Genomic DNA, 57,671 nt, shown 5'->3' with positions numbered 1-57,671 from the left:
ATGAAGATAAAACACCCGTTATCCTAGAAGTTTCCGGTGTTGGTCGATATACACTTTCTATTGCAGGTGAGCGTCAAGAAGGTTTAACGGAAGAAATGGTGACGCAATTATCAAAGCAGGAATTTGATAAAGACAATAATACGATGTTCCTCGTTGGGGGAGCAAAAGAAGTGCCTTATGAAGAAGTCATTAAAGCGTTGAATTTACTTCATTTGGCCGGTATTAAATCAGTTGGTTTAATGACAAACCCAATTTAGTAAGTAGGTAAAACGTGCAGAATAATCGACAGAAAAAGGGAACAAATGCATTTGTTATTTCGATCCTCATGCACCTTGCCTTGTTCGGATTGTTGATTTGGAGTTCTTTCTATCAAACCGTTGAGATTATGGGCGGCGGTGAAGGTGACGGTGATGCGTTAGGTGCTGTCATGGTTGACACTGGCAGTGCTGCGCAGGAATGGGGGCGTATCCAACAACAAAAAAAAGGTCAAACCGATAAGCAGAAGAAGCCTGAACCTGTTGTTGAGGAGAAACCGACCGTGGAACAAGAAGACGTTCGTCAACAAGAAATTGCTAAACAGGAAGAACTAAAACGCCAGCAGGAAATTCAGCGCCAAAGGGAAATTGAACGTCAGAAACAAGAAGTGGCGGAAAAACAAAAACAGCTAGAAATAGCCCGTCAGGAAGCTTTAAAAAAGCAGGCAGAAGAGGCTAAGGCAAAACAGGTGGCTGCGGCTGCTAAGTTAAAAGCAGAAGCAGAGGCAAAACGTTTAGCTGCAGCGGCAAAACAGGCGGAAGAAGAAACGAAAGCTAAAGCCGAACAGGCTGCTATCGAAAGAGCAAAAAAACAGGCTGAAGAAAAAGCTAAAAAACAAGTAGAAGAAAAACAAAAAGCTGAATTGGAAGCTAAATCTAAGGCGGCGGAGGCAAAAGCTAAAGCAGATGCGGAAGCCAAAGCGAAGGTTGCAGCAGATGCTAAGGCGAAGGCAGCTGCTGAAGCTGCTGCAAGACGTAAGGTAGAGCAGGCTGCTTTAGATGATTTTATGAATGGCGGTAATATTGGTGGCGGTAGTGCTTCTAAAGGCGCTAGTGCCAATAAAGGAGGCACGCAAGGCAGTGGAGCTGGATTAGGGGCTGGTGATGGTGGTAAAGTGGGCGATCAGTATGCCGGTGTCATTAAGAGAGAAATTCAGCGTCGTTTCTTAAAAGATCCTAGTTTTGCTGGCAAAGTTTGCCGTATCAAAATTCAGTTAGGTAGAGATGGTACGATTTTGGGGTATCAAAAAGTATCAGGTCCGGAAGATATTTGTACAGCTGCGTTAAGTGCTGTTGCAAGAACAAAAAAAGTTCCTGCTGCTCCGTCTGATGCAGTGTACAATAAATATAAAGCACCAATTATTGATTTTGATATTAAATAATTAATTTTTGGAAGGTATTAATCAGTTTACTCAAGGGTAACAAAATGAAATTAATTAAAAAGCTTGTAGGTGTGTTTGCAATCGTTCTTGCTTTAGTGGGGAGTGCTGTCGCAGAAGATGAAGTTCGTATTGTGATTGATGAAGGTGTTGATGGTGCTCGTCCAATCGCCGTCGTACCATTTGCAGGATCCGCACCGGAAGATATTGGTAAAATTGTTGCGGACGATTTACGTAATAGTGGTAAATTTAATCCGATTCCTGTGACTCAAATGCCACAAAAACCGACTTCAGCGTCTGAAGTCAATCCAGAAGCTTGGAGTGCTTTAGGTATTGATGCGGTTGTTGTAGGACAAGTAACGGCAACAGGTAGTGGTTACAATATTTCTTATCAGCTTGTTGATACGGTTGGTGCATCCGGTAATGCTGGTTCAGTGCTTGCACAAAACAGCTATACTGTAACAAACAAATGGTTACGTTATGGTGCACATACTGTTAGTGATGAAGTATTTGAAAAATTGACGGCTATTCGTGGTGCTTTCAGAACGCGTATTGCTTATGTGGTACAAAAAAATGGTGGTTCACAACCTTATGAGGTCCGTGTTGCCGATTATGATGGTTATAATCAGTTTGTAGTCAATCGTAGTTCTCAACCAATTATGTCTCCTGCATGGTCACCGGATGGTAAACGTTTGGCATATGTTTCATTTGAAAACAGAAAATCACAGCTAGTGGTTCAGGATTTAGGCTCTGGCGCACGTAAAGTTGTTGCTTCATTTTCAGGTCATAATGGTGCTCCGGCATTTTCACCTGACGGTTCTCGTTTAGCTTTTGCTTCGTCACAGGATGGGACTCTAAATATTTATGTGATGAGTTCAAACGGTGGAACGCCAACACAATTAACACGTGGGGTAGGTAATAATACTGAGCCATCATGGTCACCGGATGGCAGCTCGATTTTATTTACTTCGGATAGAGGTGGTTCACCTCAAGTTTATCGTATGAGTGCAAGTGGTGGTGGCGCAACTTTAGTAGGTGGTCGTGGTAGTGCTCAAATTAGTGCTGATGGTAAAACACTTGTTATGATCAATGGTAACAACAATGTGGTCAAGCAAGATCTTACAACCGGTGCTTCTGAAGTTTTAAGTACATCTTTCCTAGGTGAAAGCCCGAGTATTTCTCCTAATGGTATTATGATTATCTATAGTTCTACCCAAGGATTGGGAAAGGTGCTACAATTAGTTTCTGCAGATGGTCGTTTTAAAGCGAGTCTTCCAGGAAGTAACGGCCAAGTAAAATTTCCAGCTTGGTCTCCATATTTAACTAAATAAAAAATGTGATTAGGAGAATTTAATGAACAAATTTGTTAAATCCTTATTGGTTGCAGGTTCTGTAGCTGCATTAGCAGCGTGTAGTTCCTCTAGCAATGATGCGGCTGGCAACGGTGCTGCGACAAACGGTCAAACTTTCGGTGGTTATTCTGTTGAAGATCTTCAACAACGTTACAACACCGTATATTTCGGTTTTGACAAATATAATATCGAAGGTGAGTATGTTCAAATCTTAGATGCACACGCTGCATACTTAAATGCAACTCCTGCATCAAAAGTAATTGTTGAAGGTAACACCGATGAGCGTGGTACGCCAGAGTACAATATCGCTTTAGGTCAACGTCGTGCGGATGCAGTTAAATCTTTCTTAGCTGGTAAAGGCGTAGAAGGTAGCAAAGTTTCAACTGTTTCTTATGGCGAAGAAAAACCTGCAGTATTAGGTCACGACGAAGCAGCATATTCTAAAAATCGTCGCGCTGTATTATCATACTAGTTTTAGATCAGTTTGATTTTCTAAAGGTAGAGATTTAATCTCTACCTTTTGTGTTTTTATCCCTTATATTTATAAAAATTGGTGAGTATTCCATCAATTAACACAAAATAGAAAAAATTTTCTTGCACAGAAAAATAAAATCAGTAATATACGCCCCTGTTACAGCGATGTGGGTCGTTAGCTCAGTCGGTAGAGCAGCGGACTTTTAATCCGTTGGTCGAAGGTTCGAATCCTTCACGACCCACCACTTCATATAGATTTCATTATGGGTCGTTAGCTCAGTCGGTAGAGCAGCGGACTTTTAATCCGTTGGTCGAAGGTTCGAATCCTTCACGACCCACCATCTAATTCTATAATTCATCTACTTAATTCTATATTGTAGTTAGAATTCGAATTCTTTCAAACTAACTCCTGCTTTTGTTATTTATTGATAAGTAATCTTTATTTTTAAAATAAGGAAATTCTTGACTTAAATTAAAGGTTATTATGATAAAATGAACCAATACTTAATCAGGTAATAAAGCATAATGTTTGACCGTATCCGAATTGTTCTCATTGAAACCTCGCATAGCGGGAATATTGGCTCTTCAGCAAGGGCAATGAAAACAATGGGGCTTTCTCAGTTATGTCTTGTTTCTCCTAAAGTCGTTGATGAGCAATCTATAGCACTTGCCGCAGGAGCAGCTGATATTGTCAAGAATGCAAAAATAGTATCGAGTTTTGATGAAGCAGTGGCTGATTGCTCTTTAGTTATTGGAACGAGTGCACGTTTGCGTCACTTACAGAGCACATTAATTGAACCGAGAGAATGTGCAGAAAAAGTGGCAAAGCACCACGGTAAAGTGGCTATTGTTTTTGGCAGAGAACGTGTCGGTTTGCATAATGATGAATTAATTAAATGCCATTATCACTTAACGATTCCTGCTAATCCTGATTATTCTTCATTAAATTTGGCAATGGCTGTCCAGCTTGTTAGTTATGAATTGTATATGGCGAACTCGATTAAAAACTGTAATGCTGCTCAGACTTTTTCAGAAAAAGCGATAGCAAGGCAATCAGTGACAGTACAAGAAATGGAATATTTTTTTAATCATACCGATCGGCTGTATCAATCTCTCGGATTTATTCACAATCAAGGTGTAATGCAGAAACTGAGACGTTTATACAATCGTGCAAATATAGAAAAAAATGAACTAAATATCCTGCGTGGCATGCTAAGTGCAGTTGAAAAACGGTTGGATTTGCCCAAGATAGATAGTTGATTATTTTGGTCGGATATGTAAACATTAGTGCAATTTTAAGGAAACTTTATGAAACTTACCTCAAAGGGACGTTATGCGGTGACCGCGGTGCTAGATATCGCATTAAATGCAGAATCTGGCCCGGTGAGTCTTGCTGATATTTCTGAACGTCAAAATATTTCATTATCTTATCTAGAACAACTTTTTGCTAAGTTGCGTCGTGACGGATTAGTGAAAAGTGTCCGTGGGCCCGGTGGGGGGTATAGGCTTGGATTATCAAGTGATCAAATTTCTGTGGGAATGATTATTTCTGCAGTAAACGAGAATATCCATGTGACTAAATGTTTAGGTCGAGGAAACTGTCAAAATGGCAAAGAATGCTTAACTCATACTCTTTGGGAGGATCTAAGTAATCGTATTGAAAGTTTCTTGAATGAAATTACGTTAGCGGAACTTGTCAGTAAGCGTAGCCAAAAGCATTCATCGCATCATGATTTTGAAAATTTAGTATTAATGAATCCATAAAGGAAAGTAGTCGCACATTTAAATGTGCGGTCAAATTTGGAATGATTTTTAGGAGTGAAAATGAAATTACCTATTTATTTGGATTATGCAGCAACCTGTCCAGTAGATGAACGAGTCGCTAAAAAAATGATGGAGTTTTTAACCATCGATGGCACGTTCGGAAATCCGGCTTCACGCTCACATAAATTTGGTTGGCAAGCAGAAGAGGCTGTGGATGTTGCACGTAATCAAATTGCCGATTTAATTGGTGCTGATTCCCGAGAGATTGTATTCACTTCCGGTGCAACGGAGTCTGATAATCTGGCAATCAAAGGAGCAGCCCATTTCTATCAAACTAAAGGTAAACACATTATTACTTGCAAAACGGAACACAAGGCAGTATTAGATACCTGTCGTCAATTGGAGCGAGAGGGGTTTGAAGTCACTTATTTGTCACCGGAATCTGATGGCTTAATTGATTTAGAAAAATTCAAAGCGGCACTTCGTCCGGATACGATTTTGGTTTCCATTATGCACGCAAATAATGAAATTGGTGTATTGCAAGATATTAAGGCGATAGGTGAGCTTTGCCGTGCAAATAAAATCCTTTTTCATGTTGATGCAACCCAAAGTGTGGGGAAAGTAGCAATTAATCTTGCCGAATTACCGGTGGATTTAATGTCAATGTCCAGTCATAAACTTTATGGACCAAAAGGCATTGGTGCATTATATGTTCGTCGTAAACCTCGTGTACGTTTAGAAGCGATTATTCACGGTGGTGGTCACGAACGTGGGATGCGTTCCGGTACCTTGCCGGTTCATCAAATTGTGGGTATGGGTGAAGCTTATCGTATTGCGAAAGAAGAAATGGCAACAGAAATGCCTCGTCTGAGAGCGCTTCGTGACCGTTTGTATAACGGCTTGAAAGATATTGAGGAAACCTATGTCAATGGTTCTATGAAACATCGCCTCGATAATAATTTAAACATCAGTTTTAACTATGTAGAAGGTGAATCATTAATGATGTCATTACGTGATATTGCGGTCTCATCCGGTTCTGCTTGTACTTCTGCGAGTCTTGAGCCGTCTTATGTATTGAGAGCATTAGGTTTGAATGATGAATTGGCACATAGTTCGATTCGTTTTACCCTAGGGCGTTACACTACCGAGGAAGAAATTGATTACACCGTTAATTTAGTAAAAAATGCGGTTGAAAAATTGCGTGAGCTATCCCCATTATGGGATATGTTTAAAGAAGGTATTGATCTTAATACGATTGAGTGGTCTGCCCACTAATATCTCATTACCGTCTGAAATAGATGAAGGGCGGTTTTTTATCAGAATTTAGAAAAGGAAAGTTAAAATGGCTTATAGCGAAAAAGTAATCGACCATTATGAAAATCCACGTAATGTGGGATCAATGGATAAAAAAGACAGTTCTGTTGGTACTGGAATGGTGGGGGCACCGGCTTGTGGTGACGTGATGCAGTTACAAATTAAAGTCAATGATAACGGCATTATCGAAGATGCAAAATTTAAAACCTACGGTTGTGGTTCTGCCATTGCATCAAGCTCATTGATTACCGAGTGGGTTAAAGGTAAATCTTTAGAGGAAGCAGGGGCAATTAAAAACAGCCAAATTGCGGAAGAATTAGAATTGCCACCAGTAAAGGTTCACTGTTCGATTTTAGCTGAAGATGCGATAAAAGCGGCAATTGCCGATTATAAATCAAAGCAAGGTGAATAAATAAAAAAGTGCGGTTGTTTTTGACCGCACTTTTACTGATCTCTTGGGGGAAGAATGAGTATTACATTAACAGAAAAAGCCGCTCAACGCGTAAAAGCTTTTTTGGATAATCGCGGAAAAGGTATCGGTTTGCGTCTGGGTGTGAAGACATCAGGATGTTCAGGTTTAGCGTACGTATTGGAATTTGTCGATGTATTAAATGAGGAAGATCTCGTTTTTGAACAACATGGGGTGAACGTGATTGTGGATCCGAAAAGTTTGCTTTATCTCAACGGCATTGAATTGGATTATGTCAAAGAAGGTTTGAACGAAGGCTTTAAATATAACAACCCGAATGTGAAAGAATCCTGTGGTTGTGGTGAAAGTTTCCATGTTTAATGTTGAGTTGAAAGATAATGTTAAATCCCTTTGAAATTTTTGATTTACCCGTTGATTTCCAACTCGATACGAAAGCGTTAAATGCACGTTATTTGGAATTACAAAAAGCCTTGCATCCTGATAATTTCGTTGCCGCAAGTGCCACAGAGCAGAGAATAGCGATGCAAAAATCAACGGAAGTGAATGATGCCTTAAAAACGTTAAAAGATCCGATTCTTCGTGCGGAAGCGATTGTTGCACTTCACCTGTGTGAACAGCAAGATATTGAACAAAAAAGCACGCAAGATGTGGCGTTTTTAATGCAGCAGTTACAATGGCGTGAGCAATTGGAAAATGTAGAAAGCCAAAAAGATGAACAAGCATTAGATGCACTGGCAGCCGAAATCCGTCAAGAAACACAGCAATTATTGACCGCACTTTCTCATAGTATCCAAGCCCAACAATGGGATCAAACTACACAACTTTGTGATAAATTACGCTTTACACGCAAACTCACAGAAGAAATTGAGCGTGTGGAAGAACGCTTTTTTGAATGATAAAGCGCGCTGAGAATTGAACGCACTTTTAATGATGTAACTCTATGATGCAAACTCTCGAACAATTGATTTCCCCAGAAGCTTCTGCTTGGCCTACACTTTTAAAATGGATTGAACAGGCTCGCAATCATTGTCTAGTGATTAAGAAAGATCAACCCAGTGCCGAACGTGAATTGTTTACTATGCAAATGCCCACTTCATCCCCTATGGGGGCGGTGATTTATGAAACCGGTGGTATTCTCATTCATTATGGTTGGTTACGTATTTTAGGCTCAGGTAGTTTTCAATTACCACGAGGACTGATGGATTGGAATTTTAGTAAATCTTTCAAGGAATCAGGGGAAAAACCTCAATATTTATTGGTGGCGGATGATGTGATTGGAGGCTATTTTGCGTTAAATGGCGGTTCTTTAGGGGAAAATCTCGGTAAAATCTACTATTTTTCACCAAAGGATTTAGTTTGGCATAATTTGAATTTTACTTATACCGAATTTTTAGCTTGGGCGTTAAATGGCGATCTGGAAGCCTTCTATCAAGGCTTATTTTGGCAAAATTGGCAAGAAGAAGTGAAACAACTTGATGGTAACCAAGTGATTGTATTCACCCCGGATTTAAATGAAGATAAAGCCATGGCAATAGATCAACGCCAAAAACGTGAAGTGAATATTGAAACCCATTATAATGCCTGTTTCGTTGAAAAAGATAAATTTGAAATGGCTTATTCTGTGGTGTAACTTATTGAAATAGAAAAAGAAATATTATGGCATTATTACAGATTTCAGAACCCGGACAGACCGCAGCGCCTCATCAGCATCGTTTAGCGGTAGGGATTGATTTAGGGACAACCAATTCCTTGATTGCTTCGGTTAGAAGCGGTCAAGCCGTGATTTTAAATGATGAGCAGGAGCGTAGCCTCGTTCCTTCCGTGGTGCATTATGGAAAAAACGAAAAAAAAGTGGGGGTAGAAGCCTTTGCTCAAGCGGCAAGTGATCCTAAAAATACGGTAATTTCTGCCAAACGCTTAATCGGTCGGAGTTTGGCCGATGTACAATCTCGTTATCCAACGATGCCCTATGATTTTGTGGCGAGTGAAAATGGCTTGCCGTTGATCCTCACAAACCAAGGGAAAAAAAGCCCTGTGGAAGTGTCCGCCGATATTTTGGCACATTTGAATCATATCGCGGAACAACGTCTTGGGGCAGATCTGTCAGGCGTTGTGATTACTGTCCCTGCCTATTTTGATGATGCCCAACGTCAAAGCACGAAAGATGCGGCACGTTTGGCGGGTTTGAACGTATTACGCTTATTGAATGAACCCACAGCTGCCGCGGTGGCGTACGGTTTGGATAGTGGTCAAGAAGGGATTATTGCTGTTTATGATTTAGGTGGGGGAACCTTTGATATTTCCATCCTGCGTTTGTCTAAAGGCGTGTTTGAGGTATTGGCAACCGGTGGAGATACGGCATTGGGGGGCGATGACTTTGACCATTGCATCGCTGATTGGGTCATAACACAAACGCAGTTCCAACCACAAAATGTCAATCAACAACGAGAGCTGTTAACCCTTGCCGGTCAAGCGAAAATTGCCTTGAGTCAGGCGGAAAGTGCGGTCATTTCTTGGCAAGATTTTTCCATTACAATGACACGTGATCAATTTAATGAATTAATTCATCCACTTGTAAAACGCTCTTTACTCGCTTGTCGCCGAGCATTAAAAGATGCCAATGTCGATGCGGATGAAGTCCAAGAAGTGGTGATGGTGGGTGGTTCAACACGTGTGCCTTATGTTCGTGAGCAAGTCGGAGAGTTTTTTGGTAAAACACCATTAACCTCAATTGATCCAGATAAAGTGGTTGCACTCGGCGCGGCGGTTCAAGCGGATATTTTAGTCGGTAATAAAACCGATGCGAATATGTTGCTACTTGATGTAGTGCCACTTTCACTTGGTATTGAAACCATGGGGGGATTGGTAGAAAAAATTATTCCACGCAATACCACCATTCCTGTTGCCCGAGCACAAGAATTTACCACCTTTAAAGACGGTCAAACGGCAATGACGGTACATGTTGTGCAAGGTGAACGTGAATTGGTGGAGGATTGCCGTTCACTTGGACGCTTCACCTTGCGTGGCATTCCGCCAATGGCTGCCGGTGCAGCGCATATTCGTGTGACTTATCAAGTGGACGCAGACGGTTTATTAAGTGTCACCGCGATGGAAAAGTCCACTAAAGTACAAGCATCTATTCAAATTAAACCTTCTTATGGTTTAACGGATGAAGAGGTGACAGCCATGATCAAATCCTCCTTTGACCATGCTCAAGAAGATTTGCAGGCCCGTGAGCTGGCAGAGCAGCGTGTAGAAGCAGATCGTGTAATTGAAAGTGTGATTGTAGCGTTACAGGCAGATGGCTCAGAATTGCTCAGTATTGAAGAATTTCATCATATTGAAGAAGTATTGAAACAATTGATGTCGCTGAAGCAAGGAACCGATCGTCATGCCATCACACAAGGCATTAAAGCCTTAGATGCCGCAACGCAAGAATTTGCCTCAAGGCGAATGAATGCCAGTATTAATCGTGCCTTAACCGGTAAGAATGTATCGGATATGGAAAAACTGTAAATAAAAGTGCGGTTAAATTGAGGTGAGTTTTAACCTATTATTTAACATAAGCTGTTTTTTAATCATTGTGATTTGAGGAAAGTATTATGCCGAAAGTAATTTTTTTACCAAATGAAGAATTTTGTCCGGAAGGTATGGTCGTGGATACGGCTGCCGGTGATAACTTATTAGAAGTGGCTCACAATGCCGGGGTAGAGATTCATCATGCTTGTGACGGTTCTTGCGCTTGCACGACCTGTCATGTGATTGTTCGTGAAGGATTTGATTCTTTAAATGAAACCAGCGATCAAGAAGAAGATATGCTGGATAAAGCCTGGGGATTGGAAATGGATAGCCGTCTTTCTTGCCAGTGTGTGGTGGGGAATGATGATTTAGTAGTGGAAATCCCAAAATATAATCTTAATCATGCAAATGAGGCGGCGCACTAATGAAATGGACGGATTCACAACTTATTGCGGAAGAATTGTATGATCGCAACCCTGAGCTTGATCCCAAAACTGTACGTTTTACGGATTTACATCAGTGGATTTGTGAATTAGAAGGTTTTGATGATGATCCACAAAAATCTAACGAGGCGATTCTTGAAGCTATTTTATTGAAGTGGCTGGATGAGTTTGAGTAAAAAAATGCCCGCATTTGCGGGCTATTTTTTTAAGTTAAATTCTTTCATTTTTACTTAACTTTTGGGGGGATGAGTGATTTCATTATTAATTTTTAGGTATTCCTAGATTACCAATTAATTTGTTTTTCAAGTGGCGAAATAGCACCATTTTCTACTTCAAATAATCTTCCTGTTTCAGCTTTCATTTCTTTTAGCTGTTTCTGTGTAATTGCCGTCACAAATACTTGTGATCCGCTTTGTTGTAAACGTTCGGCGAGTAATTCACGTTTAAATGGATCTAATTCCGAAGCGAAATCATCAACTAGGAAAATACAATGACGTTGTTTTTCTTTCATTAAATGTTCCCCTTGGGCGAGGCGTAAGGCACACATCAGTAATTTTAATTGTCCGCGAGAAAGCACATCTTCGACGGGCAATCCATACGCTTTGAAACGAAAATCTGCTTTTTGCGGACCGGAAAAAGTATAACCAAGGGCTTTATCACGATCAAAATTTTGTTCCAGTAAATCGCTATATTCAGTATCTTTATCCCAACCTTGATGGAAACTGACGCTAATGTCTAATTCCGGTAAAAAAAGTTGGCAGGTTTTTTCAATATCTGTGCGTAAAGCTGCCGCATATTCTGCGCGCCAGTCACTAACATTGTGAGCAAGCTTTGATAACTCAATATCCCAAATTTTTATTGCGGAGTAAGGTTGATGCTGACCGAGTGCAGCATTGCGTTGTTTTAATAGGCGATTTAGGTTGCGCCAAGCAGAATGAAAATGAGTGTGATGATGGAATAAGCCCCAATCTAAAAATGCTCGTCGATAGCTTGGTCCGCCATTGAGTAAAGTTAAGCCTTCCGGGGTGATAAGTTGCATGGGGAGGAGGTGGGCGAGGTCGGAAATTTTGTTTCCGTCTTCACCGTTGATTTTAACAAGGGTGTTGCCTTGGCGAAGTTTTTGCAATCCTATTGACCAATGATGTTGCTTTTCTTGAATATTCCCAAATAAAGTAAAATGTGGTTCGTCATAAGAAATGATGCGATTTGTGACCGCGCTTTTAAAGGAGCGCCCGTGCCCCAAATAGAAAATTGCCTCTAACAGGCTGGTTTTCCCACTCCCGTTATTGCCGATCAAAAAGTTAAAGCCGCGATCTAATTCAAGATCTACGGCATTTAAATTTCTAAATTTTTCAATCAATAAACGGGAAATTGCCATCTTATAGACGCATTGGCATAATCACATATTCGCTGCTGTTATCTTCACAGTTTTCAATTAAGCAGCTAGAGGACGCATCGGTTAATCGAATACGAACTTGTTGGCATTTGAGGGCGTTAAGTACGTCTAAAATGTAAGTAACATTGAAACCGACTTCCAATTCTTCGCCGGAATACATTACATCAACAATTTCTTCCGCCACTTCGTGTTCAGGGTTGGATGCGGTGATTTTAAGTTGGTTTTCACTTAAATTTAAACGTACGCTACGTACACGTTCATTGGAAAGAATAGAGGCACGAACAAAAGCTTGTTTTAAGGCTTCCCAGTTACCTTCTACAATTTTATCGGCATTGCGTGGTAATACACGACGGTAGTCGGGGAAACGCCCATCAATCAATTTCGATGTAAAGGTAATATGATTGAGATGAATGCGAAGATTATTTGTGCCAATTTGTAAACGGGCAGGTTCTTCACTGCTTTCCAATAGACGATTTAATTCCAGCACCCCTTTGCGTGGCAAAATGACCGCATGATTTTGTAATTCCTGCTCAAGAGCAATTGTGCAAACTGCCAGCCGGTGTCCGTCCGTTGCAACGGTACGGAGTAAGTTACCTTCCGTTTCAAATTTCATACCATTTAAAAAATAGCGTGCATCTTGGTTCGCCATAGAAAATTGAGTGGCTTCAATTAAGCGACGTAAGGTATTTTGCGGTAAGGCAAAATCTACTTCGGACTGCCAATCCGTTAGATTTGGATATTCTTCCGCCGGTAGGGTAGCAAGGTTAAATTTACTTCTTCCCGATTGTACTATGGCCCGTTCTTCTTCAAAGGTGACGGTAATTTCAAATTCATCCGATAAAGTGCGGCAAATATCTAAGAATTTTTTTGCCGGAATGGTAAAGTTGCCATTTGTTGTGGAAGAAGAAAGCTGAGTTTGAGTTGAAAGCTCTACTTCTAAATCAGTTCCGGTAATGGTTAAACGGTTATTTTCAATTTGTAGTAATACATTATTCAATACAGGAATATTTGGACGACTGCTTAATACACCACAAACTTGTTGTAACGGTTTTAAGAGATTTTCTCTAGAAATACTAAATTGCATGGTTGCTCCTTATGCAGATAAGGTACGAATTAAATTCGCCCAATCTTCTTGAATACTGTTATCTTTTTCACGAAATTTCGGCACTTCACGGCAAGCGTTCAGTACGGTGGTATGATCCCGTTCAAAGGCCCGACCGATTTCCGGCAAACTACGGTTGGTTAATTCTTTTGCCAATGCCATGGCGATTTGGCGGGGACGTGTTACCGAGCGCTGACGGCTTTTGGATTTTAAATCCGATACTTTAATTCGATAGTATTCAGCCACTGTTTTCTGAATGTTATCAATGGTTACCAAACGCTCTTGTAAAGCAAGGATATCTTTTAGGGTGTCACGGACAAAATCAATATTAATCTCACCGCCTTTAAAATCTTGCATTGCTTTCACTCGATTGAGAGCGCCTTCCAGTTCGCGTACATTCGTGCGTAAACGTTGAGCGATAAAAAACGCCACTTCTTCCGGTAGATGCATTTGATGCTCTTCCGCTTTTTTCAATAATATCGCCACACGGGTTTCTAAGTCAGGTGGCTCAATGGCGGTGGTTAATCCCCAACCAAAACGGGATTTTAAGCGCTCTTCAATTCTTTCAATTTCTTTAGGATAGCGGTCAGAGGTTAAAATGATTTGGCGACCGGTTTCAAATAAGTTATTGAAAATATGGAAAAATTCCTCTTGAGTTTTTTCTTTCTCTGCAAAGAATTGAATATCATCCACTAACAGCGCATCTAAGGAACGATAGAATTTTTTGAATTGATCCATATTATTATCTCGCATGGCTTTTACCATATGCTGCATGAAATTATTGGCGTGAATATAAAGTACACGTGCATTGGGTTTATTTGCCAAGATACCGTTACCAATAGCGTGTAATAAATGGGTTTTTCCTAGCCCAGTTCCTCCATACAAAAAAAACGGATTTGCGGTAGCTTCGCCAGGGGCTTGTGCCAATTTTTGTCCGACTGCGCGGGCTAATTGGTTTGATTTACCTTCGACAAAGTTTTCAAATACATGCTTGGTATTTAGATGTGAGTCGAATTTCAGAGCTTTTTCCGTTTCAGATTTATCATCGGAATTGCCCACACTTTCTGCCGATTGCAACGTAGGTTTAACAATAGCTTTGGGCGTAGGTTTTACCCCTTCCTTAAGGATAATTTGTAAATTTGGATTTTGTGAAAGTGCTTGGCAAATTTGATGAATTTGTTTGAGGTAATGGGTTTCAACCCAACCTTTTACAAACATATTTGAAGCATAAAGTACGATTTTATCTTGAGAGACCGTATCAGCTTGCAATGGGCGAAGCCAAGTGCTTAAATCAGTAGCGGAAACTTGATCTTGTAATTGAGAAAGGCAATCTTGCCAAAGATTAGAGAGACTCACGATAAACTATCCTTAATGCTGCTTTCCACTTATTTAATAAAATTGGAGATATGATATAAGTACAATCAAAAATTTTAGAGATTCTACAATAATCCTGGCAAAAAATCTTCTCAAGAAACGGGAAAAAACTAAAAAGGTGGCTTTATATTTTATTTGAATTATGTGTGATTGCGATGATTTTAAAAAGATGTAAGATTGTTTTTTAAAAATTCCCTTTCTTAGTTTGACGAACACCTGATTTATGATTAGAATTACATCCTATTTTTTATAACCCTTATTTGTTTTGGATTCAAAACAGTAAACATTTTAAATTTAGGTAAATTAAAATGAAACGTACATTTCAACCTTCTGTATTAAAACGCAGCCGTACTCACGGTTTTCGTGCTCGTATGGCAACTAAAAACGGCCGTCAAGTTTTAGCCCGTCGTCGTGCTAAAGGTCGTAAAAGTTTATCTGCATAATCGCTATTCTTAGTGGTTAAACTAAACTTTTCTAGGGAGTTACGTTTGTTGACTCCCATTCAATTCAAAAATGTCTTTGAACAACCGTTTCGAGCTAGCACGCCTGAACTGAGTATTCTCGCCCGAGAAAATAATCTTGAACATCCCCGCTTAGGTTTAACTGTCGCGAAGAAACATTTGAAGCGCGCACATGATCGCAATCGAATTAAGCGCTTAGTGCGTGAAAGTTTTCGCTTATATCAACATCAGCTACCTGCTTGTGATTTTGTTTTTGTAGCAAAAGCTGGAATTGCTAAGCTTGATAATGTTACATTTCGTCAAACGCTGGAAAAATTATGGCAGCGACACATTCGTTTGGCTCAAAAATCTTAATTGGTTTAATCCGAATTTATCAAATGACGATCAGTCCTTTGATCGGGTCGCGTTGTCGATTTATTCCTACTTGTTCGTGTTATGGCATTGAAGCGTTAAAAAGACACGGATTGTTAAAAGGTGGTTGGCTTACACTAAAACGTGTATTAAAATGTCACCCCTTGAACGAAGGTGGATTCGATCCGGTTCCGCCGAAACCCAATAATAACGATGAGAAAAAATAATGGACTCAAGACGTAGCCTGTTAGTGTTAGCACTAATGTTTATTTCTTTCCTTGTTTATCAGCAGTGGCAAATGGATAAAAATCCACCTCCAGTAGCTGAACAAACAACCTCAATTACTTCAGATGTACCTGCAAGTTCCTCTTCATCAACACAAATTGCCTCTGATTCAGCGGTTAAAGGTCGTATTATCACCCTTGAAAATGATGTTTTACGTCTAAAAGTAGATACCCTAGGCGGTGATGTAGTGAGTTCCGAACTCTTAAAATATGATGCGGAGTTAGATTCTAAAACACCATTTGTGCTGCTAAAAGATTCTCCGGAACATATTTATATCGCACAAAGTGGCTTGATTGGTAAAAATGGGATTGATACCAAATCCGGTCGTGCACAATATCAAATTGAAGGTGATCATTTCAAATTAGCTGAAGGACAAGATTTCCTTTCTGTTCCATTAATTTTTGAAAAAGATGGGGTAACCTATCAAAAAGTTTTTGTTTTAAAACGCGGTAGTTATGATCTTGGCGTAGATTATAAAATCAATAATCAAAGCGGTGAAACTATTGAAGTAGAGCCTTATGGTCAATTAAAACATACATTAGTGGAAAGTAGTGGCAATGTAGCAATGCCAACTTATACCGGTGGTGCTTATTCTTCATCAGAAACCAATTATAAAAAATACAGTTTCTCTGATATGAAAGATGCGAATCTTTCTATCAATACCAAAGCAGGTTGGGTTGCTGTATTACAACATTACTTTGTTTCTGCATGGATTCCGAATCAAGATGTGGATAATCAACTTTATACTCTCACTGATACAAAAAATAATGTGGCTTCAATTGGTTATCGCGGGCCAATCGTGACAATTCCGGCGGGAGCGCAAGGAACGATTTCCAGCTCACTGTGGACTGGGCCTAAACTTCAAAATGATATGGCAAAAGTGGCAAATAACTTAGACTTAACCGTTGATTATGGTTGGGCATGGTTTATTGCGAAACCGTTGTTTTGGTTACTCACTTTCATCCAAGGAATTGTTTCTAACTGGGGTCTGGCGATTATTTGTGTAACTATTGTTGTTAAAGCGATTCTATATCCACTCACAAAAGCACAATATACCTCAATGGCAAAAATGCGTATGTTACAACCAAAAATGCAAGAAATGCGTGAGCGTTTTGGTGATGATCGTCAGCGTATGAGCCAAGAAATGATGAAACTCTATAAAGAGGAAAAAGTCAATCCGTTGGGCGGTTGTTTACCGATTCTTCTGCAAATGCCGATTTTCATTGCACTATATTGGACATTTATGGAAGCTGTTGAACTTCGTCACGCACCATTCTTCGGCTGGATTCAAGATTTATCCGCGCAAGATCCATATTACATTTTGCCGATTTTGATGGGGATTTCTATGTATTTGCTGCAAAAAATGTCTCCGACACCGGTGGCTGATCCAATGCAGCAAAAAGTGATGAATTTTATGCCGCTAATCTTTATGTTTTTTTTCCTCTGGTTCCCGTCAGGCTTGGTATTATATTGGTTAGTGTCTAACCTAATCACTATTGTACAGCAGCAACTGATTTACCGTGGATTAGAGAAAAAAGGGTTACATTCCCGTAAAAAATAATCCCTAATTATATGAAAAAGGCATCGAAAGGTGCCTTTTTCCATCATTGGGTGTTGATGATGTCTCTAAGGCTGTATAGCATACGCCCTATCGTATTTTAAGCCGCATAAAAGTGCGGTCATTTTTTAGAGAGTTTTTTTATGAAAGAAACAATCGTTGCACAAGCCACCGCACCGGGACGGGGTGGCATTGGTATTTTAAGGATTTCCGGACCTTTAGCGGGCGAAGTTGCGAACAACGTCTTGGGGAAATGTCCCAAACCTCGTATGGCGGACTATTTACCTTTTAAAGATGTTGATGGAACAGTATTGGATCAAGGTATTGCCCTTTATTTTAAAGCACCGAATTCTTTTACGGGTGAAGATGTATTGGAATTGCAAGGGCATGGCGGACAAGTTGTCCTTGATTTATTGCTGAAACGTATTTTGCAAATTGAGGGTGTTCGTTTAGCACGACCGGGCGAGTTTTCTGAACAAGCTTTTTTAAATGATAAATTGGATTTAGCTCAAGCAGAGGCTATCGCAGATTTAATTGACGCGACCTCCGAACAGGCTGCCCGCTCAGCGTTAAAATCATTGCAAGGTGAATTTTCACATAAAGTCAATGTATTAGTCGAGGCGGTTATTTATTTACGAACTTATGTAGAAGCCTCCATTGATTTTCCCGATGAGGAAATTGATTTCTTGGCGGATGGCAAAATTGAAGCGAATTTACGGGGTATTATCACTCAGCTGGACGATGTACGCCGTGAAGCAAAACAAGGTGCGATTTTACGTGAAGGAATGAAGGTCGTGATTGCCGGTCGCCCGAATGCAGGGAAATCCAGCCTATTGAATGTCCTTGCCGGACGTGACGCGGCGATTGTGACCGATATTGCAGGAACGACACGTGATGTTTTGCGTGAACATATTCACATTGATGGTATGCCACTCCATATTATTGATACGGCGGGATTGCGTGAAGCCACCGATGAAGTGGAACGAATTGGAATTTCCCGAGCTTGGACTGAAATAGAACAATCGGATCGTATCATTTTAATGCTCGACAGTAGCGATACAGATAGCCAAAATCTTGAAAAAGTGCGGTTAGAATTTTTAGCGAAATTACCGACAAATATTCCAGTGACGATTGTGCGTAATAAAATTGATTTAACTGATGAAGAAGAAGGATTGAGTGAAGAAAAAGGCTATCAAATCATTAGCTTGTCAGCTCAAACACACAAAGGAGTACAGTTATTGCGTGAGCATTTAAAACAAACCATGGGGTTCCAAACCGGTATTGAAGGCGGATTCTTAGCCCGTCGTCGCCATTTAGAAGCATTAGAAAAAGCGGCGGAGCATTTGCAGATTGGTTTGGTTCAATTAACGGAATTTCATGCAGGAGAATTATTGGCGGAAGAATTACGCCTGGTACAGGCACAATTAAGTGAAATTACCGGTCAATTTACCTCGGATGATTTACTCAGTAATATTTTCAGCTCATTTTGTATTGGTAAATAAAGACAGAAATAATGGCATTTTATATATTGTGGATTATTGCACTGGGATTGTCGATGGATGCCTTTGCCGTTTCGATTTCGAAAGGACTCGCTATGCGATCTTTTCGATGGAAACAGGCAGTGATAATAGCCCTTTGCTTTGGTTGTTTCCAAGCAATCATGCCGCTTATAGGTTATGTATTGGGTTCGCAATTTAGCAAAATTATTCAAGAATGGGATCACTGGTTTGCCTTTATCCTTTTATTATTGATCGGTGCAAATATGATTCGTGAAGGTTTCACCGAGGAGGAAAGGGAGCCGGTTTCAGAGATAATCAATGTTAAACGACTACTTAGTTTAGGCTTGGCGACCAGTGTTGATGCACTGGCTGTCGGTATTTCATTTGCTTTTTTGCATGTGAATATTATTCAGGCAGTATGGATTATTGGTATTACAACGTTTGTAATTTCTTTTATCGGTGTAAAGAGCGGTCATTTTTTAGGAAGAAAATTTAAAAGTAAAGCCGAAATTTTCGGTGGTTTAGTCATTATTATTATGGGGATTAAAATTTTATTTGAGCATGATGCTTTGGTATTTTAAGGTGCGAATTTCCTCACTTTCGATTATAATTCTAAAAATTTTGTCTTTTAAAAAGGGTAAATATGTTTATCGAAAAAATGAACGGTATGGCGAATACCAAAATTGCTAAATTTATTCTCGGGTTAATTACCATTTCATTCTTAGTAGGGGGGATGTCTGGTTATTTATTTAGTAACTACGATTCTTATGCTGCAAAGGTTAATGGTGAAACCATTTCCCAGCAAGATTTTATGAATCGTTATAACCAAGAATTTGAAACGCGTGCGGCACAAGAAGGTGAGGCATTTTTAACTCAGTCCGATTCACCTGAATTTGTTAATGCTTTGCGTCAAGGGATTATTAATCGTTTGGTTGATCAGGAATTGCTTCGTCAATATGCGAAAGAATTGAAATTAGGCGTAAGCGATGAAATGATTAAACGCGCCATTGTGGTTGATCCGAATTTTCAATCTAACGGAAAATTTGACAACGGACTATATCAACAAATTCTTGCACAAAATGGTTTAAGTTCCGATACCTATGCGAATATTTTGCGTGGTGCACTTACACTTGAGCAAATGCAAAACGGTATTGCAAATAGTGAATTTGTAGTGCCTGTTCAAGTAAAAGATAATGCTCAACTTTTATTTCAAAAACGTATTGCCCGTTTAGCGACATTATCCCTTGCTGATGAAATAGCAAAACAGAATATCACTGAAGATGAAGTAAAAACTTACTATGAAGCCAATCAAAAAGCTTTTGTGCAACCTGAACAAGTAAAAGTACAATATATCCAAGTTTCAGGCGCCGATGTAGCAAAAGACATTCAAGTAAGTGATGTGGAAATTGCGCAATATTATCAGGATAATAAAGCACAGTTTATGACGCAGAAATTAGCGCATATTCAATTCTCTAATGAACAAGAGGCGCAAACTGCCTATCAAGAATTAAAGAATGGCGCAAGTTTTGCCGAATTAGCTAAAACACGTTCGTTAGATAAAGTTTCGGGAGAGAAGGGTGGCGAATTAGGTTGGGTAAATGCCAATGAATTACCAAGGACTTTTGAAGAGGCGGCAACCATGCTTCAAGTCGGAAAATTTAGTGAACCGGTTAATGTTGAGGGTAATTTCCACATTATTTTAGTCGAGGAGCGTAAAGAAAAACCGCTAGATGAAGTGAAAACACAAATCACAGATTTAGTGCGTAAAAACTTATTGGAAAACCGTTTTTACACAGTCGAAAAAAATGTACGTGAAAAAGCCTTTGAAGATAGTAAATCTTTAGAGAGCGCAGCAAACGTAGCCGGTGTAAAAGTAAAAGAAAGCGGTTATTTTTCTCGTGAAAATGTACCGGAAGCGTTAAATTCACCTAATGTGATTTCTGCGATGTTTGATTCCGATATTTCAAATGGAGGAGCAAATTCCGAACCATTAAACATAGGGGAACAGCATATTGTTTTGGTACGTGTGTTAGATCATAAAGCTGAAGGCATAAAAGCGTTAGATGAAGCAAAAACGGATATTGAAAACTTTTTAAAACGTGAAAAAGCAGAAAAAATATTGACTGCAACGGCAACGAAATTGGTTAATGATCTTCCGACGAAGCCAAATAAATTACCGGTAGGTATTTCTTTCGGTTCAGAGCAAACCTTCGCTTTTACGGAAAATAAAGATCCGATTTTAACTAATGGTATTTTCTCCATGGAAAAACCGGCAAATGGCACAACAGTGTATAAAATAGTGCGTAACAGTAAAGGCGATGTAATTGTCGCGGCGCTGAGTAAAGTGGAGAAAGGCGAACTGAATGAGCAAGAATTAGCTCAATTCGGAGAGCAATTCCGTCAAACACAGCAACTTGAATTACGTACACAACTTTTACAAGCATTGCGTGATAAGGCACAAATTGAAATTAATGAAGCCTTTATCAAACAAGAAGATGAAAACTAATTTGTGAGTGCTAACCTAGAAGCCTATGTTCTCATAGGCTTTATTCTTGAAAAAATAAAGCTAAATTGCAATCAGGTCTGATTTCTGATAAAAAGTGCGGTAATTTTCAACCGCACTTTTTCATTGATTAAAGGAAAATCCCATGGCAGAAGAAACCATTTTCAGTAAAATTATTCGCAAAGAAATTCCCGCTAATATTGTTTATCAAGATGAGTTGGTCACGGCATTTCGTGATATTGCACCGCAAGCCAAAACCCATATTTTAATTATTCCAAATAAATTAATTCCAACCATAAATGATGTAACCGAGCAAGATGAAGTTTCACTTGGTCGTTTGTTTACTGTGGCGGCAAAATTAGCCAAACAAGAAGGTATTGCGGAAGAGGGCTATCGTTTAATCGTTAACTGTAACAAGCATGGCGGGCAGGAAGTATTTCATATTCATATGCACCTGCTAGGGGGCGAACCGCTTGGCAAAATGTTGGACAAATAATGAAGAAATCACTGGTTATTTTGGCAAGCCTTGTGCTTTCGGCTTGCTCCGTTTCAGGGCCGAATTTAGTTCATACTAATAACCCAATTTTGAATATAACAGCGGAGCTTGCGCCCGTTGTTGAGGCGAAAGTGTCGGCAAATTCTGCGTGGGTAAAAAATAAAAGTACCCAACCTATTAATGTGAATTATCACCTTTTTTGGTATAACGCACAGGGGGTTACCCAAGTTTGGACGGATCAACGAGAAAGCCTTGTTGGAAATTTGCGTTTACAAGCTAAAGAACGTAAAGCTATTGAACTGATGAAACCGACATTAGAAAGTACCAATTATCGTCTTTATTTACAGTAAATTATGTCTACTTTATTAATTGATCTTGAAGGCTATGAATTAAGCCAAGAAGAAATCGAGCTGCTGGAGCATCCTCTAGTTGCCGGTTTAATTTTGTTTACACGAAATTTTTATGATCGAGAACAGATTCAGGCATTGGTAAAATCCGTGCGTGAGCGTGTGAAAAAGCCTTTACTCATCACAGTGGATCAAGAAGGCGGACGAGTACAGCGTTTCCGTGAGGGCTTTACGCAATTACCGGCAATGCAAGCCTTTGCTTCGTTATCCGATGATTTGCAGCAACAACAATGTTGGGCAAAAGAAGCAGGTTGGCAAATGGCGGCAGAAATGAGCGCCCTTGATATTGATTTAAGTTTTGCACCGGTGTTGGACTTAGGGCATGAATGTCTCGCTATTGGTGATCGTAGCTTTAGTGGCGATATGCAAAGTGCGGTTAATTTGGCGAGTGTTTTTATTGATGGAATGCGTGAAGCAGGAATGGCAACAACGGGCAAACATTTTCCCGGTCATGGGCATGTATTGGCGGATTCCCATTTAGAAACACCTTATGATGAACGCCCTCAGGAGGTGATTTTCAGTCAGGATCTCCAACCTTTCAAACAATTGATTGCTCAGCAAAAATTAGATGCCATTATGCCTGCCCATGTGATTTACACCCAGTGTGATAGCCAGCCGGCAAGTGGATCTGAATATTGGTTAAAGCATATTTTACGTGAAAAACTGAATTTCCATGGCGCAATTTTCTCCGATGATCTTGGTATGAAAGGCGCGGGATTTATGGGAGATTTTGCTACACGTAGTGAAAAAGCATTAAATGCAGGTTGTGATTTATTGTTACTTTGTAATGAACGGGAGGGCGTGGTTCAAGTGCTGGATCAGTTAAAACTCACGGAAAATCAACCGCACTTTATTCAGCGTCAGACACGCTTAAAAAGTTTATTTAAGAAAAAATCGTATAATTGGTCTGAATTAACCAAAACCCCTCGTTGGCTGGAAAATCATAAAAAATTGGCGATGCTTCAACAATCGTGGTTGGCGAGTAAAGTATGATCGATTGCCACCATTATCAAGTGGGAAATTGTCGTTCATGCCAATGGCTTGAAATACCCTACGAACGGCAACTTTCTGAGAAAATCACTCATCTTAAAATACAACTTTCCCATTTGAATTGCGATGATTTAGTTTGGTTGCCACCTTTCCAATCACCCTTGTCGGGATTTCGAAATAAAGCCAAAATGGTTGTCAGCGGTTCGGTGGAACGACCGATTCTCGGAATTTTGCAAGATTCTAATGATCCAAATAGTTCAGTTGATTTGTGTGATTGCCCTCTCTATCCCGCACATTTTGGCGCAATTTTTCCTATTCTGAAAGATTTTATTGGGCGGGCCGGTTTAGTGCCGTACAACGTAGCCAAGAAGAAAGGCGAACTTAAATATATTTTGCTGACAGAAAGCACATCAACAGGAAAATTAATGTTACGCTTTGTGTTGCGTTCTGAAAATAAATTGGCATTAATTCATCGGGAACTGGCAGGGCTTCTCACCAAATTACCCCAGCTAGAGGTGGTTAGCGTGAATTTGCAACCTCAACACGCCGCGATTTTGGAAGGGGAGCAAGAAATTTTTCTAACGAAACAACAGTTTCTGGCGGAAAGTTTTAATGATATTCCGCTTTTTATCCGCCCCCAAGGTTTTTTCCAAACGAATCCTCAGGTCGCCGCAAGATTATATAAAACGGCACAACAATGGACAAAAGGCTTGCCTATAACAAAATTATGGGATTTATTTTGCGGTGTTGGCGGTTTCGGTTTGCATTGCGCAAATGGGTTACAAAAGCAAGAGCAGAATGTTGAACTGACAGGCATTGAAATTTCACCATCTGCAATTTTGGCAGCAAAAATGTCCGCTCAAAAATTAGCTTTACAAAATGTGACATTTCAATCTTTAGATGCGGCAAATTTTACATTGAACGGACATAAGGAAAAACCGGATTTAGTTATCGTAAATCCGCCACGCCGTGGAATCGGGAGGGAATTAAGTGAATTTCTCAACCGAATCCGACCGCACTTTATTCTATATTCCAGTTGTAACGCGATTTCTATGGGAAAAGATTTACGCTATCTGACACATTATAAGCCCGTCAAAATTCAGCTTTTTGATATGTTTCCACATACGGCACATTATGAAGTGCTGACACTATTGGAGAGTATAACAAAATAACGATTTAGGCGGGCAACCCCGCCTTTAATTATAGTTTAAGTCTGCTATAGGTTAATGCAAGGACAAAAAACGCAGCTTGTAACAAAATAATACAAGCCCCTGTTGATGCATCAAAATGATAGCTCAAAATAACGCCCATAAGGCTTGAAATGACGGACGTTATCACTGCAACCCATAACATTCTATCAAAGGATTTAGTCAATGTAAGTGCCGTAATCCCCGGTGCGATTAACATTGCAACTACTAAGATTACCCCTACCACCTGCATTGTGCTAACAATAGTAAGCGCAGTGAGAATGAGTAAACTATAATGCAAAATTTTAGGCGAGAGACCGGCGACTCGAGCGTGGCTTGCGTCAAAACAATAAAGTAATAAATCACGGCGTTTCAATAGAATTGCTAGAAAAACAATCGTAGAAATGACCGCAGTTTGTATTAATTCAATGTTGCTTACGCCCAGTACATTGCCAAACAAAATATGGGTTAAATGTTGCTCCGTTTGAATTTTGGTAAACATCACTAATCCGATGGCAAACATTCCTGAGAATACAATACCCATTGCCGTGTCTTCTTTAATGCGGCTGTTTTCTTTTAAATAACCTACTCCGAATGAGCAAAAAATGCCGGATAGGAATGCACCGATAGCAAGAGGAATACCTGCCAGATAGGCTAATACAATTCCGGGTAGTACTGCGTGAGAGATTGCATCACCCATTAATGACCAACCCTTTAATACTAAATAACAGGAAAGCAAGGCACAGATAGTAGAAACAATTAATGCGGTGATCAACGCATTTTGCATAAAAGCAAATTGGAGGGGTTCTAAAAACCAGTCAAACATTGGGTACCGCCTTTTTATTGCGAGTAAGCAAGCCGTATTTTGGGGAGAATAAAAATGCGAGAAGGAAAAGTAACGTTTGCAATGTAACTATTATTCCCCCACTTGCACCGTCTAAATAATAGCTTATATAAACGCCCACAAAACTGGTGATTGAACCTAGGATAACAGCAATAATTGCTAGGGTTTTAAATCTATCTGTCAGTAGATAAGCCGTAGCACCCGGGGTAATAACCATTGCGATCACAAGAATTGCACCTACGGTTTGCAATGCGGCAACTACACAAGCACTTAATAACGTAAAAAATAAAATTTTGTAAAACAGGGGGGAAAGTCCTACGGTAATAGCTTGGGTTTCATCGAAAAAAATCAGCAGTAAGTCTTTCCAAAATAATAAAAGTAAGACTAAGCAAATGCCGATGATAATTGAGACTTGATAGATATCTTCGTCTGCAATCCCTAAAATATTACCCAAAATAATATTTTGCACATTTACAGCGGTTGGATTTAGCGAAATAATCAGTAATCCAAGCGCAAAGAACGTACTGAAAATAAAGCCGATTACCGCATCTTCTTTTAGCTTGGAAATAGACTTTATCCATAAAATAGAAAGTGCGGCTAAAATACCTGAAAAAAATGCACCGAGCGCGTAAGGCAAGGAAAACGCATAAGCAATAGCGACGCCCGGTACAACGGAGTGGGATAAGGCATCACCAATTAATGACCAGCCTTTGAGCATTAAATAGGAAGACAAAAAAGCACAAATTCCCCCGACAACGGTACTCAAAATCATCGCTTTAAGCATATAATCATAAGAGAAAGGCTCGAGTAATAAATCTAGCATGGGTTTATTACTCCTCTTTTTTATTGTTGGCAATATCAATACGATAATCTAGTGTTGTTGCAGGTGGATCTTGTTTGGTTTCACCGTAGAATACCACCGCTTTTTCATCATCGGTCAATACTGTCACTGAGCGTTTGTCTTCATCATTATGTAAATCTTCACCCTGTAATTTAATATGGCGTAACACACCGCCAAAGACAATCTCTAAATTATGTTGGTTAAAGGTATCTTCCGTTTTACCCGCAGCAATTACCGTACGATTAATCATGACTACTTGATCACAAAAATCCGGCACGGAACCTAGGTTATGGGTAGATACTAAAATTAAATGTCCTTCGCTACGAAGCTGTCGTAATAAATCTACAATGGCGTTTTCCGTTTTGACATCAACACCGGTGAAAGGCTCATCCAATAAAATTATTGGACTTTGTTGTGCCAATGCCCGAGCTAAAAATACACGTTTTTTTTGCCCACCGGATAGTTCACCAATTTGGCGATGTGCAAGATGCTCAATGTTTACACGTTGCATAGCCTCTTGCACTTTTTGTTTATCAATGGCTTTTGGGATACGCAAAAGATTCATGTATCCATAACGCCCCATCATAACGACATCATAAACGGAAACAGGGAATTGCCAGTCCACTTCTTCCGATTGGGGAACATAAGCAATCAGATTGCGTTTTAAGGCTTGGGCAATTGGTAAATTGCATAGTTTAATTTCACCTTTTTGTGGTTTCACCAACCCCATTAGGCTTTTAAACAAGGTTGATTTACCACTACCATTCACGCCAACCAGTGCGCAAATCGTCCCGTCATTGAGTGAAAAAGACATATCATGAATGGCAGTATGCCCGTTGTTGTAACGAACGGTTACGTCGTTTACTCGAATTGATGTCGAAAATGATTCCATTATTTTTCAAATCCTTTAACTATAGTGGAGACAGTGGTGTTCAGTAGGTCAATATAGGTTGGTACCGGACCATCTTTGGTTGAAAGAGAATCCACATATAATACACCCCCATATTTCGCCCCGCTTTCTTTTGCCACTTGTTGTGCCGGTTTAGGTGAAATTGTACTTTCACTAAATACGACCGGAATATTATTTTTACGAACTAAATCAATTACTTTACGAACTTGTTGAGGTGTTCCTTGCTGTTCGGCATTAATTGGCCATAAGTAACCTTCTTTTAAATTATAATCTTTCGCTAAATAGCTGAAAGCCCCCTCACTAGTGACCAACCAACGTTTGGATTCCGGAATTTGTGCAAGTTTAGCACGAAGCGGTTCATCTAATTGTTTAATTTTTTGTGCATAATCCGCAGCGTTTTTTTCATATACGGCGGCATTTTGAGGATCATGTTTTGTCAGCGTGTTTTTAATATTTTCAATATAAATTAATGCATTAGAAGGTGACATCCAAGCGTGAGGGTTAGGCGCATCTTTGTAAGGGCCCTCGTAAATAGAAAGTGGCGTAATGCCTTCTGTTACCACTACGGCCGGTTTGTCTTTAATGTTTTGGAAAAAACGCTCGAACCAACGCTCTAAATTTAGACCGTTCCATAAAATTAAATCGGCAGATTGTGCCTTGACGATGTCCTTTGGCGTTGGCTCGTATTCGTGAATTTCAGCCCCCGGTTTTGTGATGGATTCCACGATTGCGGCATCACCAGCTACATTTTGCGCAATATCTTGGATAATAGTAAAAGTAGTAACGACTTTAAATTTTGCATTAGCCTGCATCGTAAATAAACCTAACGCAAGTGCGGTCATAATTTTAAATGAAATTCGCATAAGCTCTCCTTAATAAAGTTGAATTTGTTTTATTGAACTGTAGGTGAATGCAGTAAATTTACATTCACCAATACAATAGTACTACTTTTTACATAGATTTTAAATAAAAATGATTATCAACTTTTAAAATTTATTTTTATGTCCGTCAGAATATCAAAAAGGATGATAGATTTTTTCTATGTTTTTGAATGTTTATGACTGTAGGAATAAAAATATACCGGCATGTTATTGCCGGTAAAATAGGGAAACTTATTGTTTGGAAAGTTGTTCGATTAGATTGGTTAAGCCTTCTTCATCATAGCCTTCTTCGTATTGTGCATCATCCGGTGTGAAATTGTTTAGTCGATGTCCGGCAATGCAACCATATTTTTCCAATTTGCTTTTTGTAAAGTTAGTACGGAATTGGGAAGAGCTATTATTTAAACTAATCACACCAATGGCTGAGTTTCTGCAAGGATGCTTATTAACAAATACCAAATTATAACCGGACTCACGAATATAGCCGGTTTTATTAATTGCAGCATCAAATACTTCTTCTCGCACTAGTTTATTGGTATTTCTCACAAATACCTGACGTCCACCGGCTTGAATATAAGCGCTTGGCATATTAGAAAAATACTTAATTTGCTGATTATTCAAGGAATATTTAGTTAGTTTAACCAAGTCCATCACACTTGAAATATTACTATCCGACAAGCCTGAACTATCAGTGAATCGGGTTGAACGCATACCAAGTTCACGAGCTTTCTCGTTCATTTTTTGAATAAATTGAAGACGGGTCATTCCAGCTGAACGAGAAAGAGCATGAGCCGCCTGGTTATCGGAATGGACTAACATCGCTTTTAGTAATTCATTACAGGAAATAGGTGTGTAGATCGGTAATTTTGTGCGGGTACCTTTGATATAGTCATGATCATCATCTGTAATGGAGGTTGTGCAACGAGGGTTTTTATTATTTTCTAAAAATACATTTGCGGTCATGAGTTTTGTGACCGATGCGATAGGTTGAACATGGTTTGGTGAGCTGCTTTCCAATACTTTATCATGGGTGAAATCATAAACAACATAGGATTGCGCCATGGTTAGAGAGGGCGGGACGCATAGATATAGAATCGCAAAGCATTTTTTTAACATTTTTAGTACCGATAAAAATAAAATTAAGGGCGTATTTTATCGCACTTTTTTCTAAAAGATTCGTTATTTTTGCGATCTGTATCGTAAAAAGTGCGGTTAGAAATGGACTTGTTTTTGAAATCTGCTAGCTTATCTTCCAACAAATCTGTAAAATCGCTGCTCATTTTTGTATCAGGCTTTTTTTGTAGGAAATTACTACAATTTTTATCGCCATAATGTGTAGCAACGAGGCTTTAATGTTAGAACAAACATCAAACAAAAAAATTAATTTAATGGATTTGACACGTCAGCAAATGCGTGAGTTTTTTCAAGAACTCGGTGAAAAGCCGTTTCGTGCCGATCAGCTAGTAAAATGGATTTATCATTTTGGCGAAGATAACTTCGACAACATGACAAATATCAATAAGAAATTACGTGAAAAGTTAAAATTCGTTGCAGAAATTAAAGCACCTGAGGTGGCGCTAGAGCAACGTTCTGCAGACGGCACAATTAAATGGGCGATGCAAGTAGGGGATCAGCAAGTGGAAACCGTCTATATTCCGGAAGCGGATCGTGCCACGCTTTGTGTTTCTTCTCAGGTTGGTTGCGCATTGGCTTGTACTTTTTGTTCTACCGCACAACAAGGTTTTAACCGTAATTTGACAGTGTCTGAAATTATTGGTCAAGTATGGCGAGCGTCGAAAATTATCGGTAATTTTGGTGTAACCGGCATACGCCCTATTACGAACGTCGTGATGATGGGAATGGGCGAGCCGTTATTAAATGTGGCAAATGTAGTACCCGCGATGGAAATCATGTTGGACGATTTTGCTTACGGTTTATCTAAACGCCGTGTAACGCTTTCTACTTCAGGGGTTGTACCGGCATTGGATAACTTAAGTAAGATGATTGATGTTGCATTAGCTATTTCTTTACATGCACCGAATGATGAATTGCGTGATGAAATTGTACCAATTAATAAAAAATATAATATTAAAATGTTGATTGATTCTGTAAATCGTTATTTAAGTGTTTCCAATGCCAATCATGGAAAAGTAACGATTGAATATGTCATGCTCGACCATGTAAATGACAGTATAGAACACGCTCATCAGCTTGCGAATGTGTTGAAAAATACCCCTTGTAAAATTAATCTAATTCCTTGGAATCCGTTTCCTGAAGCACCTTATGAAAAAAGCTCAAATACCCGCATTGATCGTTTCCAAAAAACATTGATGGAATATGGCTTTACTGTAATTGTGCGTAAAACTCGGGGCGATGATATTGATGCGGCTTGCGGACAACTTGCAGGTGATGTGATTGATCGTACTAAACGTACAGCAATGAAACGTCAATTCGGGCAGAATATAGGAATAACTCAAGTTAATTAGTGAAGCTGTGGAGGAAAAATGAAATATTTCTTTATTCAATTTCTAAGTGCGGTCATTTTTCCTTTTGTTTTTTCCGCTTGTGTTTCGCAACCCCCTTCTTCTGATTTTAATAAACAGCAGGCTGCAAAAGCTCGGGTTGAATTAGCTCTTGGTTATTTGCAGCAAAATAATTTTATTCAAGCTAAACAAAATCTTGATAAAGCTTTAGCACATGATAAAAACTATTATCTTGTTCACTCTGTATTTGCACATTTCTATCAATTGCAAGGTGATGTGAATGAAGCAAGAAAGTCTTACCTTCAAGCCATAAAAATTGATGAAAAACAAGGTGATGTACATAATAATTTTGGTACGTTTTTATGTAGGCAAGGTGAATTTGAACAAGCTAATACACAATTTGAACTTGCCCTAGTTTCACCTAATTATTATCGTCAAGCAGATACTTATGAAAATATGGCACTTTGTGCACAGGCGTTAAACCGAGCGGATGCCTATCAAAGAGCAATCAACAAATTATGGCAAATTGATGTGGATCGTGTGGAAAAACTGAATCTTGTCAAATAAAACATTGCCAAAAATTGCTTTGGACTTTAAAATTCAGCCTTTAATTGTGTCTCATAAATTAATAAACATTATGAATGCTCAGGCTGAACAAATGGAAACGAAAACGCAAGCAGATCAACTGATATCTTTGGGGGATAGATTCCGTGAGGCCCGTGAAGCCTTAAATCTTTCTCTTGAAGATGTTTCTAAGAAAATTACATTACGTCCGGCGATTTTAGCTCAAATCGAAAATAATGAATTTATCCAAAAAAATGTGCCTGCGGCTTTCATGAAAGGGTATGTACGCAATTATGGGAAATTTTTGCGTTTACCTGAAAGCCTTTGGGCTGATCTCTCTTTTGGCGAAGATGAACAAAATGATTTAGGAAAAAATGCCCGCTCAACCCGTTCGGTAAATCAATATTCTTCTCACAGTCGTTCGGTAGGCTATTTAACCGCACTAGTGCTTTTGGTTGCGTTGAGTATGACTGGATTATGGTGGTGGCAAAACTATCAACAGTCTAATGAAGAGCGCGATACTTTAGTGCAAAGTTATGTTTCAAATACCGATACAGTCCAAATAGCACCTGAAAACTCACCGGTTTTACCGACAGAAATACAAACTTCTCAGCCTGTTCAGTTGGCTCAACCAGATGAGGCTCAAGCTAATAGTTCGGGTTCAATAGTTGAGGTAAAAGTAGGACAAGAAGTTGTTTCTGAACAGAATGTATTGCCTAAATCAATGACTTCCACTGAAGATACAACATTGAACGAAGTTGCTATTCCCGATATGCAAAGTGCAGTCGAAAATCCAACTGTTTCTCCGCCACCACCGGCTGCTCAAGGCGATTTAGTTGTGGAAGTATTAAAAAATACCAGTTGGTTAAGCGTAAAAGATAAGAATCGAAAAGTACTTGCTCAAAGAGAATATAAGCAAGGTGAAGTATTAACCTTCAACGGTAATGAGTTTTCATTGATTGTGGGAGCACCGGGTAATGTTCGTATTACTTATAAGGGGCAGGATTACCCTCTAAAAGTAGATGGGCGTGTCGCAAAATTCAGGCTTTCACAACCTTAATAAGGAATAGTAATGTCAGCTTTTCAACCGATAATTAAGCGTCGTGAATCGACTAAAATTTATGTGGGGAATGTCCCGATTGGCGGAGATGCACCAATTGCTGTGCAATCTATGACAAATACGCGTACTACGGATGTTGAATCTACGATTACTCAGATTAAATCTTTAGAGCGTGTAGGTGCTGATATCGTGCGTGTTTCCGTGCCGACTATGGATGCCGCTGAAGCTTTTAAAATTATTAAACAACAAGTTAATGTACCATTGGTCGCGGATATTCACTTTGATTACCGTATTGCATTGAAAGTCGCTGAGTATGGAGTGGACTGTCTGCGTATTAATCCCGGTAATATAGGGCGGGAGGATCGTATTCGTGCGGTAGTGGATTGTGCACGTGATAAAAATATCCCGATTCGCATTGGTGTTAATGCCGGTTCTTTAGAGAAAGATCTTCAAGAGAAATATGGTGAGCCCACCCCTGAAGCATTGCTTGAATCTGCATTGCGTCATGTAGAGATTTTAGATCGTCTTAACTTTGATCAATTTAAAGTGAGTGTGAAGGCATCCGATGTGTCTTTGGCGGTAGAATCTTATCGTTTATTGGCAAAAGCCATCAAACAGCCCTTACATCTAGGTATTACCGAAGCGGGGGGCGCTCGTGCTGGAGCTGTTAAATCAGCTATCGGTTTAGGAATGTTACTTGCCGAGGGAATAGGGGATACATTGCGTGTTTCACTGGCGGCAGATCCTGTAGAAGAGATCAAAGTCGGTTTTGATATTTTAAAATCATTGCGTATTCGTTCCCGAGGAATTAATTTTATTGCCTGCCCTACTTGCTCACGCCAAGAATTTGATGTGATCGGTACGGTGAATGCTTTGGAACAACGTCTTGAAGATATAATTACACCAATGGATGTCTCTATTATCGGCTGTGTCGTTAATGGACCTGGAGAGGCATTAGTCTCCGATATTGGGGTAACCGGCGGTAATAAGAAGAGCGGTTATTATATTAATGGAGAACGTCAAAAAGAGCGGTTTGATAATGAAGATATTATCAATCAATTAGAAGCAAAGATCCGTGCAAAGGTCGCATTGCAAGATCCAAAAAATCGTATTATTTAAGGAAAACTTGTGGCAAAAACAATTCAAGCAATTCGTGGAATGAATGATTGCTCTCCAACAGAATCCCCATTGTGGCAATGGGTTGAAATGCAAGTACGTGGAGTCCTAAACAGTTATGGATATTCTGAAGTACGTATGCCAATTGTTGAAAGTACACCGTTATTTGCTCGTGCTATCGGTGAAGTAACAGATGTTGTTTCAAAAGAAATGTACACATTTTGGGACAATGATGAACAATTAACCCTCCGTCCTGAAGGAACAGCAGGTTGTGTACGTGCAGCGATTGAACATGGTTGGATTTATAATAATGAACAGCGTTTGTGGTATATGGGACCGATGTTCCGCCATGAACGTCCGCAAAAAGGGCGCTATCGTCAGTTTCACCAAGCCGGTGTAGAGGTTTTTGGTATTACGAATCCGGAAATTGATGCCGAATTAATTATTCTAACGGCAAGACTTTGGAAAAAATTAGGCATTGATCAACATGTTTCTCTTCAACTAAACTCGATCGGTTCATTAGAAGCGAGAGCAAATTATCGTTCCGCCTTGGTCGCATTCCTGGAAAAATACCAAGAATTAATGAGCGAGGAAGAAAAAGAACGTTTAGTTAAGAATCCTCTACGTATTTTAGATACGAAAAATCAAGAATTACAAAAAGTATTAGATAATGCACCGAAATTGCTTGATTATTTGGATGATGAGAGCCGTGCGCATTTTGCTCAATTATGTGCTTTATTGGATGCGGTGGGGATCCAATATGAAATTAATCCAAAACTTGTACGTGGATTGGACTATTACAACAAAACCGTGTTTGAATGGGTAACTTCCGCATTAGGTGCGCAAGGTACAGTATGTGGTGGTGGTCGTTATGACGGCTTGGTTGAACAACTTGGCGGACATGCTACATCGGGCGTAGGATTTGCTATGGGATTGGAACGCTTGGTCTTATTGGTGCAAGAGGTTAATTCAAACATACCATTAAAAAGTGCGGCCGATATTTATGTGATTCATCAAGGGGAAAATACGACTTTGGCTGCCTTACAGCTTGCTGAGAAAATTCGTTCAGAATTACCGCACTTACGGGTTATGCAACATTGCTCAGGTGGTAATTTTAAAAAACAATTTAAGCGTGCAGATAAATCCGGTGCAGCTTTAGCCTTAGTTATTGGGGAAAGCGAAGTACAAAATAATCAGGTTGTAGTGAAACATTTACACGGTGGGGTTGAGCAACAGACTTTTGAAATGGGACAGGTCGTTGATTATATTCAGACTCAATTTTAATTTATAAAGGAAAAGAATATGGCATATTCTATTGAAGAAGAACAAGAGATTAATCAGTTAAAAGAATGGTGGAAAGAAAACGGCAAAACTATCATTGTCGCTTTTATTTTAGGTGTGAGTGGTATGTTTGGTTGGCGTTATTGGCAGACTTACCAAGCAAATCAAATTGCTGAGGCATCGGCAGGATATGATGCTTTGATTTACGCTGCCGAGCAAGACCCCGCTACTCAAAAAACGAAATTAGCAGAATTCGTCCAAGCGAATAGTAAAACCAGCTATGCAGTTTTTGCATTATTTGATGAAGCCAAAAATGCAGTGGCAAAACAAGATTTTGCGGGTGCCGAAGTCGCGTTACAGCAGGTTTTAACACAATCTCAAGATGAATTCTTAACATCACTCGCCGCATTGCGTTTAAGTGCCGTACAATTTCAGCTAGGTCAATTAGATAGTGCTTTATCAACGCTTGCACAAGTAAAGAGTACGGGATTTAATGCACGTAAAGTGCTGTTAGCCGGTGATATCCAATTGGCAAAAGGCGATACTGCAGCAGCAAAAAATAGTTTTGAGCAAGTGCTTCAAACGGGTAGCCCATTGGAACAGCAAGCAGCTCAAATGAAATTAAATAATCTTTAATATAAAGCGCCCAGAGGGCGTTTATTTTTTATGTGCTCTTTATTTCCACCACCTTCCTCCCCCTCATCCTTTGTTTCTCTATTGGTGTAGTGATGTATGCATTACCTCCAATAGGGAAATATTCCAAATTTCTCGGGAAGAATTCTATTTAGAAAAAATTTGGCGATGAATACCGCTGATATAAATCAAAAGTTAGACATTGGATATAAAAAATGCGGTCAATTTTGACCGCACTTTATATTTCATGGATTATTTTGCGTGATTACAATCGGCTGCTTTCTTTTCAAAACGCTCTGCAACATAATCCCAGTTTACAACATTCCAAAATTCTTTAATGTAGTCTGGACGACGATTTTGGAATTTTAAGTAGTAAGCGTGTTCCCAAACATCTAAGCCTAAAAGTGGGAAACCTTCACAACCTGCAATTTCTTTACCCATTAATGGATTATCTTGGTTTGCAGTGGAAACAACCGCTAATTTTCCTTCAGTAGTTAACACTAACCATGCCCAACCAGAACCAAAACGGGTTGCTGCAGCTTTTTCAAATTCAGCTTGAAAAGCTTCGACAGAACCAAAATCGCGTAAAATCGCATCTTTTAACGCACCTTGCAAAGTTGTACCTTTTTTCAAGGATTTCCAGAATAAACTGTGATTTGCATGACCGCCTGCATTATTGCGTAATATACCACGTTTTTCCGCCGGAAGTTTGTCAAGCTGAGAAATTAATTGACCGGCGCAAATTTCTGTAAATTCAGCCGGTAAGCCTTCCAATGCCGCATTTGCATTATTTACATAAGCTTGGTGATGTTTACTATGATGAATTTCCATCGTTTGAGCATCAAAGTGAGGTTCTAACGCGTCATAAGCGTAGCCTAATTCAGGTAGAGTGTAAGCCATAATCATTCCTTCTATAAAATGAGTTTTTATTTGAGTGCTAATCTGGCTATTCGCCAATAAAGAATATAAAAGCTTTAACCAAAAAGTACTAAATTCCAGATACTAGCAGAAAACTTGATTTAGATCATTAAATGTTTTCCCTTTTATAGAAATTGAGCATTTAAATGAAGCTTGTTCTAAATCAATAAAACCTACAATCTACTACCAAATGGTTAATCTTTTTGGCGAGTAAAATCTCGTGAAATTTTTCACTTATGATAGAATGACGCCAATTTAGTATTCGTGTTTTTCTTTATGTTTAAATCCCATAATCTATCTATTAAAGAGCTTGCTTGCCAACGCGGTGAGAGCTTGCTTTTTGGCGGTTTATCGCACAATTTTACGAGTGGTGATTTTGTGCAAATTGAGGGGCATAACGGCATTGGAAAAACCAGTTTATTACGTATTTTGGCTGGTCTTGCGCAACCGATAGCAGGAGAAGTACAGTGGAATTCTGAATCTATTTCTAAGCAACGGGAAATTTATTATCAGGATTTACTTTATTTAGGGCATTTTTCAGGTGTAAAGCCGGAACTAACAGCATTGGAGAATTTACAGTTCTATCAACGTATTAGCCAAGCAGAGCAGAGTGAGAACGCGCTTTGGAATGTCTTGGAAAAAATTGGACTTTTAGGGCGTGAAGATCTACCAGCAGCACAGCTTTCAGCAGGACAACAACGGCGTATTGCATTGGCAAGATTATGGCTATCGTATGCGCCCTTATGGATTTTAGACGAGCCTTTTACGGCGATTGATAAAAAAGGCGTGGAAATTTTGACCGCACTTTTTGATGAGCATGCAAAACAAGGTGGTATTGTATTAATAACAAGTCATCAAGATGTGCCAAGTATGCGTTTACAAAAACTTAATTTAGCACAGTATAAAGCGGAATAAATGAATGATTTTTCTAGAAATAATTAAACGTGAATTAAAAATTGCGATGCGTAAACGCTCAGAAATTTTAAATCCGCTATGGTTTTTTTTGATTGTCATTACGTTATTTCCACTTGTGATTGGACCTGATCCAAAATTACTTTCACGCATTGCACCGGGGATTGCTTGGGTGGCGGCTTTACTTTCAGCGTTGCTTTCTTTTGAACGTTTGTTCCGTGATGATTTTATTGACGGTTCGCTTGAGCAATTAATGCTAACCAAGCAACCTTTAGTATTAACGGCGTTGTCTAAAGTGATCGCTCATTGGCTTTTAACCGGTTTACCGTTGATTTTACTTTCACCGATTGCGGCATTGTTACTTTCTCTTGAAATACATCTTTGGTGGGCATTAGCACTCACCTTGCTTCTTGGCACGCCGGTGTTGAGTTGTATCGGTGCAATTGGTGTCGCATTAACGGTAGGATTACGCAAGGGCGGCGTACTACTCAGTTTGCTTGTGGTACCGTTGTTTATTCCCGTGCTGATTTTCGCATCCTCCGTACTTGATGCGGCAGGTTTGAATCTGCCTTATATGGGACAACTTGCGATTCTCGGTGCGATGATGGTAGGTGCAATCACGTTTTCGCCTTTTGCGGTGGCGGCGGCATTGCGTATTAGTTTGGATAATTAATTTGGCAACTGTACGAAAGTGCGGTTGTTTTTCTTTTGATTTTTGAGAGGCTTTTTTATGTGGAACTGGTTACATCCTTACGCTAAACCGGAAACCCAATATCGAATTTGCGGTAAATTGAGCCCAGTGTTCGCGCTATTGAGTTTGTTATTGTTAAGTGTCGGCATCGTGTGGGGCTTGGCTTATGCGCCTGCAGATTATCAACAGGGCAATAGTTTCAGAATCATGTATATACATGTGCCGACAGCGATTTGGTCAATGGGCGTGTATGGTTCAATGGCAATGGCGGCAGTGATCGCTTTGGTGTGGCAAATCAAACAAGCACATTTGGCAATGATTGCTATGGCACCTATTGGGGCATTATTCACCTTTCTCGCACTGATTACCGGTGCGATTTGGGGTAAACCAATGTGGGGAACTTGGTGGGTGTGGGATGCGCGTCTGACGGCTGAATTAATCCTCTTCTTTTTATATCTTGGTATCCTTGCTCTTTATTCCAGTTTTTCTGATCGGGCGATCGGTGCAAAAGCATCGGGCATTTTGTGTATTACCACAGTAGTCATTTTACCGATCATTCATTTTTCTGTGGAATGGTGGAATACGCTTCACCAAGGCGCAAGTATTACAAAATTTGAAAAACCGTCTATTGCCACGCCTATGTTAATCCCATTGATTTTATGTATCTTTGGTTTTTTAGCTTTATATATTTGGCTTACTCTTGTTCGTTATCGTGCGGAATTATTAAGAGAAGATGCAAAACGTCCGTGGGTGAAGGACTTGGCAAAGAATTGTAATAAATAGTTTTTAATATTTTTTAAGGGGAATAAAAATGTTTTTCCAAACTTGGAGTGATTTTTTTGATATGGGGGGCTACGGTTTTTATGTATGGCTCTCTTATGGCATTAGTTTGGTAGCGATTGTTGCGCTGATCATACAAAGTTTCAAACAACATAAAACTATTTTACAAAATGTGTTGCGTGAAACCCAACGTGAAGCACGCTTACAACAAGCTAACAATAAAGGAAATACACTATGAATCCTAGACGTAAATCCAGACTTAAATTAGTTGTTTTTGTTGTAGTTGGTATTGCGATTGCAAGTAGCTTGGTACTGTATGCGTTGCGTCAGAATATTGATTTATTCTATACCCCATCGGAAGTGATTTTGGGTAAAGATAATAACCCGAATCAAAAACCGGAAGTCGGTCAGCGTATCCGCGTTGGTGGAATGGTGGTTGAAGGTACGGTAGAACGTGATCCTAAAAGTTTGAAAGTACGGTTTGATTTAAACGATATCGGACCTGCCATTACCGTAGAATATGAAGGGATTTTGCCCGATCTTTTCCGTGAGGGACAGGGTATTGTTGCACAAGGTGTATTAACCGAACCGACGGTATTGACTGCCACTGAAGTGCTGGCCAAGCACGATGAAAACTATGTACCGCCTGAATTAGGCGAAAAAATGCAAAAAGTACATAAACCGATGGGTGTAGATGAGGCGGATTTGAAAGGTGAAAGTATGCGTGATCGTCAAGAAAAACAAGAAGGCAGCAAATGATCGCTGAAATTGGAAATTATGCGCTTGCTTTGAGTCTTGCCGTGTCGTTAATGCTCGCAATTTTTCCATTATGGGGGGCTGAGAAGGGGAATACCCAATTAATGGTGTTGGCTCGACCAATGACTTATGGATTGTTTGTTAGTCTAACCATTGCTTTTGTTGCGCTATTTTATTTATTTGCCGTCAATGATTTCAGTGTGCAATATGTAGTGAATAATTCTAACAGTACCCTGCCGATTTATTATCGTTTGTCTGCTGTTTGGGGATCACATGAAGGTTCATTATTGCTTTGGATTTGGCTGCTTGCCCTTTGGTCTGTGGCAGTGGCATTGTTAAGTAAACATTTACCTCAAGAAGCTGCGGCGAGAGTCCTTGGAATTATGGGAATTATTAGCGTGGGTTTCGTATTATTTGTTTTATTTACGTCAAACCCATTCACACGCACCTTCCCTGATTTTCCTGTGGATGGAAAAGAACTTAACCCGATGTTGCAAGATGTAGGATTGATTTTCCACCCGCCGTTACTTTATATGGGATATGTCGGTTTCTCTGTCGCTTTCGCCTTTGCGATTGCTTCTTTAATGACCGGTAAACTTGATTCCGCTTGGGCTCGTTGGTCTCGACCTTGGACCCTTGCCGCATGGGTATTCTTAACGCTTGGTATCGTACTCGGTTCTTGGTGGGCATATTATGAACTCGGTTGGGGCGGCTGGTGGTTCTGGGATCCTGTTGAAAACTCCTCCTTTATGCCTTGGTTAGCCGGTACAGCCCTGATTCATTCTCTTTCGGTAACAGAAAAACGCGGTTCATTTAAAGCTTGGACGGTACTCCTCGCGATTTTAGCTTTTTCCCTTTGTTTACTCGGTACATTCCTAGTGCGCTCGGGAATTTTAGTCTCTGTTCATGCTTTTGCTTCCGATCCGACACGCGGTTTGTATATTTTGGCGTATCTTGTTATTGTCATTGGCGGCTCCCTTGCTCTTTATGCCTATAAGGGAAGCCAAATTCGCTCACGTGATAATGCCGAACGTTATTCCCGTGAAAGTATGCTGTTGTTAAATAATATTCTATTAATGACCGCACTTTGCGTGGTGTTCTTAGGCACATTGCTACCCTTGGTGCATAAGCAGTTGGGGTTGGGAACAATTTCAATTGGTGCACCGTTTTTTGATCAAATGTTCTTGATTATTATGACACCGTTTGCCCTATTGCTTGGTATCGGACCGTTAGTAAAATGGCGACGGGATCAATTCTCAGCAATTCGAACACCTGTGATAATCAGTGTTCTTATCATGCTGATTGCAGGGGTTGTTTTACCTTATATCTTGCAAGATAAGATTACAGTAAGCGCCGTTCTTGGTTCAATGATGACGATCATCATCCTGTTACTCGCACTTTACGAATTGCAGCAACGGGCAACTTATCGTGAATCATTTTTTGTCGGCGTGCGTAAATTGTCCCGCTCCCATTGGGGAATGTTATTTGCACACTTAGGCGTGGCAATGACGGTATGGGGCATTGCTTTTAGCCAAAATTTTAGTGTGGAACGTGATGTACGGATGCAGGTGGGGGATAGCGCGCAAATCGGTCGTTACGATTTCAAATTTGTCGGTGTCAGTGATGCTAATGGTCCCAACTATATTGGTGGTAAAGCGCAAATTGATATTACAAAAGATGGAGAACCGGAAGCGACTTTGTTCGCTGAAAAACGTTTTTACACAGTGAGTCGTATGTCCATGACAGAAGCCGCTATCGATGGTAGTTTAACGCGAGATTTATATGTGGCACTCGGTGAAAAACTTGATGATAATTCGTGGGCATTGCGTTTGTATTATAAGCCTTTTATCCGCTGGATTTGGATTGGAGGCGTATTTATGGCATTAGGCGGTTTGTTGTGTATGTTCGACAGACGTTATCGGTTTAATAAATTATTAAAAAAATAATTTATTTCCAATAACGGTCTTTTTTAATCTTCCTTAAGAAAGCGGAAACCCTTGGAAAGGATGGCGTAATTAACCTTTTCTCGTTAGCCTTTTCAATAAGAAACGGTATTTACTTAAAAGAGCAGTAGAAATGAAAAAAAAATTATTGATTCCCCTTGTCTTCTTTTCAGCAGTGGTGATTGCCTTTTTAGTGCAGCTCCACCGTAATGCTCAAGGTGAAGATATTAAAGCCTTGGAATCTGCATTGGTTGGAAAACCGATCCCGATGAAAACCTTGACGGAACTCTTTGAAAATAAGAGCTATGACAAGGAATTATTCCGCCAAGGTAAACCGATTCTGCTGAATGTATGGGCAACTTGGTGTCCAACCTGTTACGCAGAACATCAATACTTAAATAAACTTGCGCAACAAGGCGTGAGTATTATTGGGTTGAACTATAAAGATGATTCGGCAAAAGCAATAAAGTGGTTAAAGGATTTAGGTAATCCCTATCAAGTTGTGTTGAAAGATGAGAAAGGATCTTTTGGTTTAGATTTGGGGGTATATGGTGCGCCGGAAACCTTTATTGTGGATGGTAAGGGCATTATTCATTATCGTTTAGCTGGAGATGTAAACGAAAAAGTGTGGTTGGAAACCTTGAAACCGATTTATGACAAACTCGCGGAGCAACCACAATGAAAAAATTAGGGCTTTTTTTAACCGCACTTTTATTTAGCTCAGTGGCATTTTCCGCCATTGATGCTATGAGCTTTGGTTCGCAACAGCAAGAAAGTGATTACCACCAGCTTACGCAGTCTTTGCGTTGTCCGCAATGTCAGAATAATAATATTGCGGATTCTAATGCAACGATTGCAGTAGATATGCGTAACAAAGTATTTGAGTTACTACAAGAAGGGAAGTCAAAAAATGATGTCGTAGAATATATGGTGGCGCGTTATGGTAATTTTGTGACCTATGATCCACCAATGACGGCGAGTACCTTAATTCTATGGATTGCCCCATTATTTCTCATATTATTTGGCATTTTTTTCCTACTACAACGAAAACCGAAAAAGCAAAGTGCGGTCAAAAACGACGCCGTTTTAACGGAAGAAGAAAATGCACGTTTAGCGGAATTACTAAATCAAAAGGATAAATAGATGAGTTTTGCATTAAGTTTAGTCGCAATTACCTTGTTGGTGGCGTTAATTTGTTTTTATCCTTTGTTGTGCCGAGTTAAAACAAAAAATGAGCAAAAACGTGATGAATTGAATAAAGCGCTCTATTTTTCACGCTTGCAAGAAATCGAACAGGATGATGCGCAAGGGTTGGTAGAAAATGTAGAATTGCTTAAACAAGAATTACAGAAAACCTTGTTGGATGATGTCCCCCATCAGGAAGAAAAAAACATCCAAAGTGAAAAGTCTTACGGCAAAATTTGGTTTGCTTCAGGGGTGTTAGCAATCGGGATTATTGCAGGGACAAGTTACTTTATGGTTGGATCTTGGCAGGCAGAATCAATGTTAGAGCAGACTTATGCAAAATTGCCTTATTTTTATGATCGAATGAAAGAAGAAGAGACGAATCCTCTTTCTGATAGTGAAATGCAACAATTTTCTACCGCTCTTCGTATAGATTTGCAGAAAAATCCACAGGATGCCAAAAAATGGTGGCTACTAGGTCAAATTGGAATGAATTTAGGTGATGCCCGTTTAGCATTCGACAGCTATCAAAAAGCAAATAAACTTGAGCCTGATAATTTGCAATATAAGTTGGGCTATGCCCGTGTATTAATGTTTTCAGAAGACACGACGGATAAACTAAAAGGCAGTGATTTATTACGCGAAGTTATCCGCAAAGATCATAGCAATATTGAGGCATTAAGTTTATTGGCATTTCGTTATTTTGAAATGGAAGATTATAAAATGGCGGCAGTAACTTGGGCGATGATGTTACGTTTAATGCCGAAAGATGATGAGCGGGTAGCATTAATTGAAAAAAGTATTCGTGCAGCACGAGACGCGTTAGAAATTCAAGAACAGGAAAAATCAAAAAGTATTACACCAGAAAAAAATTAATCATATTTGAAATTGAAGGTCTTCATCACGTTGAGATTATTGTTTCAGATTGCATGAGTTCTAAGCAATTTTATATAGAAATTTTAGGTGCGAATGATTGTTGAAACTTATCGGGTTGAACGTGGCGGTTATAAATTCGATTTAGAATTTCCTGATGGGAGTAAAATTGAACTTTTCTCTTTTCCAAATTCACCTAAAAGGCTAAATTATTCGGAGGCTTGTGGTTTACGACATTTGGCGTTAAAGTGAGAGATATGGAATCTTGTATCTCCTATTTAGCTAATAGGGGTGTTTCCTGTGAATTTATAATATACTAAAATGCAGTATACTTTCTGCAAGGATTCTGATGGTTTACCTATAGAATTCTATCAAACTTATTAATAATATGAGGAGGAGCATGAAATATTATACTAATCTCTTATGTTTTTCTATATTATCTTTCTTACCTTTATCATTCTTTGTCAGTGCCAAAACGATTGTTGGTGGGCAGGGAGAGGCTGATCAGGAAAACTTAATCCGCTATATTGATAGTAAAGAACAGCGCATTTTAGATCCGAGCACTTCAACACAAGATGCAAAAAATTTAGCCAATAGTGTTGAGTTTGAGGTATATATAATAAATGAAGATTTTTCTTCCAGGAGTGTTTTTGTATCAGGTGAGGGAGTATGTAATGGTTTTGAGGGCGATAATGGGGTAGATTTTACAAATTCTACGAATAATTACCTCAGTCCGAGTGATGATAGCCAATATTATGGTGGAATTATTGGGGCTTCGCTTTATCGACAAGATGAGCCTAAAAATGTGCAGTATATGCCTGTTTACGTCATTAATAACCCTCAATTAGAGAAGGAAATTCGTGAGCGGGAAGAAAGTCAAACAAAGCAAACTATTAAAGATAAAGTGGATAGCAATAAACAACTTTTAGATAAAATGGTCTGTAAAAAGGGTAAAAGATGAAAAAATTATTAATGATATGTTCAGCATTATTTCTTGTCGCTTGTAATTCTCAACCACCCGCACAGCAGGATTCGGGGATTTATGATATGAAAACAGTTCAAGAATATCAGGCTCGTGTAGCCAGTGGTAACACGGTAACTGCCGAACAAAAAGCGAGAGCGGCAAAGGATATTTCCGATCCGATTAAAATGAATGCGAGTGATAACCGGAGTAAGGTTATTTATCAAAGAACACCGGTTATTGTGCCAAGTATTGGATTTGGTTATTACAGAGGTTATCATCATTGGTAATGAAAAGTAGTTTTTTTACTTCAGTTTAAAAATAAACCGCACCTAAAAAGTGCGGTTTATTTTTTCATTGTTTTGTTATTTTTTCTTCGCGTATTTTAAGGAGTCTATTGCAACAGCTAAAATAATGATACTGCCTTTGATGATATATTGCCAATAAGGGTTTACGCCGATATAAGTTAAACCATAGTTAATTACGGTAAAGATGATAACACCGGTAACTACACCAATTACTGTACCCACACCTCCGGCGAAGGATACACCACCAACTACACAGGCTGCAATGGCATCCAATTCGTACATAAAGCCCAAGTTATTGGTTGCAGAACCGATTCGACCGGCTTCTAACATACCACCGAAAGCATAGAACATTCCCGCAATGATATAAATAATGACAAGATTACGTGCAACGTTTACACCGGATACCCTTGCGGCTTCTGGGTTTCCACCGATAGCAAAGATGTTTTTACCGAAACGGGTTTTATTCCACATTATCCACACTAAAAATGAAGCAATGGCTGCGTAAATCGTGATATATGAAAGTTTAAAGCTTCCGATTCGGAAGAATCCTTGTGCGAATGTAGAAAAGTTTTCATTAAAACCGGCGATAGGTGAACCACCGACTGCATCATAATAAAGGGAGTTGAAACCATAAACGATGATCATTGTTCCCATAGTGGCAATAAATGGCGTGACGTTTAGATAGGCAATAACCAAGCCATTAACTAAGCCAATAACAGCGCCTACGGCACAAACTGCTAGGATTACAACAGGAATTGGGATTTCACCTAAATCAGGGAAAACACGATTCATATTTTCCATAGACTGTAACATCGTTGCAGAAATTACAGCGGCTAAACCAACCTGACGACCGGCAGATAGGTCAGTGCCTTGGGTCACCAATAATCCCGCCACACCCAAGGCGATAATTAAACGCACGGAGGATTGGGTGAGAATATTACTAAAATTGATAAGATTTAAGAAAGTTGGATCTTGTGCAATGATAATACCGAGTAAAATTAGTAGCACAAAATAGATTGCATTTTGTTTTAAAAGATCAAAGGATTTATTTTTTTCTAAGGCACTCATAACTCGTTCCTTTTGTTGTTATAAATATTTCGCTGCCAACTGCAAAATTTCTTCTTGGGAAGTTTTTGCCGTCTCCACAATGCCTGCAACCCGACCGTTACTCATCACGAGAATCCGATCGGTTGTCCCTAATAACTCCGGCATCTCAGAGGAAATCATAATGATACCTTTGTCTTTTTTGGCAAGTTCTTGAATAAGCTGGTAAATTTCAAATTTAGCACCGATATCAATACCACGTGTCGGTTCATCAAGCATCAAAATTTCAGGTTGGGTAAGTAACCAGCGACCAATGATAACTTTTTGTTGATTACCACCGGAAAGAGAGCCAATCGTGGTTTTGTGTGAAGGTGTTTTCACATTCATAGAGTCAATTACCCATTGGGTATCGCTACGCATTTTTTTATTACTAAGTAATTTCCAAGGCGTAAGGTAGGATTTCATATTTGAAATCAAAGAATTGAATTCAATACTTAGATTGGAATAAATCCCTGTGGTGCGGCGTTCTTCGGTGACGAGGGCAAAACCGTTATTAATTGCTTCAAGTGCGGTTCGATTTTTGACAATTTTATCGTGTAATTTAATTGTACCGGTTTTGAGCTCTCGTACCCCGAAAATGGCTTCGACAATATCTGTACGTTTTGCACCGACTAAGCCTGCGATACCTAAAATTTCACCTTTACGTAATTCAAAAGAAATGTCTTGAATGGAAGGTTGGTTCACGGCGGTTAAATGTTCGACTTTAAGCACAACCTCTTTTGGGAGGTTCGTTTTTTCAGGGAAACGCTGAGTAAGTTCTCGTCCTACCATCATTGAAACAATTTGTTCCATACTGGAGGTTTTTACCGGTACGGTATTGATCCACTTTCCATCGCGTAAAATAGTAATTTCATCACAAATTTTGAAAATTTCATCCATTTTGTGGGAAATATAAATAATGCCACATCCCCGATCTTTTAGTTGTTGAATAATTTTAAACAGATGCTCTACTTCTTTTTCAGAGAGTGAGGAGGTGGGTTCATCCATAATGACGATTTTGGCATCATAAGAGAAGGCTTTCGCAATTTCGATCATCTGCATTTGAGAAACAGAAAGTTTTGCGACTTTTTCTTTTGGATTGATATTAATATCCAATTCATCAAAAATAGCTTTGGTATCACGGTACATTTTTGCGTGATCGACAAATGGCCCTTTTAGCGGATAACGCCCAAGCCAAAGGTTATCCATAACACTGGTCTGGCGTACGAGATTGAGTTCTTGGTGCACCATAGAAATACCGTTTTCCAGGGCTTCTTTTGATGTTTTAAAATTGACGGGTTTACCTAAGAAAAGAATCTCACCTTCATCTTTAGCGTAAATGCCGAACAAACATTTTAACAATGTGGATTTTCCCGCCCCATTTTCTCCCATTAAGGCATGAACAGAATGAGAGCGAACGGTTAAGTTTGCGTTATCTAAGGCTTTTACACCCGGAAAGGATTTACTGACATTGGTCATCGTAAGCAGCACTTCGCTACTTTGACTTAAATCTTGAATTGTCATATCCAACCTCATTTGGAATAGGGGAAGTAGCAATACTTCCCCTAAAGGTTACATCATTGATATTAGTGTTATTTTAAGAATTCACCTAAATTATCTTTATCTATACCGATATAGGGGATACGAACAACACGATCTTTTAATTCCCATTTGGTGCCTTCATTAGCGGTTTTACCTTGAGCAAGATTATTGGCTAATTGAACAACCGCTTTACCTTGATTTACGCCATCATTTAATACCGTACCTGCTAGCTCCCCTTTCTTGATAAGTTGTAATGCTTCAGGTAACGCATCTACACCGAAAATCGGTAATTTTTTACCGTGAGCTTTTACTGCTTCCAGTGCACCTAACGCCATACCATCGTTGTTCGAGATAATTACTTCAATATTATTGGCTTTAGAGCTGGATAACCAAGCATCCACTTTGTCTTTTGCCATTGCGGCATCCCACATACCGGTATCAATGAATAATTGTTCGGTTTGAATACCCTGTTTATTTAACTCATCAATCACATATTTTGTACGGGCTTCCGCATCAGGATGACCCGGTTCGCCTTTGAGTAATACAAATTGGATTTTACCGTCTTTGTTTAAATCAAATTCAGGTGTTGCTTTCCATTGTTTTGCAATTAAGTTACCTTGGATAATTCCCGATTCTTTTGGATCTGTACCGACATAGTAAGCCTGCTCATAGCTACCGAGTGCTTTTGCCCCGGGATCTTTATTGAAGAATACCACAGGGATATTATCCGGTTTAGCTTTACCAATAATGGTTGGTGCAGCAGCTGGGTCCACTAAGTTGATTGCAAGCGCTTTCACACCTTTAGAAAGTAATACATCAACTTGGTCGTTTTGGATCGATTGAGCATTTTGGGAGTCGTTCATTAATAACTCAATGTCTTGTAATGTTTTCGCTTCTTTATTAATCTCTTTACGCATTAATGACATAAAATTGTCATCATATTTATAAATGGTGACACCAATACGGTTATTAGCTGCGTAGCTTGCTGTAACAGAGCCTAAACCTACTGCTAAAGCGATTGCACTTAATACTGCTGTTTTTTTCATAAAACACTCCTAATTGGAAGGTTGATGTGAATAAAGAGGGCGACACTGTATGCTATTATCACAAATGTCATAATTCTTTTGGAATAATACTTATCAAATCCTTGTAAGTCTGTGATCAAACTCACATAAATGAAAACGATTACAAAACAATGTTGATATTTGTGATCTTGATCACGTTTTAATTTGCCTGTTCTACTGAAAAACGACGGACCAATGTTGGGTTAAACTGAATAGTTGCAGGAGTTGAAATATTTTCATCAACTAGGCTTAAGGCCAAATTGGCAGCATAAGTTGCCATTAGATCAATGGGATAGCGTATTGTTGTTAGTTTAGGTATTAAATAACGTGCAATTGGCATGTCATCAAACCCGATAATGGAAAATTGACTTGGTATTTTGATATTGTTTTCATTTAGTACAGAAATTGCACCGGCAGCCATGGAATCATTGTAAGCAACAACGGCGGTTAAATCTTTATTGTAACTGAGTAAATCAATCATTGCCTGTTCTCCTCCTTCAAAATCTGGAGAGTTGTGTACGATTGCATGTTTGACGATGGGATAATTGTGCGTTTTTAGGGCTTCCAGATAGCCGGTTTGACGCTCAACTTCATCAAAAATAGCATGATTCGAACCGATATAAGCAATATTTTTATGCCCGCATTGAATGAGCATTTCTGTCGCAATATAAGTGCCTTTTTGATTATCCAAGCTTACACAACGATTTTCATAACCTTTAATAACACGATTAATCACCACCATTCCTTTCACTTTATTGAGGTAATCTTTAAGTTCTTCATCGGAGAGCGCTTTAGAATGGACAACCAAACAGCTGCAACGTTTACGTAATAACGTATTAATTGCTTCACGTTCTTTTTCTGCATGATGATAACCAATACCGATTAAAATCGTTTTATTATGGGATTCGGCCACTTTATCTACAGCTTTCACTAAAATAGCAAAAAAAGAATCCGTTACATCTGTTACCACTACACCAATCGTATCGGTATTTTGTATGGCAAGTGCCTGTGCATTGGCATTAGGCTGATAACTTAACTGAGAGATCGCATTTTGTACGGAAAGACGGGTTTTTTTACTGACTGACGGATGGTTATTTAACACACGAGATACTGTTGCAACGGAAACCTTAGCGATCGTTGCAACATCATGAATCGTACTCATAATATGCCCTCTTTCTTCTTAACTTATCACTACCCATCATAATAACTTAGTATAATATTGAAAACGTTTACTTTTTAAATTTGTAATATAGATCACAAAAAAATCCCTTAAAATTCTAATTTTGTGATATGGATCACGGTTTATTGTTCGGAAGTTAGGTATCTTACAACATCAATAAAATGTAACCGATTACAAATTAATAGATTAAGGGATATACATGAGTGATAGATTATTTGAGCCAACGGAACATCCGCACCGTCGTTATAATCCGTTAATTGATCAATGGGTCTTGGTTTCACCGCATCGGGCCAAACGTCCATGGCAGGGGCAGCAAGAAAAAGTCGTAGAAGAGCAGAAACCAAGCCATGATCCGAATTGTTATCTTTGCCCACGCAATAAACGTATTACAGGGGAGCAAAATCCTGATTACTGTAAACCCTATGTATTCAAAAATGATTTTTCTGCACTTCTAGAGGATACTCCCGCACCGGAAAAATCAAATGATCCGCTTTTTCAAAGCTCACAGGCTTGTGGAGAGAGTAGAGTAATTTGTTTTTCACCGGATCATAGCAAAACTTTACCATTATTGACCGCACTTGAAATTGAAGAAGTAATTAAAGTTTGGCAAATGCAACTTCGGGAACTTGGGGTAAAATATCAATGGGTGCAGATTTTTGAAAATAAGGGAGCGGCGATGGGCTGTTCCAATCCTCATCCCCATGGACAAATTTGGGCAAACAGTTTCTTACCAAATGAAGTAGCCGGTGAAGATAAAAACCAGCGTCGTTATTGGCAAAAATACGGTTCTGTTATGTTGTTGGATTATGTAAAGCGTGAGCTTGAATTAAAAGAGCGGATTGTGGTGGAAACCGAATGTTGGGTGGCTCTCGTGCCTTATTGGGCAGTGTGGCCTTTTGAAACTTTGCTGTTACCAAAAACACATATTAAACGTTTAACGGAACTCAGCGAATCACAAGCCAAAGATTTAGCTTTAATTCTGAAAAAACTGACCACAAAATACGATAATTTATTTGAAACTTCCTTCCCCTATTCGATGGGATTTCATGCTGCTCCTTTTAATGGTGAAGAAAATGAACACTGGCTGCTCCATGCGCATTTTTACCCACCGCTTTTACGATCTGCCACGGTACGAAAATTTATGGTGGGGTATGAAATGCTTGGTGAAAGCCAACGTGATTTGACCGCAGAGCAGGCTGCAGACAGATTGAGAGCGTTGAGCGAGATGCATTACACAATGCGATAGGATTAAAAAAACACGGTGAAAAATAACCGCACTTTATTTCAACAAATAGCGATAACAGGTATAGATGGAGAGTAAATATGAAGGAATTATTTTTATCTTCATCGAAGATGCGGCACAGAAAATAATTGATACTTACTCTCTACTTTGCCGTTATCTCCTATCAGTAATAATGAAGCATTACTTGTACGTGATAATCAAGTCACTCTCAAATCCCTATAATAATGAAGGATATATTTAATGACACCAATAGAAAAATCCCAATACATTTTCACTCAGAAATTAGATACAGAACCCACACTCACTGTTTACGCCCCGGGCCGTGTGAATATTATTGGGGAACATACGGATTACAATGAAGGCTTTGTCATGCCCTGTGCGATAAACTTTGGCACGGCGGTGAGCGGTAAAAAACGTGATGATCATATTTGGTACGTTTATGCGGCTGATTTGGATGAAACCGATGAATTTTCCCTTGTTAAAAGAATCGAAAAAAGCCCCCATAAATGGGCGAATTATGTGCGTGGCGTAGTGAAATTTGTTCAAGAGCGTTGTCCGGATTTTAAACAGGGGGCGGATCTTGTCATTTCGGGTAACGTACCGCTTTCTTCCGGTTTAAGTTCATCAGCATCGCTTGAAGTAGCAGTGGGAAAATTTTGTCAGCAATTAGGCGATTTAGTCATTTCTCATATTGATATTGCGCTCAATGGTCAAAAAGCCGAAAATCAATTTGTCGGTGCGAATTGTGGCAATATGGATCAGCTTATTTCTGCACTCGGACAAAAAGATCATCTTCTAATGATAGACTGCCGAAGCCTTGAAACAACACCGACACCGGTACCGGATGACATTGCTGTGATTATCGTTAATTCTAATGTACCTCACGATTTAGTCACAGGCGAATACAATACTCGCCGTCAGCAATGTGAAAAAGCTGCGGCATTTTTCGGTGTGAAAGCGCTACGTGATGTATCCGTATCTCAATTTAAAGAAAAAGAGGCGGAATTGACCGCACTTGATCCGATTGTGGCAAAACGTGCCCGTCACGTTGTGACTGAAAATCAGCGAGTATTGGATGCCGTAGATGCGCTAACACGCAACGATTTAATTCGTTTGGGTGAGTTAATGGAGCAATCCCATGATTCAATGCGTGATGATTTTGAAATTACCGTGCCACAAATTGATTATTTAGTAGAATTAGTACAGTTGGCTATTGGTAAACAGGGGGGCACAAGAATGACGGGGGGCGGTTTTGGCGGTTGTATCGTTGCCCTTGCGCCACAGGATAAAGTCGATGCTGTGCGTAAAATAATTGCAGATAATTATGAAAAAACTACCGGATTAAAAGAAACTTTCTATGTGTGTCAGGCTTCACCGGGTGTACGAGTGATTTAAGGAAAACTATGTTAGAAAAAACAGCATTCAATGCCCCTGATGGTAAACCTTATCAGCTTGTCTCTTTGCAAAATGAAAAAGGAATGTGTATTAAATTGATGGATTGGGGGGCAACTTGGATTTCCTGTCAAGTCCCGGTAAACGGTGAATTGCGAGAAGTCTTGTTGGGTTGCAAAGTAGAAGATTATCCGAATCAGAATGCCTATTTGGGGGCGAGTGTAGGGCGTTATGCTAACCGCATTGCAAACGCACAGTTCGAATTAAACGGAGAAATAATTCAACTGGAAGCCAATCAAGGGCTGCATCAACTTCACGGTGGGAAAGGTTTTGATCAACGTCGTTGGATGATTGAAAAGTGCGGTGAAAATTTTGTCTGTTTTTCATTGAATTCTGCTGACGGGGAGCAGGGGTTTCCCGGAAATGTAAACGTAACCGTGATTTACACACTCACAGACGATAATGCTGTCAAAATTGAATATGAAGGTTTGAGTGATAAAGATACTGCACTGAATTTGACCAATCATGCCTATTTTAATTTAGAAAATGCCGAACAAGGTACAGATATACGAGAACATCGTTTACGTTTGAACGCAGATTTTTATTTGCCGGTAAATAGTGATGGCATTCCTAATTCTCCGCTTAAACATGTGGTAGGAACAAGTTTTGATTTTCGACTGACTAAGCAGATTAAACAAGATTTTTTGCAAGGCGGTCAGAGCCTGACTAAAGGTTATGATCATTCTTTTATCGTGAATAAAGCATGGCAAAAACCTTGTGTCTTGTTGAGCTCTCCAAATGGGGATTTAAGTCTTGAAGTGCGAACCTCCCAAGCCGCGTTGCAGGTTTATACGGGAAATTATCTTGCCGGCACACCAGCCCGAGATGGGGGGAAATATGCCGATTTTTCCGGAATTGCATTAGAGACACAATGTTTACCGGATACGCCGAATCACCCCGAATGGCAAAATTATGGCGGGATTCAAAAAGCCAATGAGCGGTATTATCAGTGGACGGAGTTTAAGTTTTTATAGGAAAAGTGCGGTAAAAATAAGAGTATTTTTCGGTATTATGTAGCAGTTGCACAAAGACCAAAATTTAAACAATACCATATAAAAATGCCCTTATTTCGATAAGGGCATTATTTTTTATAAATGTATTTTACAGAATTCTACTTATTTTTCCATTACTCACTTTTCCGTTTTCTTCTAAACAGTCTTTCTCGTTGCTCCTCTAGTAGCATTTGTTCCATCATTGCAGGGTAAGCCTGTTCGCAGAGAGCAACGTATTCAGGTTGAGTGAGGTGTTCTCTAATTTTTGTCGGGCAACGTAGATAGATTTTATCTTCTGCAAAACTACTAATAATAGAAAGCATCTGATAAGGTTTCCCTTCTTCGGTTTCAAACACTTCATCGGTAAATTGCATTTCAAATATCGCCACGACTATCTGATTATTAGCGATTTCATAGGCTCCATAAAATATCAATGGATTACGGGGTAAAGTACTGACTTCTTTCGCAAGGTCTCGCAAATTGTGATAGAACAACAGATAGGCATCATCTTTTACGTTTGAATACATCTGAGCCAGTTCTCGCATAAAAGTTTTGAATGTTTCATAGTCCATCTTTTTTAAATCCACGTTAAGTGGAGTGTGTGTCATGGTTTCCATTATTGCTCCTTGTGTTGCTTTAAATTGTTTAGGCTACGGCTAAATATTGGTTATTGTTTGAGGCTTCCAAACATAAACTTTCCAATCCAAATTTTGCCGTAGGTTTCTTATTTCCCTGCCAGTAGCCAGTTAAATCTCGTGAAGGTCTGGCTTTCAAACAGCGTTTTAGTACGTTGTCGAATTTGTCTTTATCTGACTGGTAACGAAAATCCTCACGCCATGCGGTTTCATTCGCATAGTGCATCATGTAATTATTTCCCATCTTATGATACACACCCATAATCATTCTTCTAAATCGTGCAAAGAAGGATTCAGCTAGGTTATTGGTGGTGCCGTCAATCGAGCAATATTCTTGCGAATGGTTTACGCGACATAAGTCATAGTGAAATGCCAAGCCATCATAAGCAGGATTTTCATCAGCACAAATTGTAGATTTTGGTGCGACTAAGCGATGTGTTAAAGCAAGCATATCATCAGCATTTTCCTCTTTAACTAATGCAACGAGAGTGCGGTCGGCTCCTTTTATTATTTCCTGATTTGCAGCTTGTTGACGGAAAACCATAACGCAGGATTTATCTTTACGTTGGTGACATCTCTTACGTCTATCAATTCGCTTATGTTTAAAATTTTTTGGGCGAAGGTAGTTATTCACATAACAACCATCAATATGAATAATGCCCATGATGTTTTATATTGCACGCCAATATAACGAGATAAGTTAAGAGCAGAAATCCCTTTACTATTGATAGTGAAATAATAAACCGATAATAGTAGCTTTTTTAGGGAAAGTTTAGTGTGCTGAAAAATCGTACCACTTTTTACAGAAAAACGATGTTGGCAATGTTTGCACTGCCATTGCTTACGAGAAGAAATAAAATAGGCTTTATGCTCAATCTGACAACGAGGACATTGAACAGTATGAAAACAATGAGAATTTCCCCAACGAGCATTTTTAAGAAGAATGAGTATTTCGGTATCAGATAAATCGTAAATAGCTAACGCAGAGAGATTGCGAAGTGCAGAAAGTAAGAGAGGTGATGTTTTTTTCTTGTTGTTTTTCATCTTTTCGTTCAACGTACATAATCAAGCTCCAACTTATTGTTTTATAGTCAATAAGTCATGTTTCTCTTGCTAAATTGGTTGAACGAATTAAATATGAAAAAGCAAACGAGAAGATTTGCCTAAAGTAGGCAGTATTTTAGATCGAAACTTGATCGATTTGCAAGAATAAAAAGCAATCCCGAAAGGGATTGCTTATATATTTTAAAGTAGCTGTTGTAAACTATTATTTTGTTGCTGAAATAAACAGCTTATATAGTCTTCCATATATTTCCAATCTGGAGTATTTTGATTAGTTATGGGTAGGGAAATATTTTCTTTTCTAAGTAAGTCTGGAAATAGTCCATTATTATATGAATATTTATGAGTAATAGTATTCAAACAAGCTACCAAGAACAAACAAGTGTTTTTAGATAAATAACTTGTGTCTATATAATAAATATCCCTACCTGAGACAAATTCTTTCTCTTGGTAGAAAAAAACGGTATTTTCTGCTCCAAATGAAATAACGCCTGATATTGTAGGTTGCATTTCTGATGTCTTAATAATATTGCATTTTATTCCATTGTTAAATTTTGTTCTCACAACATAAGGGATGCTATCAGATTCATTTTGCAAATTACATTCTTGAACATTTTTTGAGTGGATAACTTCAGGTTTTTTAATTTCAAATAATTCACCAATTTGAAAAGTTCCCCACTTTGTTATGTCTACACGTTTTGTTGTTGGTTTTCCTACATAGTTTACAACGGTAGAAATACCACCTCTCTTTATAAAATATAACCGCTTAATGTAGTTCTCCATATATTCCCAGTCTGGTTGATTGTTCGCCGTAGCTGGTAATTTTATTTTTTCTTGTTTAATTGAATTAGAACTTCCCATATCATTATATTCATAAAGTCTACTTAATGTTTTTCTTAAAATTGTACTTATAAACATACCATTTTTTTCATTAAGATTATCGTTATATAGCAAAATGATTGAGCTTCCCCCTCCTCCACGACCAAGAAAATCTGTTGGTTGATAAAAACAACTACCATCAACAGGACTAATCGTTATACAATTACCTCTATCTAAACATTCATCACTGAAAGGTGTAACAAATTTATCAATACCATTATTAAAATTGCCTGATGACACAAAAGGTACTGAGCCATCTTCATATTGTTTAATACTCCGACTATCAGGGCGTTTAATCTCAAATAATTTGCCAATAACAAACTCTTTCCAACCTGAAATATCTAATTTATTCATTGCTTTTCCCTTTTAGGTTTAATACGAGCTTATTATTTTCGATCTCTGATTGGTATAAAACTTTATTGAGCAGATTATCATTAAAGGTTTTCACATCAATACCATCTTCAAATAAGATATAGTCTAAGATGACTTTTTTGAAATCTTCTTCAAAGATCTCAAATTCTTTTTGTGGTTTTTGATATGATAAACATTCGAGTGGATCTAACCATTGATGTGTTTTGTATTTTTCGTCTTTTTTCATCAATACTACATCTAGCCAATAGCGTTCAATCTCAGCCCAGCGATTTTTAATGTCGTGTCGCCCTTGGTTTTTCACTCGCTCCAAGCCGTCATCTTCCATATAGCAAGCAAAAACTTTTCGTTTATTCTGCGGTTTGCCTGCTTCAAACACAAAAATGCTGGTGGTAACGCCTGCATCGAATAGATTTTCAGGTAATTTAATAATACTCTCTAGAGTATGTTTTTTGAGCAAATTGCTCATTTTGTCTTTTTCCAGTTTTTTATCAGGTAAGATAAAGGCGCATTTTGTCCCTACTGGCACATTTTCAAGTACATTTTCTACAATTTTTTTACAACCATATTTACGCTCATACGGAGGGTTCATCAATACTTTAGTTATTGGTTTGGATTTTATCCATTCACAAGCTTGTGTTTCTCTTGTATCTAGCTGCTCTAGGTTGGTTTTTCCGTCTTTATGAATGAGCATATTGGCACAGGCTAACGCGAAAATTTCTCTGTCAAACTCTATACCGAATAACTGATCTTTCTTGATATTTTCTGCTTCAATAGTATTTATACCACCCACTTCTTTAATCATATTTGCCATTGCTTTCACTAAAAATCCGCCACTACCACAGGTGGCATCTAGCACTTTATCGTTATGGCTAACTCCGATTAAGTCATACATAAAAGAGGTAATATGCTCAGGGGTAAATACTTGCCCACTCTCAGATTTTTTCTTATAGCGGTTAAACTCATTAAAGAAAATCCCCATTACATCTTCGCCATTCCAATTATTGGAATTAACAGAATGGGAAATATCAATCACGCTATCAATAAAAGAATTGATGTCATCTTGGTTTTCCACGACATTCATTCTAATTTCGCTATATACTTCAAGCAAAATATCAATTTTTAGATTTTGCCTGCGATGTTCCTGCAATGACTTAGCTAATGTATCGTAAATTTTATTACGAAATGGCTCATAACCGTTATTTTTAATTGCACCTAAATTACCGCCAAATCGCTCTACCACTAATGCGGATGCAGTAAAAATCATTCGATGATACAAATTTTTAATACCGAATTTGAAGTGTAATAAATCATTAATTTTTTTAGTTAAAGAATAGATTTTATTTTTGTCTATGCTGTTATCTTTAAATAGATCTATATAGTATTGTTTATCTTGAAGAGTTTTAGCTGTATTGATTAGTTCTTTATTTTTATATACATCAACATTATAGCCATTATAGAGAATACCAATAATCTTTTTATATTTACTTGAAATAATGTCTATATTAGAAAATAATTCATCAATCCATTTTTCTTTTTTAATGTCTTCGTTACTATTTTTTGTTTCAAGAATTATTGCGACATCATTAGAATTACTAGGTAAATACCATCCATCAGGCTTTTTATCTGATTTAAAACCGAGTTGTTTGAATGTCGTAAGTTGCCCGACTCCAATCCCTAAAGTTGTAGATTTTAAATTATGGTCAAAACCAAGAATTTTTCCTGCTTCATCTCTAACAATATCTTCAGTTTTAAAAATAGCCATTAACAACCTCCCCAAATAAATTTGCAAGGTTGATATTTAGATAATAAGCTACTTGTAGGCTTGTAGGCTTGTAGGCTTGTAGGCTTGTAGGCTTGTAGGCTTGTAGGCTTGTAGGCTTGTAGGCTTGTAGGCTTGTAGGCTTGTAG

61 protein-coding genes, 2 tRNA genes and 2 pseudogenes (1 of these 65 running past the window's edge) are annotated in these 57,671 nt (G+C 38.9%); 48 read left to right on the top strand and 17 right to left on the bottom strand.

The window, feature by feature from the left end; translation table 11 throughout:
• The 16 genes from tolR to iscX form a co-directional block, all read left to right on the top strand.
• On the top strand, positions 1-257 hold the 3' portion of the coding sequence (gene tolR / locus A3GE_RS0100330) for a colicin uptake protein TolR (protein ID WP_018355292.1). The gene continues 163 nt to the left of window position 1, outside the view; only the last 257 of its 420 coding nucleotides appear in the window; its start codon lies beyond the left edge, outside the window; the stop codon is at positions 255-257.
• 14 nt (positions 258-271) lie between these two features.
• Positions 272-1,417, top strand: coding sequence for a cell envelope integrity protein TolA (gene tolA / locus A3GE_RS0100325; RefSeq protein ID WP_026215326.1), 1,146 nt, complete (start codon positions 272-274; stop codon positions 1,415-1,417).
• Between the two features lie 44 nt (positions 1,418-1,461).
• A complete protein-coding gene (tolB, locus tag A3GE_RS0100320; RefSeq protein WP_018355290.1) occupies positions 1,462-2,745 on the top strand; it encodes a Tol-Pal system beta propeller repeat protein TolB in 1,284 nt (427 codons plus the stop codon).
• 22 nt (positions 2,746-2,767) lie between these two features.
• Entirely contained in the window at positions 2,768-3,238 is a 471-nt protein-coding gene (gene pal, locus A3GE_RS0100315; protein WP_018355289.1) for a peptidoglycan-associated lipoprotein Pal, read from the top strand.
• 171 nt (positions 3,239-3,409) lie between these two features.
• Positions 3,410-3,485: transfer RNA gene (locus A3GE_RS0100310), tRNA-Lys, on the top strand.
• Between the two features lie 20 nt (positions 3,486-3,505).
• Positions 3,506-3,581, top strand: a tRNA-Lys gene (locus tag A3GE_RS0100305).
• 184 nt (positions 3,582-3,765) lie between these two features.
• Positions 3,766-4,500: a tRNA (cytosine(32)/uridine(32)-2'-O)-methyltransferase TrmJ gene (trmJ, locus tag A3GE_RS0100300; RefSeq protein WP_018355288.1), complete on the top strand. Its 735-nt coding sequence runs from the start codon at positions 3,766-3,768 to the stop codon at positions 4,498-4,500.
• Between the two features lie 48 nt (positions 4,501-4,548).
• Positions 4,549-5,004 (top strand): Fe-S cluster assembly transcriptional regulator IscR, encoded by a 456-nt coding sequence (gene iscR, locus A3GE_RS0100295; RefSeq protein ID WP_018355287.1) that lies wholly within the window; start codon positions 4,549-4,551, stop codon positions 5,002-5,004.
• 60 nt (positions 5,005-5,064) lie between these two features.
• Positions 5,065-6,279, top strand: coding sequence for an IscS subfamily cysteine desulfurase (locus A3GE_RS0100290; RefSeq protein WP_018355286.1), 1,215 nt, complete (start codon positions 5,065-5,067; stop codon positions 6,277-6,279).
• Between the two features lie 67 nt (positions 6,280-6,346).
• A complete protein-coding gene (gene iscU / locus A3GE_RS0100285) occupies positions 6,347-6,730 on the top strand; it encodes a Fe-S cluster assembly scaffold IscU (protein ID WP_018355285.1) in 384 nt (127 codons plus the stop codon).
• Between the two features lie 54 nt (positions 6,731-6,784).
• Positions 6,785-7,108, top strand: coding sequence for an iron-sulfur cluster assembly protein IscA (gene iscA / locus A3GE_RS0100280; RefSeq protein WP_018355284.1), 324 nt, complete (start codon positions 6,785-6,787; stop codon positions 7,106-7,108).
• Positions 7,109-7,125: 17 nt separating this feature from the next.
• On the top strand, positions 7,126-7,644 hold the full coding sequence (hscB, locus tag A3GE_RS0100275; RefSeq protein ID WP_018355283.1) for a Fe-S protein assembly co-chaperone HscB: 519 nt from the start codon (positions 7,126-7,128) through the stop codon (positions 7,642-7,644).
• Between the two features lie 47 nt (positions 7,645-7,691).
• Positions 7,692-8,378 (top strand): DUF2625 domain-containing protein, encoded by a 687-nt coding sequence (locus A3GE_RS0100270; protein WP_026215325.1) that lies wholly within the window; start codon positions 7,692-7,694, stop codon positions 8,376-8,378.
• 26 nt (positions 8,379-8,404) lie between these two features.
• On the top strand, positions 8,405-10,264 hold the full coding sequence (gene hscA / locus A3GE_RS0100265; protein WP_018355281.1) for a Fe-S protein assembly chaperone HscA: 1,860 nt from the start codon (positions 8,405-8,407) through the stop codon (positions 10,262-10,264).
• A gap of 86 nt (positions 10,265-10,350) precedes the next feature.
• A complete protein-coding gene (gene fdx / locus A3GE_RS0100260; RefSeq protein ID WP_018355280.1) occupies positions 10,351-10,692 on the top strand; it encodes an ISC system 2Fe-2S type ferredoxin in 342 nt (113 codons plus the stop codon).
• Positions 10,692-10,886, top strand: coding sequence for a Fe-S cluster assembly protein IscX (gene iscX, locus A3GE_RS0100255; RefSeq protein ID WP_018355279.1), 195 nt, complete (start codon positions 10,692-10,694; stop codon positions 10,884-10,886). Before fdx ends, iscX begins: the two co-directional genes overlap by 1 nt.
• A 107-nt stretch (positions 10,887-10,993) precedes the next feature.
• Here the strand turns inward: iscX and recF are convergent, their stop codons facing one another.
• From recF to dnaA, 3 genes are read right to left on the bottom strand one after another with little or no spacing between them, the layout of a single operon-like run.
• Positions 10,994-12,088, bottom strand: a complete 1,095-nt coding sequence (recF, locus tag A3GE_RS0100250; RefSeq protein WP_018355278.1) for a DNA replication/repair protein RecF — start codon at positions 12,086-12,088, stop codon at positions 10,994-10,996.
• A 1-nt stretch (position 12,089) separates the two neighbouring features.
• A complete protein-coding gene (dnaN, locus tag A3GE_RS0100245; RefSeq protein ID WP_018355277.1) occupies positions 12,090-13,190 on the bottom strand; it encodes a DNA polymerase III subunit beta in 1,101 nt (366 codons plus the stop codon).
• A gap of 9 nt (positions 13,191-13,199) precedes the next feature.
• Positions 13,200-14,564, bottom strand: coding sequence for a chromosomal replication initiator protein DnaA (gene dnaA / locus A3GE_RS0100240; protein WP_018355276.1), 1,365 nt, complete (start codon positions 14,562-14,564; stop codon positions 13,200-13,202).
• Between the two features lie 326 nt (positions 14,565-14,890).
• On the opposite strand from dnaA, the gene rpmH reads away from it, so the two are divergent.
• From rpmH to rlmC, 11 genes are all read left to right on the top strand, one after another.
• Complete coding sequence (gene rpmH, locus A3GE_RS0100235) at positions 14,891-15,025, top strand: 50S ribosomal protein L34 (protein ID WP_005539760.1); 135 nt, start codon at positions 14,891-14,893, stop codon at positions 15,023-15,025.
• Positions 15,026-15,037: 12 nt separating this feature from the next.
• Entirely contained in the window at positions 15,038-15,397 is a 360-nt protein-coding gene (gene rnpA, locus A3GE_RS0100230) for a ribonuclease P protein component (protein ID WP_026215324.1), read from the top strand.
• Positions 15,361-15,621, top strand: a complete 261-nt coding sequence (gene yidD, locus A3GE_RS0100225; protein WP_018355274.1) for a membrane protein insertion efficiency factor YidD — start codon at positions 15,361-15,363, stop codon at positions 15,619-15,621. The genes rnpA and yidD overlap by 37 nt, the downstream gene beginning before the upstream one ends.
• Complete coding sequence (gene yidC, locus A3GE_RS0100220) at positions 15,621-17,240, top strand: membrane protein insertase YidC (protein ID WP_018355273.1); 1,620 nt, start codon at positions 15,621-15,623, stop codon at positions 17,238-17,240. The genes yidD and yidC overlap by 1 nt, the downstream gene beginning before the upstream one ends.
• Positions 17,241-17,380: 140 nt before the next feature.
• Positions 17,381-18,739: a tRNA uridine-5-carboxymethylaminomethyl(34) synthesis GTPase MnmE gene (mnmE, locus tag A3GE_RS0100215; protein ID WP_018355272.1), complete on the top strand. Its 1,359-nt coding sequence runs from the start codon at positions 17,381-17,383 to the stop codon at positions 18,737-18,739.
• A gap of 11 nt (positions 18,740-18,750) precedes the next feature.
• Positions 18,751-19,317: a manganese efflux pump MntP gene (locus tag A3GE_RS0100210; RefSeq protein WP_026215323.1), complete on the top strand. Its 567-nt coding sequence runs from the start codon at positions 18,751-18,753 to the stop codon at positions 19,315-19,317.
• A 62-nt stretch (positions 19,318-19,379) separates the two neighbouring features.
• The gene (gene ppiD, locus A3GE_RS0100205; protein ID WP_018355270.1) at positions 19,380-21,242 is read left to right on the top strand and encodes a peptidylprolyl isomerase; all 1,863 of its coding nucleotides are present in this window, start codon (positions 19,380-19,382) and stop codon (positions 21,240-21,242) included.
• A 142-nt stretch (positions 21,243-21,384) separates the two neighbouring features.
• A complete protein-coding gene (hinT, locus tag A3GE_RS0100200; protein WP_018355269.1) occupies positions 21,385-21,735 on the top strand; it encodes a purine nucleoside phosphoramidase in 351 nt (116 codons plus the stop codon).
• Positions 21,735-22,085, top strand: a complete 351-nt coding sequence (locus A3GE_RS0100195) for a DUF1425 domain-containing protein (RefSeq protein ID WP_018355268.1) — start codon at positions 21,735-21,737, stop codon at positions 22,083-22,085. Before hinT ends, A3GE_RS0100195 begins: the two co-directional genes overlap by 1 nt.
• 3 nt (positions 22,086-22,088) lie before the next feature.
• Positions 22,089-23,135 (top strand): beta-N-acetylhexosaminidase, encoded by a 1,047-nt coding sequence (nagZ, locus tag A3GE_RS0100190; protein ID WP_018355267.1) that lies wholly within the window; start codon positions 22,089-22,091, stop codon positions 23,133-23,135.
• Positions 23,132-24,304: a 23S rRNA (uracil(747)-C(5))-methyltransferase RlmC gene (rlmC, locus tag A3GE_RS0100185; RefSeq protein WP_018355266.1), complete on the top strand. Its 1,173-nt coding sequence runs from the start codon at positions 23,132-23,134 to the stop codon at positions 24,302-24,304. Before nagZ ends, rlmC begins: the two co-directional genes overlap by 4 nt.
• A 28-nt stretch (positions 24,305-24,332) precedes the next feature.
• On the opposite strand, the gene A3GE_RS0100180 is transcribed toward rlmC, so the two are convergent.
• From A3GE_RS0100180 to A3GE_RS0100160, 5 genes are all read right to left on the bottom strand, one after another.
• Positions 24,333-25,145 (bottom strand): metal ABC transporter permease, encoded by an 813-nt coding sequence (locus A3GE_RS0100180; protein ID WP_018355265.1) that lies wholly within the window; start codon positions 25,143-25,145, stop codon positions 24,333-24,335.
• Entirely contained in the window at positions 25,138-25,986 is an 849-nt protein-coding gene (locus A3GE_RS0100175) for a metal ABC transporter permease (protein WP_018355264.1), read from the bottom strand. Before A3GE_RS0100175 ends, A3GE_RS0100180 begins: the two co-directional genes overlap by 8 nt.
• A 7-nt stretch (positions 25,987-25,993) precedes the next feature.
• On the bottom strand, positions 25,994-26,896 hold the full coding sequence (locus A3GE_RS0100170; protein WP_018355263.1) for a manganese/iron ABC transporter ATP-binding protein: 903 nt from the start codon (positions 26,894-26,896) through the stop codon (positions 25,994-25,996).
• Complete coding sequence (locus A3GE_RS0100165) at positions 26,896-27,777, bottom strand: metal ABC transporter substrate-binding protein (protein ID WP_018355262.1); 882 nt, start codon at positions 27,775-27,777, stop codon at positions 26,896-26,898. Before A3GE_RS0100165 ends, A3GE_RS0100170 begins: the two co-directional genes overlap by 1 nt.
• A 249-nt stretch (positions 27,778-28,026) precedes the next feature.
• On the bottom strand, positions 28,027-28,911 hold the full coding sequence (locus tag A3GE_RS0100160; RefSeq protein ID WP_018355261.1) for a D-alanyl-D-alanine carboxypeptidase family protein: 885 nt from the start codon (positions 28,909-28,911) through the stop codon (positions 28,027-28,029).
• A gap of 236 nt (positions 28,912-29,147) precedes the next feature.
• On the opposite strand from A3GE_RS0100160, the gene rlmN reads away from it, so the two are divergent.
• From rlmN to A3GE_RS0100130, 6 genes are all read left to right on the top strand, one after another.
• Positions 29,148-30,281: a dual-specificity RNA methyltransferase RlmN gene (gene rlmN / locus A3GE_RS0100155; RefSeq protein ID WP_018355260.1), complete on the top strand. Its 1,134-nt coding sequence runs from the start codon at positions 29,148-29,150 to the stop codon at positions 30,279-30,281.
• Positions 30,282-30,299: 18 nt separating this feature from the next.
• Positions 30,300-30,845, top strand: coding sequence for a type IV pilus biogenesis/stability protein PilW (pilW, locus tag A3GE_RS0100150; RefSeq protein WP_018355259.1), 546 nt, complete (start codon positions 30,300-30,302; stop codon positions 30,843-30,845).
• Positions 30,846-30,915: 70 nt separating this feature from the next.
• Positions 30,916-31,902 carry a RodZ domain-containing protein gene (locus tag A3GE_RS0100145; protein WP_045414868.1) on the top strand — a complete coding sequence of 329 codons (987 nt, stop codon included), beginning with the start codon at positions 30,916-30,918 and terminating at the stop codon, positions 31,900-31,902.
• Positions 31,903-31,914: 12 nt separating this feature from the next.
• Complete coding sequence (ispG, locus tag A3GE_RS0100140) at positions 31,915-33,021, top strand: flavodoxin-dependent (E)-4-hydroxy-3-methylbut-2-enyl-diphosphate synthase (protein WP_018355257.1); 1,107 nt, start codon at positions 31,915-31,917, stop codon at positions 33,019-33,021.
• A gap of 9 nt (positions 33,022-33,030) precedes the next feature.
• On the top strand, positions 33,031-34,302 hold the full coding sequence (gene hisS / locus A3GE_RS0100135; protein WP_018355256.1) for a histidine--tRNA ligase: 1,272 nt from the start codon (positions 33,031-33,033) through the stop codon (positions 34,300-34,302).
• A gap of 18 nt (positions 34,303-34,320) precedes the next feature.
• Positions 34,321-34,935 carry a YfgM family protein gene (locus A3GE_RS0100130; protein WP_018355255.1) on the top strand — a complete coding sequence of 205 codons (615 nt, stop codon included), beginning with the start codon at positions 34,321-34,323 and terminating at the stop codon, positions 34,933-34,935.
• 249 nt (positions 34,936-35,184) lie between these two features.
• Here the strand turns inward: A3GE_RS0100130 and sodA are convergent, their stop codons facing one another.
• Positions 35,185-35,832, bottom strand: coding sequence for a superoxide dismutase [Mn] (sodA, locus tag A3GE_RS0100125; RefSeq protein ID WP_018355254.1), 648 nt, complete (start codon positions 35,830-35,832; stop codon positions 35,185-35,187).
• A gap of 294 nt (positions 35,833-36,126) precedes the next feature.
• Between sodA and ccmA the strand changes: the two genes are divergently transcribed.
• The 12 genes and pseudogenes from ccmA (at position 36,127) to A3GE_RS0100065 (ending at position 44,241) form a co-directional block, all read left to right on the top strand.
• On the top strand, positions 36,127-36,765 hold the full coding sequence (ccmA, locus tag A3GE_RS0100120) for a cytochrome c biogenesis heme-transporting ATPase CcmA (protein WP_018355253.1): 639 nt from the start codon (positions 36,127-36,129) through the stop codon (positions 36,763-36,765).
• A 4-nt stretch (positions 36,766-36,769) separates the two neighbouring features.
• Positions 36,770-37,435 (top strand): heme exporter protein CcmB, encoded by a 666-nt coding sequence (ccmB, locus tag A3GE_RS0100115; protein WP_018355252.1) that lies wholly within the window; start codon positions 36,770-36,772, stop codon positions 37,433-37,435.
• A gap of 57 nt (positions 37,436-37,492) precedes the next feature.
• Positions 37,493-38,236: a heme ABC transporter permease gene (locus A3GE_RS0100110; RefSeq protein WP_018355251.1), complete on the top strand. Its 744-nt coding sequence runs from the start codon at positions 37,493-37,495 to the stop codon at positions 38,234-38,236.
• 28 nt (positions 38,237-38,264) lie between these two features.
• The gene (gene ccmD, locus A3GE_RS0100105) at positions 38,265-38,471 is read left to right on the top strand and encodes a heme exporter protein CcmD (protein WP_018355250.1); all 207 of its coding nucleotides are present in this window, start codon (positions 38,265-38,267) and stop codon (positions 38,469-38,471) included.
• The gene (ccmE, locus tag A3GE_RS0100100) at positions 38,468-38,992 is read left to right on the top strand and encodes a cytochrome c maturation protein CcmE (protein ID WP_018355249.1); all 525 of its coding nucleotides are present in this window, start codon (positions 38,468-38,470) and stop codon (positions 38,990-38,992) included. Before ccmD ends, ccmE begins: the two co-directional genes overlap by 4 nt.
• The gene (locus A3GE_RS0100095; RefSeq protein WP_018355248.1) at positions 38,989-40,935 is read left to right on the top strand and encodes a heme lyase CcmF/NrfE family subunit; all 1,947 of its coding nucleotides are present in this window, start codon (positions 38,989-38,991) and stop codon (positions 40,933-40,935) included. The genes ccmE and A3GE_RS0100095 overlap by 4 nt, the downstream gene beginning before the upstream one ends.
• A gap of 130 nt (positions 40,936-41,065) precedes the next feature.
• A complete protein-coding gene (locus A3GE_RS0100090; RefSeq protein WP_018355247.1) occupies positions 41,066-41,614 on the top strand; it encodes a DsbE family thiol:disulfide interchange protein in 549 nt (182 codons plus the stop codon).
• Positions 41,611-42,075: a cytochrome c-type biogenesis protein gene (locus A3GE_RS0100085; protein WP_018355246.1), complete on the top strand. Its 465-nt coding sequence runs from the start codon at positions 41,611-41,613 to the stop codon at positions 42,073-42,075. Before A3GE_RS0100090 ends, A3GE_RS0100085 begins: the two co-directional genes overlap by 4 nt.
• Positions 42,076-42,993 (top strand): c-type cytochrome biogenesis protein CcmI, encoded by a 918-nt coding sequence (gene ccmI, locus A3GE_RS0100080; RefSeq protein ID WP_018355245.1) that lies wholly within the window; start codon positions 42,076-42,078, stop codon positions 42,991-42,993.
• Between the two features lie 53 nt (positions 42,994-43,046).
• Positions 43,047-43,374, top strand: a pseudogene (locus A3GE_RS11365) (VOC family protein).
• 16 nt (positions 43,375-43,390) lie between these two features.
• Positions 43,391-43,951, top strand: coding sequence for a DUF8095 domain-containing protein (locus tag A3GE_RS10880; protein WP_018355243.1), 561 nt, complete (start codon positions 43,391-43,393; stop codon positions 43,949-43,951).
• On the top strand, positions 43,948-44,241 hold the full coding sequence (locus A3GE_RS0100065) for a hypothetical protein (protein WP_018355242.1): 294 nt from the start codon (positions 43,948-43,950) through the stop codon (positions 44,239-44,241). The genes A3GE_RS10880 and A3GE_RS0100065 overlap by 4 nt, the downstream gene beginning before the upstream one ends.
• A 75-nt stretch (positions 44,242-44,316) precedes the next feature.
• Here A3GE_RS0100065 and mglC read toward each other — a convergent pair whose 3' ends face one another.
• The 4 genes from mglC to A3GE_RS0100045 all read right to left on the bottom strand — a co-directional run bounded on the left by mglC (position 44,317) and on the right by A3GE_RS0100045 (position 49,110).
• Positions 44,317-45,327: a galactose/methyl galactoside ABC transporter permease MglC gene (mglC, locus tag A3GE_RS0100060; protein WP_018355241.1), complete on the bottom strand. Its 1,011-nt coding sequence runs from the start codon at positions 45,325-45,327 to the stop codon at positions 44,317-44,319.
• Positions 45,328-45,345: 18 nt separating this feature from the next.
• Entirely contained in the window at positions 45,346-46,866 is a 1,521-nt protein-coding gene (gene mglA / locus A3GE_RS0100055) for a galactose/methyl galactoside ABC transporter ATP-binding protein MglA (RefSeq protein ID WP_018355240.1), read from the bottom strand.
• A 68-nt stretch (positions 46,867-46,934) separates the two neighbouring features.
• Positions 46,935-47,930, bottom strand: coding sequence for a galactose/glucose ABC transporter substrate-binding protein MglB (mglB, locus tag A3GE_RS0100050; RefSeq protein WP_018355239.1), 996 nt, complete (start codon positions 47,928-47,930; stop codon positions 46,935-46,937).
• Positions 47,931-48,108: 178 nt separating this feature from the next.
• The gene (locus A3GE_RS0100045) at positions 48,109-49,110 is read right to left on the bottom strand and encodes a substrate-binding domain-containing protein (protein WP_018355238.1); all 1,002 of its coding nucleotides are present in this window, start codon (positions 49,108-49,110) and stop codon (positions 48,109-48,111) included.
• 217 nt (positions 49,111-49,327) lie between these two features.
• Here A3GE_RS0100045 and galT point away from each other — a divergent pair, with 217 nt between their 5' ends.
• From galT to galM, 3 genes are all read left to right on the top strand, one after another.
• On the top strand, positions 49,328-50,374 hold the full coding sequence (gene galT, locus A3GE_RS0100040) for a galactose-1-phosphate uridylyltransferase (protein WP_018355237.1): 1,047 nt from the start codon (positions 49,328-49,330) through the stop codon (positions 50,372-50,374).
• A gap of 237 nt (positions 50,375-50,611) precedes the next feature.
• Positions 50,612-51,766: a galactokinase gene (galK, locus tag A3GE_RS0100035; RefSeq protein ID WP_018355236.1), complete on the top strand. Its 1,155-nt coding sequence runs from the start codon at positions 50,612-50,614 to the stop codon at positions 51,764-51,766.
• Positions 51,767-51,774: 8 nt separating this feature from the next.
• Complete coding sequence (gene galM / locus A3GE_RS0100030) at positions 51,775-52,797, top strand: galactose-1-epimerase (protein WP_018355235.1); 1,023 nt, start codon at positions 51,775-51,777, stop codon at positions 52,795-52,797.
• A 152-nt stretch (positions 52,798-52,949) separates the two neighbouring features.
• On the opposite strand, the gene A3GE_RS0100025 is transcribed toward galM, so the two are convergent.
• From A3GE_RS0100025 to A3GE_RS0100010, 4 genes and pseudogenes are all read right to left on the bottom strand, one after another.
• Positions 52,950-53,432, bottom strand: coding sequence for a hypothetical protein (locus tag A3GE_RS0100025; protein ID WP_018355234.1), 483 nt, complete (start codon positions 53,430-53,432; stop codon positions 52,950-52,952).
• Positions 53,433-53,460: 28 nt separating this feature from the next.
• Positions 53,461-54,494 (bottom strand): annotated as a pseudogene (locus A3GE_RS11360) (IS1595 family transposase).
• A gap of 201 nt (positions 54,495-54,695) precedes the next feature.
• Positions 54,696-55,745 carry a restriction endonuclease subunit S gene (locus A3GE_RS0100015; protein ID WP_018355233.1) on the bottom strand — a complete coding sequence of 350 codons (1,050 nt, stop codon included), beginning with the start codon at positions 55,743-55,745 and terminating at the stop codon, positions 54,696-54,698.
• Positions 55,738-57,525: an HsdM family class I SAM-dependent methyltransferase gene (locus A3GE_RS0100010; protein ID WP_018355232.1), complete on the bottom strand. Its 1,788-nt coding sequence runs from the start codon at positions 57,523-57,525 to the stop codon at positions 55,738-55,740. Before A3GE_RS0100010 ends, A3GE_RS0100015 begins: the two co-directional genes overlap by 8 nt.
• Positions 57,526-57,671: the final 146 nt, after the last annotated feature.

Source organism: Rodentibacter pneumotropicus DSM 21403, from assembly GCF_000379905.1.
Classification (GTDB): domain Bacteria; phylum Pseudomonadota; class Gammaproteobacteria; order Enterobacterales; family Pasteurellaceae; genus Rodentibacter; species Rodentibacter pneumotropicus.
This window is presented reverse-complemented; position numbering and strand designations above follow the sequence as displayed.

Bases quoted from the DNA above. Each gene is read 5' to 3' on its own strand.
- recF (WP_018355278.1), bottom strand. From the start codon at position 12,088: ATGGCAATTTCCCGTTTATTGATTGAAAAATTTAGAAATTTAAATGCC.
- galT (WP_018355237.1), top strand. From the start codon at position 49,328: ATGAGTGATAGATTATTTGAGCCAACGGAACATCCGCACCGTCGTTAT.
- ccmD (WP_018355250.1), top strand. From the start codon at position 38,265: ATGTTTTTCCAAACTTGGAGTGATTTTTTTGATATGGGGGGCTACGGT.
- A3GE_RS0100180 (WP_018355265.1), bottom strand. From the start codon at position 25,145: ATGTTTGACTGGTTTTTAGAACCCCTCCAATTTGCTTTTATGCAAAAT.
- mglB (WP_018355239.1), bottom strand. From the start codon at position 47,930: ATGAAAAAAACAGCAGTATTAAGTGCAATCGCTTTAGCAGTAGGTTTA.
- tolB (WP_018355290.1), top strand. From the start codon at position 1,462: ATGAAATTAATTAAAAAGCTTGTAGGTGTGTTTGCAATCGTTCTTGCT.
- rlmN (WP_018355260.1), top strand. From the start codon at position 29,148: ATGTTAGAACAAACATCAAACAAAAAAATTAATTTAATGGATTTGACA.
- ppiD (WP_018355270.1), top strand. From the start codon at position 19,380: ATGTTTATCGAAAAAATGAACGGTATGGCGAATACCAAAATTGCTAAA.
- A3GE_RS0100160 (WP_018355261.1), bottom strand. From the start codon at position 28,911: ATGTTAAAAAAATGCTTTGCGATTCTATATCTATGCGTCCCGCCCTCT.
- A3GE_RS0100145 (WP_045414868.1), top strand. From the start codon at position 30,916: ATGAATGCTCAGGCTGAACAAATGGAAACGAAAACGCAAGCAGATCAA.
- iscA (WP_018355284.1), top strand. From the start codon at position 6,785: ATGAGTATTACATTAACAGAAAAAGCCGCTCAACGCGTAAAAGCTTTT.
- hscB (WP_018355283.1), top strand. From the start codon at position 7,126: ATGTTAAATCCCTTTGAAATTTTTGATTTACCCGTTGATTTCCAACTC.
- nagZ (WP_018355267.1), top strand. From the start codon at position 22,089: ATGTCTACTTTATTAATTGATCTTGAAGGCTATGAATTAAGCCAAGAA.
- rpmH (WP_005539760.1), top strand. From the start codon at position 14,891: ATGAAACGTACATTTCAACCTTCTGTATTAAAACGCAGCCGTACTCAC.
- dnaN (WP_018355277.1), bottom strand. From the start codon at position 13,190: ATGCAATTTAGTATTTCTAGAGAAAATCTCTTAAAACCGTTACAACAA.
- A3GE_RS0100025 (WP_018355234.1), bottom strand. From the start codon at position 53,432: ATGGAAACCATGACACACACTCCACTTAACGTGGATTTAAAAAAGATG.
- iscU (WP_018355285.1), top strand. From the start codon at position 6,347: ATGGCTTATAGCGAAAAAGTAATCGACCATTATGAAAATCCACGTAAT.
- A3GE_RS0100270 (WP_026215325.1), top strand. From the start codon at position 7,692: ATGCAAACTCTCGAACAATTGATTTCCCCAGAAGCTTCTGCTTGGCCT.
- A3GE_RS0100095 (WP_018355248.1), top strand. From the start codon at position 38,989: ATGATCGCTGAAATTGGAAATTATGCGCTTGCTTTGAGTCTTGCCGTG.
- A3GE_RS0100065 (WP_018355242.1), top strand. From the start codon at position 43,948: ATGAAAAAATTATTAATGATATGTTCAGCATTATTTCTTGTCGCTTGT.
- yidD (WP_018355274.1), top strand. From the start codon at position 15,361: ATGGCAGCGACACATTCGTTTGGCTCAAAAATCTTAATTGGTTTAATC.
- ccmE (WP_018355249.1), top strand. From the start codon at position 38,468: ATGAATCCTAGACGTAAATCCAGACTTAAATTAGTTGTTTTTGTTGTA.
- A3GE_RS0100090 (WP_018355247.1), top strand. From the start codon at position 41,066: ATGAAAAAAAAATTATTGATTCCCCTTGTCTTCTTTTCAGCAGTGGTG.
- hinT (WP_018355269.1), top strand. From the start codon at position 21,385: ATGGCAGAAGAAACCATTTTCAGTAAAATTATTCGCAAAGAAATTCCC.
- mglC (WP_018355241.1), bottom strand. From the start codon at position 45,327: ATGAGTGCCTTAGAAAAAAATAAATCCTTTGATCTTTTAAAACAAAAT.
- A3GE_RS0100045 (WP_018355238.1), bottom strand. From the start codon at position 49,110: ATGAGTACGATTCATGATGTTGCAACGATCGCTAAGGTTTCCGTTGCA.
- galM (WP_018355235.1), top strand. From the start codon at position 51,775: ATGTTAGAAAAAACAGCATTCAATGCCCCTGATGGTAAACCTTATCAG.
- ccmI (WP_018355245.1), top strand. From the start codon at position 42,076: ATGAGTTTTGCATTAAGTTTAGTCGCAATTACCTTGTTGGTGGCGTTA.
- rlmC (WP_018355266.1), top strand. From the start codon at position 23,132: ATGATCGATTGCCACCATTATCAAGTGGGAAATTGTCGTTCATGCCAA.
- A3GE_RS0100165 (WP_018355262.1), bottom strand. From the start codon at position 27,777: ATGCGAATTTCATTTAAAATTATGACCGCACTTGCGTTAGGTTTATTT.
- sodA (WP_018355254.1), bottom strand. From the start codon at position 35,832: ATGGCTTACACTCTACCTGAATTAGGCTACGCTTATGACGCGTTAGAA.
- trmJ (WP_018355288.1), top strand. From the start codon at position 3,766: ATGTTTGACCGTATCCGAATTGTTCTCATTGAAACCTCGCATAGCGGG.
- A3GE_RS0100085 (WP_018355246.1), top strand. From the start codon at position 41,611: ATGAAAAAATTAGGGCTTTTTTTAACCGCACTTTTATTTAGCTCAGTG.
- galK (WP_018355236.1), top strand. From the start codon at position 50,612: ATGACACCAATAGAAAAATCCCAATACATTTTCACTCAGAAATTAGAT.
- yidC (WP_018355273.1), top strand. From the start codon at position 15,621: ATGGACTCAAGACGTAGCCTGTTAGTGTTAGCACTAATGTTTATTTCT.
- A3GE_RS0100110 (WP_018355251.1), top strand. From the start codon at position 37,493: ATGTGGAACTGGTTACATCCTTACGCTAAACCGGAAACCCAATATCGA.
- A3GE_RS0100210 (WP_026215323.1), top strand. From the start codon at position 18,751: ATGGCATTTTATATATTGTGGATTATTGCACTGGGATTGTCGATGGAT.
- iscR (WP_018355287.1), top strand. From the start codon at position 4,549: ATGAAACTTACCTCAAAGGGACGTTATGCGGTGACCGCGGTGCTAGAT.
- pal (WP_018355289.1), top strand. From the start codon at position 2,768: ATGAACAAATTTGTTAAATCCTTATTGGTTGCAGGTTCTGTAGCTGCA.
- A3GE_RS0100195 (WP_018355268.1), top strand. From the start codon at position 21,735: ATGAAGAAATCACTGGTTATTTTGGCAAGCCTTGTGCTTTCGGCTTGC.
- A3GE_RS0100130 (WP_018355255.1), top strand. From the start codon at position 34,321: ATGGCATATTCTATTGAAGAAGAACAAGAGATTAATCAGTTAAAAGAA.
- fdx (WP_018355280.1), top strand. From the start codon at position 10,351: ATGCCGAAAGTAATTTTTTTACCAAATGAAGAATTTTGTCCGGAAGGT.
- ccmB (WP_018355252.1), top strand. From the start codon at position 36,770: ATGATTTTTCTAGAAATAATTAAACGTGAATTAAAAATTGCGATGCGT.
- A3GE_RS0100290 (WP_018355286.1), top strand. From the start codon at position 5,065: ATGAAATTACCTATTTATTTGGATTATGCAGCAACCTGTCCAGTAGAT.
- ispG (WP_018355257.1), top strand. From the start codon at position 31,915: ATGTCAGCTTTTCAACCGATAATTAAGCGTCGTGAATCGACTAAAATT.
- mglA (WP_018355240.1), bottom strand. From the start codon at position 46,866: ATGACAATTCAAGATTTAAGTCAAAGTAGCGAAGTGCTGCTTACGATG.
- A3GE_RS0100170 (WP_018355263.1), bottom strand. From the start codon at position 26,896: ATGGAATCATTTTCGACATCAATTCGAGTAAACGACGTAACCGTTCGT.
- ccmA (WP_018355253.1), top strand. From the start codon at position 36,127: ATGTTTAAATCCCATAATCTATCTATTAAAGAGCTTGCTTGCCAACGC.
- A3GE_RS0100175 (WP_018355264.1), bottom strand. From the start codon at position 25,986: ATGCTAGATTTATTACTCGAGCCTTTCTCTTATGATTATATGCTTAAA.
- mnmE (WP_018355272.1), top strand. From the start codon at position 17,381: ATGAAAGAAACAATCGTTGCACAAGCCACCGCACCGGGACGGGGTGGC.
- A3GE_RS0100010 (WP_018355232.1), bottom strand. From the start codon at position 57,525: ATGGCTATTTTTAAAACTGAAGATATTGTTAGAGATGAAGCAGGAAAA.
- A3GE_RS0100015 (WP_018355233.1), bottom strand. From the start codon at position 55,745: ATGAATAAATTAGATATTTCAGGTTGGAAAGAGTTTGTTATTGGCAAA.
- A3GE_RS10880 (WP_018355243.1), top strand. From the start codon at position 43,391: ATGAAATATTATACTAATCTCTTATGTTTTTCTATATTATCTTTCTTA.
- hscA (WP_018355281.1), top strand. From the start codon at position 8,405: ATGGCATTATTACAGATTTCAGAACCCGGACAGACCGCAGCGCCTCAT.
- pilW (WP_018355259.1), top strand. From the start codon at position 30,300: ATGAAATATTTCTTTATTCAATTTCTAAGTGCGGTCATTTTTCCTTTT.
- iscX (WP_018355279.1), top strand. From the start codon at position 10,692: ATGAAATGGACGGATTCACAACTTATTGCGGAAGAATTGTATGATCGC.